Source organism: Paractinoplanes deccanensis, assembly GCF_016862115.1.
GTDB classification, from domain to species: Bacteria; Actinomycetota; Actinomycetes; order Mycobacteriales; family Micromonosporaceae; genus Actinoplanes; species Actinoplanes deccanensis.
This window is the reverse complement of sequence record NZ_BOMI01000190.1, coordinates 1-55,915: the sequence shown is the minus strand read 5'-3', so window position 1 is coordinate 55,915 and position 55,915 is coordinate 1. Positions and strand designations below refer to the sequence as shown.

The window sequence follows — 55,915 nt, the reverse complement described above, 5'->3', positions numbered from 1 at the left end:
CAGCCGCCGCAGGTGCTCGATCTGCCCTTTCATCACCTGCTCGCCGCCGACCGGCCGGGTCAACGCCCCCTCGCCGAGCACCGTCACGAGGCGGATCGGCGGGTTGCGGGCGAAGAGCGTCCTCTGCCGCTGCAGGCGCAGGTTGATGTGGCGCTCGGCGATCTCGGAGTCGGCCGGCTGCTCGGCGCCGAAGACGGCTCGCGCGTACTCCGGGGTCTGCAGCTCACCGGGAACGACCTCGCCGTCGTAGCCGAACATGCGGGACGCGGACGCCTCCAGCCCGACGTACAGCTTGAACCACTCGGGAATCACCGGGCTGGCGTCCCACCACTCCTGCTGTGACGTGCCCAGCGCGAGGTCGGCAAGGGCGTCGGTGATGCTCTGGTCCGCACCGTAGAGCCAGCAGAGCGCGCGTACGTTGGCCCCGGTGACCGGCACCTTGCCCGTCTCGATGCGGTGCAGCGTCGGCTCCGAGATGCCCAGCCGCGCTTCCACCACGTCCCGCCGGCTCATGCCGGACGCCGTGCGCAGCCGCGTCAATCGCCGCCCCAATGCCCGCCGCACGACGCGTTGGCCTGTGACCGGCACGCCTTACCTCCGCTTTGCCAACCCCTGTGGACGGTGATGCCCACCACCGTACCGGCCGCGCGGCGTTGTCAACAGGCAACTCGTCGTTGCGCCCCGAATCCTCGCCGTGGCCACGGACTTTTCGCATTCCGGATCGGACGGATCTGTTCTTGCGAAAGCCGGGATGTTGACCGGCGGCCGGGGCCGGCGCGAGGCTCGGATGCGCCCGCCGAAGCCTCTCTGCCCGGCGCGAGTGTCGCGCCGGCAGGGTGCCCTCCAGGAGGGACATGCCATGCAGGTGCCCGACACACCGCACACCGGACTCAGCCGCCGTGGGCTGCTGCGTGGCCTCGCGGCCGCCGCCGGAGCCGGCGCCGCGGCGGCGCTGTCCGGCTGCTCGACGGAGGTCCTCAGCGGGCTGACCGCCTCCCGCGAGACGGCCGGCTCCGTGGAGTTCTGGAACCTTTTCGGCGGCGGCGACGGCGTGCGGATGCAGCAGATGCTCGAGACGTACCAGCGCGCCAACCCGCAGGTGGAGTTGAGCGCGGTGACGCTCGCCTGGGGCAACCCGTATTACACCAAGCTGTCCCTGGCCACGATCGGCGACAAGCCGCCGGACGTGGCGGTCTCGCATCTGACCCGGATGAAGAACCTGGTCGAGGCCGATCTGCTCCAGGAGCTCGATCCGGCCCTGCTGGCCCGGCACGGCCTCGGCGCCGACCGCTTCACCCCGCGCACCTGGGAGGCCGGGCTGGTGGACGGTCGCGTCTTCAGCATCCCGCTGGACACCCATCCGTTCGTGATGTTCTACAACACCGACGTCTGCGAGAAGGCCGGCCTGCTCGACGACAGTGGCGCCCTCGCCCCGCTGGACAGCCCCGAGGCCTTCATCGACGCCATGCGCCGGGCGAAGGAGGTCACCGGCGCCTACGGCGGCGTGGTCGCGTTCATCAGCGAGACCGCCACCCCGTGGCGGATCTTCCAGTCGTTCTACTCCCAGCTCGGCGGGCAGGTCATAGCCGACCAGGGCCGCGAGGTCGTCATCGACGACGCGAAGGCGACCGAGGTGCTGACCTTCCTGCGCGGCCTGACCGCGGACGGCCTCTTCCCGGCGGCCGCCGACTACCAAGGCTCGATCGCGATGTTCGCCGAGGGCCAGGCGGGCTTCTACTTCCAGGGCGAATGGGAGATCTCGACGTTCCAGACCGCGAAGACGCCCTTCTCCATGACGCTCCTGCCGCACCTCTTCCGCGAGGGCCCGTACGCCGTTCAGGCCGACTCGCACACCTTCGTGCTGCCCCGGCACCCCGACGACAGCCCGGAGCGGGTGGACCGGGCGCTCGGCTTCGTCGCCTCGATGCTGGACCAGAGCAGGACCTGGGCCGAGGGCGGTCACGTGCCCAGCTGGCAGCCGTTCCTGGAGAGCGCCGGATACCGGGAGATGAAGCCGCAGTCGAACTACGCCTCCGCCGCGGAAGCCGCCGCCTACGACGCGGAGGGCTGGTATTCCGGCTCCGGCTCCAACTTCGAGATCGTCATGGGCTCCGCTGTCGGCGGTGTCATGAACGGCCAGGTGGCGCCGGCCGCCGCGGTGCGGCAGGTGCGCTCCACCCTCAGCGGCCTGGCCCGCACCCCGTCACCGATCTGATCGACCGGAGGTCGCTGGTGTCCATCGAGACCGTCACCCCCCGCGCCCGGCCGGCCGAGGTGCCGGGCAGTCCCGCGCCCGCGCGGCCGAGCCACGGTCGCCCGGCGATCGGCTTCCTGCTGCCCTTCGCCGTGCTGTACCTGGCCTTCATCATCGGCCCGGCCGTCTACGGCCTGGTCATGAGCTTCTTCGACGCCAGCCTCGTGCGTTCCGGCCTCGGCAGCTTCGCCGGCTTCGGCAACTACGCGGAGGCGTTGCAGGATCCCGACTTCTGGTCGTCGCTGTGGCACACGGTGTGGTTCACGATCCTGACCACGCCGCCGCTGATCGTGCTGGCGTTCGTCCTCGCACTGCTCGCCGACCGGGTCAATCGCGGCCGCTGGTTCTTCCGGCTGGCGTTCTTCGCGCCGTTCATCCTGCCGTCCGCCGTCGTCGCGCTGATCTGGATCTTCATGTACACCCCGGAGCTGGGCCTGATCGAGGCGGCGCTGGCCAAGATCGGCATCACGTCGCCCGCCTGGCTCGGCGACCCGAACTGGGCGATGCCGTCGCTCGCGCTGACCACCGTCTGGTGGACGCTCGGCTTCAACTTCATCCTCTACCTGGCCGGGCTCCAGGAGATCCCGCGCGAGCTCTACGAGGCGTCGGCCATCGACGGTGCGAGCCCGTGGCAACAGATCCGGCGGATCACGATTCCGATGCTCGGCCGCACCACGACCCTGGTGGCGGTGCTTCAGGTGATCGCGTCGCTGAAGGTCTTCGACCAGATGTACCTGATGACCTCCGGCGGCCCGAACTTCGCCACCCGCTCGATCCTGCAGTACGTCTACGACCAGGGCTTCACCAACTTCCGGCTCGGCTACGCGGCCGCCATCTCCATGCTGTTCTTCCTCGTCGTGCTCGCCGTGTCGGCGGTGTGGTTCTCGCTGGTCCGGCGCCAGGAGAAGGAGGTCTGATCGTGGCGCTCACCACCATGGGCGGCGCCGGCGTCACCCAGGAGAAGATCGAACAGCGGCACAGGCTGTTCAACCGCATCTGCTTCGGGGTGCTGATCGCCTTTGCCCTGCTGTGGCTCGTCCCGCTCGCCTGGGCGGTCGACACGGCCCTCAAGCCGAACGCCGAGACGACCCGCACGACCTGGCTCATCGACAACCCGACCTTCGCCGCGTTCCAGCGGGTGCTGGACGACACCGCGATCCTCAACTGGTTCGGCGCCAGCCTGATCACGGCGACGATGACGGCCGTGGGCACGGTCATCACCGCCAGCCTCGCCGCGTTCGCCCTGTCCCGGTTGCGGTTCCGCTATCGCAACCTGGTCTTCTGGATCATCCTGGCCGGCATCATGATCCCCGGCCAGGTGCTGATCGTGCCGCAGTTCCGGGAGATGGACGCGCTGGGACTGCTCAACACGTACTGGGCGGTCAGCCTGCCGCAGATCCCCACCGCGATCGCCATCTTCATCTTCAAGCAGTTCTTCGACGGGCTGCCGCGCGACCTGGAGGAGGCGGCCCGGATCGACGGGGCCGGCTGGTTCCGCATCTACCGCCAGGTGGTGATGCCGCTCGCCCGTCCCGCGGTGGCCGCGGTCGCCATCTTCACCTTCGTGACCTCGTGGAACGACCTGCTCTGGCCGCTGCTGGTGCTGACCAACCCCGACCTGATGACCGTGCCGGTCGGGCTCGCGACCGTGCAGGGCGCGTTCGGCATCCGGTACGCCGACACCATGGCCTCCGCCGTGCTCGGCGCGATCCCCCTGGTCGCGGTCTTCCTGCTGTTCCAGCGCAACATCGTCGAGGGCATCGCCGGCACCGGTCTCAAGGGCTGAAGGGAGCTCCGTCGTGCGTTCCGCTTCGCTCATCGTCGACCCCGCCTTCCGGATCGGCGCGGTGGACCCCCGGCTGTACGGCTCGTTCGTGGAGCACCTCGGCCGCTGCGTCTACCAGGGCATCTTCGAACCGGGCCATCCGTCGGCGGACGAGAACGGCTTCCGGCGGGACGTGGCCGAGCTGGTCCGGGGCCTCGGCGTGCCGATCATCCGCTATCCGGGCGGCAACTTCGTCTCGGCGTACAACTGGGAGGACGGCATCGGCCCCGTCCACGACCGGCCGGCACGTATCGACCTCGCCTGGCGGTCGATCGAGACCAACCGCGTCGGCCTCGACGAGTTCCAGCGGTGGGCGGCCACGGTCAACGCCGAGACGATGATGGCGGTCAACCTGGGCACCCGCGGCATCGACGAGGCGCGGGCCCTCGTGGAGTACTGCAACCACCCCTCCGGCACGGCCTGGTCGGACCGGCGCCGGGCCAACGGGGCCGCCGAGCCGTACGGGATCAAGGTGTGGTGCCTCGGCAACGAGATGGATGGACCCTGGCAGATCGGCCACAAGACCGCCCTGGAGTACGGGCGGCTCGCGGCCGAGGCGGGCAAGGCCATGCGGCTCGTCGACCCCGGCGTCGAGCTCGTGATCTCCGGCAGCTCCCACAGCCGGATGCCGACCTTCGGCACCTGGGAACGGATCGCGCTGACCGAGGCCTACGACACGGTCGACCACATCTCGATGCACAGCTACTACCAGCAGCACGGCGACGACCGGGACAGCTTCCTGGCCGCCGCGGTCGACATGGACCGGTTCATCGACGCCATCGTGGCCACGGCCGACCATGTCCGAGCGGTCGGGCGGCACACCAAGCGGCTCACCATCGCGTTCGACGAGTGGAACGTCTGGTATCAGAGCCGTTTCCCCGGCGAGAAGAACCTGCCGATCGCCGAGGCGCCGCCGCTGCTGGAGGACGTCTACTCGGTCACCGACGCCGTCGTCGCCGGCAATCTGCTGATCAGCCTTCTGCGGCACGCCGACCGGGTCAGGATCGGCTGTCAGGCCCAGTTGGTGAACGTCATCGCGCCGATCATGACGGCGCCGGGCGGACCGGCCTGGCGGCAGACCATCTATCACCCGTACGCCCTCACCTCGCGCTACGGGCGCGGCACGGTCCTGCGGGTGGAGGCACGGTCACCGGCACACGAGACGTCCGCATACGGCGAGGTCGCGCTGCTCGACGCGGTGGCCGTGCTCCGGGACGACGGCGGGCTGGTGGTGTTCGCGGTCAACCGCGACCAGGGCGAGGAGATGGCGGTCGACATCGACCTGCGATCGCTGCCGCGGCTGGTCGCCGGCGAGCACATCACCGTCGCCGACGCGGACCCGGACGCGGTCAACGACCAGCACAACCCGGAGCGGGTCACACCGCGCCGGCTCGGCGACGCGAAGGTCGACGGGGGCCGCCTGACGGTGGTGCTGCCGCCGTTGTCCTGGAACATGGTCCGCCTGACCCTCTGATGCCTCAGCTGGCCAGGCCCACGTCGCCGGCTCTCCAGCTCTCCCGCCGGCTCAGACTGCGTGCGGTCGCGACGAGCATCCTGACCTCGTCCGGCACCTCGTGCGCCCGCCACAGCAGCGACCAGGGATAGCGCGGCGTCGGCTGCACCAGCGGACGCCACCGGAGCTCGCCCGCCGGGACCGCCGATTCCGGCACCACCATCGAGCAGCAGCCCCGTGCCACGAGGTCGGCGCCCGCCCGCAGGCCCTGCACACTGCCGCGGAACCGGTTGGGGAAGAAGCCCGCGGAACGGCACAGCTCAGTCAGGAACCGTAGCGACTCGGGCGCCTGCCTCTCATCGGGCATCAGCAGCGGCTCGTCGGCCAGAAGCGACACCGGCACGGCCGCGCGCCCGGCCAGCCGGTGGCCGTCGGCCACCAGAACCCCGAGCGGGTCGAGCCGGAACAGCTCGGTCGTGATCTCGGGCGGGACGGCCGAGGCCCGCCCGATGCCGACGTCGAGACGCCCGTCGAGCAGGCTCCGGCACTGCTCGGGCACGCCGGCGTGCACGAGGTGGACCTCCACGTCGGGGTGCCGCGCGAAGAACTGGTGCAGCACCGGGCGCACGGCCTCGTAACCCTCGTCCAGGACGCCGATCCGCAGCACCGGGCCGGTGTTCGCGGCGCCGAGCGCCACGGCCGTCGCGCGTTCGACCCGGGAGAGGATCTGCCGCGCCTCGGCCAGGAACCGGGTGCCCGCCTCGGTCAGCTCGATGTGCCGGGTGCTCCGCACGACGAGCACGACGCCCAGCGTGCGTTCGAGGCGCTGCACCTGGTGACTCAGCGCCGACTGCACGATGTGCTCGCGGGCGGCGGCGCGGCCGAAATGCAGTTCCTCGGCCAGGGTGACGAAGTAGCGCAGTTGCCGCAACTCCATGCGGGGACTGCCGCCGTGTGCCGCGACGGGCCGTTGAGGGCCACCGCTCGGATCGTCTAGCCGTGTCACCGCTCTGGCCTCTCGCCGGTCCTGTGAACGTTAACAGCGCGCTTCGCCGCGATTGCTTAGATGTTAATCGAACTCCTGCCGCGAAGCTCAGCGATCATGCGCGGCCTGGCCGGCGAGGGCCGTGCGGTTGCCGGGGGGCGTGCGGTCCGCCAGGTTCCGGAGGATCTCACGAGTGGCGGCATCGGCCGAAAAGAACGTCTCGATCGCTATCTCGTCGAGTGTGACGTCGCGGGGCGATCCAAAGACCGTGGGCCCGCCACTGGCCGAGGTTGCGGACCTGGGTGGCCAGGCCGTCGGGATGCCGCGTGAGGCGCAGCATGGTGACCGGCGGCCGGGCGAGTTCCGCGGGCAGCCCACCGAGGATGACCCCCATGGTGTGGTGGCGAGCAGATCCCAGCGCACGTTCACCGCGACGGCTGCATTCGGTTCCACGCCACTGAGCGGCGGAATCAGTGCAGACCGTGTCCTCGGAACACAGTCAAGGCGGCGGTCGAGAAGTGATCCGTAGGCCGGCGCCGCACGTACTGCCTGCCAAGGTGTCGATGTGTCGGGAGGTTCTCGTGCGGTGGCGGCGTCACTTGTGGGGTCCGGTGCTCATGGCGCTGGTCATGGTTCTGCTCGATCCGCTGCGGTCACCGGCCCGGGCGGAGCCCGGCGTGCCGGTGCCACCGGGCGAGCTCATCACCGACACCAATGACGGTGAGATCACCGATGCCGACCGGGATCTGGTCGTCAAGGTTCGGCTGGCCGGGCTGTGGGAGATCCCGGCGGGCCAGATGGCGCAGGAGAAGTCACGCAATGCCAAGATCCGGCAGATCGGCAAGAGCATCGCCGACCAGCATGTCGTCCTCGACCGGCTGGACCGGGCCGCCGCCAGGAAACTCGGCATCAGGGTGCCCGACAAGCCGAACGCCGAGCAGCAGGGCTGGCTCGGTGAGATGCGCGACGCCGAGGGCGAGGACTTCGACCGGATCTACATCGACCGGCTGCGCGCCGCCCACGGCAAGATCTTCCCGGCGATCGCGACGATTCGCAGCAGCACCCGCAACGACACCGTCCGCAAGCTCGCGCAACAGGCGAACCAGTTCGTCGCCACGCACATGACGCTGCTGGAGTCGAGCGGCATCGTCGACTTCCAGGCGCTGCCCACGGCGCCGGCGCCCGCTCCGGCCACCACGGCCGCGGTCGCGCCGGCCGCTCTGTCCACGGCCGGTGCGCCCCGGTCCGGCGGCACGAGCCAAGGACTCGTGATCGGGGTCTTCGCCGCGGCCTTGGCGGCCGCAGCGTTCTTCACCTGGCGTACCACGTCGGCGCGACGGCGGCCGCGTCGCCGCCGGTACCACTATTGATGCTGGTGCAGGGCCTTTCCGGTCCAGGCCGCCTCGAGGATCGCGGTCAAGCTGGCGGTGTCGGCCGGGCCCGGATGGTTCTGGATCAAGCGGGTGACGCCGTTGGCCATCTTCGCGAAGCGTGGCAGGTCGGCGCGTGCCACGCCGATGTCGGCCAGGGTGCGCGGGATGCCGATGTCGGCGAGGAGCTCGCCGAGCCAGGCGAGGAACATGTCGGCGGCCTCGGCGTCCGAGGCGCCGGTCACGTCGAGCCCGCACACCCTGGCCAGGATGGCCAACCGGTCGCTGATGGCGTCCTTGGCCGCGTCCAGGGCGTAGGGCAGGAGCAGCCCGACGCCCAGGCCGTGCGGCGTGTGCGTGGCCGCGCCGATGGGGTATTGGAGAGCGTGCGGGGCCGCGTTGCCCGCGTGGGAGAACGCGAGGCCGGCGAGCATGGACCCGTACGACATGTCCGCGCGCGCCTCCGTGTCGCCCGGGTCCTTGACGGCACGGCGCAAGCTGCGGGCGATCCGTTCCGCGGCTCGCAGCGCGTAGTGGTCGGTGATCGGGTTGCGGCCGAGGAAGACCTGCTCGACCGGGTCGCGCGGTCCGTGGGCCCGGGGCCGCGCGGTGTAGCTCTCCACCGCGTGGCAGAACGCGTCGATGCCGGAGTGGGCGGTGACGGTCGCCGGGCAGGTGTACGTGAGCACGGGGTCGACGATGGCGAAGTCGGGCACGATGTGGACGCTGGAGACCCCCACCTTCAGCTCCCGGTCCGGGTCGGTCAGCACCGACACGGGTGTGAGCTCGGAGCCGGTGCCGGAGGTGGTCGGGACCGCGACGAGAGGGATCGTCGGGCCCGGCACCTTGGACTCGCCGTAGTAGTCGCGCGGCGTCCCCCCGTGGCGCCGGATGACGCCGACCATCTTGGCGAGGTCGATCACCGTGCCGCCCCCGACGGCGAGGAGGACGTCGGCGTCCACCTCGGCGGCGGCGGCGACGGCCAGGGCGACGTCGGTGAGCGGCACGTCGGGCGTCGCGTCGGAGAAGACCTCGGCGACCTCGACCTTGTCCCGTACGGCGGCCACGATCTCGGCCACCGCCGGCTGCCCCAGCAGAACCCGGTCGGTCACGATGAGCACTCGCGAGCCGTACTCGGCCACCACCCGGGGAATGTTCTGCGCGACTCCTTCGCCCACGATCAGCTGGCGTGGTCCGCGGACGGTCTCGAGCATGTCAGTCCCTCCGGTCACGGTAGGTCGATCGCGGCGTACGTGAGCTCGAGGTACTCGAGGATGCCCTCGTGCGACCCCTCCTTGCCGATCCCGGACTGCTTGACGCCTCCGAACGGAGCCGACGGGTCCGAGATCAGGCCCCGGTTGACGCCTAGCATCCCCGTGTCGAGCCCCTCGGTGAACCGCAGCGCCCGCTGGAGGTCACGAGTGAAGACGTACCCGACCAGGCCGTACTCGGTGTCGTTGGCCCTGGCCATCACCTCGTCGTCGGACGTGAACGGCAGGATCGGGGCCACCGGGCCGAAGATCTCCGCCTTCAGCATCCGCGCCTTCTCGGGCACGTCGACCAGGACCGTGGGCGGGTAGAAGTGGCCCGGCCCGTCCGGCCGCTCGCCGCCGACCAGGACCCGGGCGCCGCGCTCGACCGCGTCGGCGACGAGCTCGTCGATCCGCTCGACCGCGTCCTCGTCGATCAGCGCCCCGACGTTCACTCCGTCGTCGAGACCGTGGCCCATCGACAGCGCGCCCATCCGGGCGGCGAAGCGCGCGGTGAACTCCTCCCGTACCGGCTCCTCGACGTAGATCCGGTTGGCCGCGATGCAGGACTCCCCGATGTTGCGCATCTTCGCCACCATGGCGCCCTCCACCGCGACGTCCAGGTCGGCGTCGGCACACACGATCAGCGCCGCGTTGCCGCCCAGCTCCATCGAGGTGCGCAGCACCTTGTCCGCCGCCTGTCGCAGCAGCACGCGCCCGACCTCGGTCGACCCGGTGAACGAGAGCTTGCGGGTACGGCCGTCGGCCAGCAGCGCCGAGACCACCTCGCCGGCACGCCGGGTGGTCACCACGTTGACGACGCCCGGCGGAACGCCGGCCTCCTCCATGATGCGGGCCAGCAGCAGCATGGTGAGCGGCGTCAGGGCGGCCGGCTTGGTGATCGTCGTGCAGCCCGCCGCCAGCGCGGGGGCGATCTTGCGGGCGCCCATGGCCAACGGGAAGTTCCAGGGCGTCACGAAGACGCACGGCCCGACCGGCTTGGGCACGGTGAGGATGCGGTATCCGCCGTGCGGAGCGGTGCTGTAGCGCCCCTCGACGCGCACCGCCTCCTCGGCGAACCAGCGGAAGAACTCGGCGCCGTACGCCACCTCGGCCCGAGCCTCGGCGAGCGGCTTTCCCATCTCGAGCGTGATCAGCCGGGCGATCTCCTCGGATCGCTCGGTCAGGGCCCGGTACGTCGCGGTCAGCACCTCCGACCGTCTCCGCGGCGGGGTCGCCGCCCATTGCGCCTGGGCCTTGGCCGCCGCGTCCAGCGCGGCCAGCCCGTCGTCGACGCCGGCGTCCGCCACCTCGGCGATGGTCTTGCCGGTCGCCGGGTCCTCGACGGCGAAGGTGGCTCCGCTCGTGGCATCCCGCCAGGCGTCGCCGATCCGGAGCCGCCGGTGCTCGGAGGGAAGGGCGTTCATCGCGTCCCCGCCTTGGCCAGCGACAGCCCGGTGCCCGCGTCGAACAGGTGCGCGCGGTCCAGGTCGACCGTGACCCGCAGACGCTCGCCCGGTGAACCGGTGACTGTGGGTCTCGCCTTGACCTTGAGGATCTCCGTGCCCACCCGGACGTCGACCACGGTCCGGTCGCCGAGCGGCTCCAGACCGTAGAGCTCGCCCGGCAACGACGCGTCGCCACGCCGCTCGACGGACAGGTCCTCCGCGCGCAGGCCCAGCACCAGCGCGCGACCGTCCTCGGCCGTGGCCCAGCGGGGCCGTGGCAGCGTCCATCCCTCCGCGCCGACCAGGTGATCTCCCTGGGCCTGGCAGGGGAGCAGGCTGATCGGCGGGCTGCCGACGAACCCGGCGACCCACTGGTTGGCGGGACGCTCGTACACCTCGGCCGGCGTTCCGATCTGTTGCACCTTGCCCTCCTTGAGGACCGCCACCCGGTCGGCCATGGACAGCGCCTCGACCTGGTCGTTGGTCACGTAGACGAAGGTCGCCCCGAGGCTGCGGTGGATGCGGGTGAGCTCGGTGCGCATCTCGACGCGGAGCTTGAGGTCGAGGTTGGTCAGCGGCTCGTCCATGAGGAACGCGCGCGGGCTGCGGACCAGCGCCCGGGCCAGGGCGACACGTTGCATCTCACCGCCCGACAGCTGCGCGGGACGACGTTGCAGCAGGCGTTCGATGTGCAGCAGGCTCGCCACCCGGTCGACGGCGGCGGCGATCTCGCCCGGCGAGCGGCGGCGCGCCCGCAGCGGCGAGGCGATGTTCTCGTACGCCGTGCGCCGCGGATAGAGGGCGTAGCTCTGGAAGACCATGGCCAGGTCGCGTTCGGCCGGGGTGTCACCGGTCGCGTCCCGGCCGTCCAGATGCACCGACCCGGCGTCCAGCTGCTCGAGGCCGGCGATCGCTCGCAGGGTCGTCGTCTTGCCCGCCCCGGAGGGACCGAGCACGACGAAGAACGAGCCGTCCGGAACGTCCAGCGTCACTCCGTCCAGGGCCTGCACCTTGCCGAAGGACTTGCGCAGGCCGTGCGCTGCCACGGTTCCCATCAGGCCACCAGCTCCTCGGTGCTCATGTCGTAGACCGCCGGGGCCCCGCCGGTGTGCCGCAGCCCGACGTTGGCGTCAGCGGCGAACCGGACGGTCGAGGGCATCCGCACCCGTACGTCGTGCCGGCCGCCGTGGTCGACCACGTAGATGATCTCGTCGCCCAGCCACTCCGCCGAGACCACGCGGGCCGGCACCGAACGGTGCGCCCCGGGATCCGTGACCTCCAGCGCCTCCGGCCGGACGCCCGCGATCAGGCCACGGTCGCGCGGCAGGCCCGGCGGCGGCGTAAGGCCCAGGCCGCCCTGACCACGCAGCTTGCCGTCGGCCACCTCCACCTCGATCAGGTTCATCGGCGGGGAGCCGATGAAGGCGGCGCAGAACAGGCTCGCCGGCCGGTCGTAGACCTCCAGCGGCGTGCCGATCTGCTCGACGCGGCCCTTGTTGAGGATGGCGATGCGGTGACCGAGCGACATCGCCTCGACCTGGTCGTGGGTGACGTAGACCATCGTCGTGCCCAGTTCCCCTTGCAGGTGGTTGATCTCCGTACGCATCTCGGCCCTCAGCTCGGCGTCCAGGTTGGTGAGCGGCTCGTCCATGAGGAAGGCGCGCGGTCGCCGCACCAGGGCGCGAGCGAGCGCGACCCGCTGCTGCTCCCCGCCGGACAGCTGGCGCGGCCGCCGATCCAGCAGCGGGCCGAGCCGCATCAGCCGGGCGGCCTCGTCCACCCGCGCCCGCACCTCCGCCTTGGGCAGTCCCTCGGCCCGCAGGGGGAACGCCAGGTTGTCGCGAGTCCGCAGATGCGGGTAGAGGGCGTAGAACTGGAACACCATGGCGATGTCGCGTTCGGCGGGCGGCAGGTCGTTGACCAGTGTGTCGCCGATGCGGATGTCGCCCGTCGTCTGCCTCTCCAGGCCGGCTATGGCCCGCAGCGTGGTCGTCTTGCCGCACCCCGACGGGCCCAGCATCACGAACAGCTCGCCGTCGCGGATGGACAGGTCCACGTGCTCGACGGCGACGGTCCCGTCCGGGTAGCGCTTGTGCAGGGCGGTCACCTCGATGCCGGCCATCAGCGGCGCACCGCCCCGAGCGTCACACCGGCGACGAGGTGCTTGCGCACCAGGTAGGCGAAGATGAGCACCGGCAGGGCGAACACCACCGAGGAGGCGGCCACCAGGCCCCAGTCCACTGTGGTGCCGCCGATGAGGCCGGCGATCGCCGGTGGGGCCGTCCGCACCTCGTCGCTGGAGGTGAGGAAGATGGCGAAGACGAACTCGTTCCACGAGAAGATGAGCGCGAAGACCGCCGTCGCGGCGATGCCGGGCACGAGCAGGGGAAGGGTGAACTTCCGGAACGCCTGCAACCGCGTGTAGCCGTCGAGCATGGCGGCGTCCTCGTACTCCGCGGGCACCTCGTCGACGAACCCCTTCATCATCCAGATCGTGAACGGGACGTTGAACGCGGTGTAGATGAGGATCAGGCCGAGCGCGCTGTCGATGAGCCCGATGTAGCGGTACATGAGGAAGATCGGGATCACGACCACCACGGGCGGCATGAAGCGTGTGGACAGGATGAAGAACAGCTGGTCCTTCTTGGCCTTGACGGCGAAGCGTGAGTAGGCCCAGGCCGCCGGCACCCCCAGCACGGTGGCCAGCACCGTGGAGGCCCCGGCGACGATGACGGAGTTGAGGAACGCAACGGACAAGCCGGAGGAGACGAAGACGTCCCGGTAATGGTCCAGGGTGACGTCGAAGTTGAAGAGCTTCGCCGGGACGGCGTAGACGTCCCGGTTCTCCTTGAGGGACGTCTCGATCATCCACAGCACCGGGAACAACATGACGACGGCCAGCACGCTCAGCAGCGCGACCTCCAGCACAGCGCGGCCCCGTACGGAGAATCTCATCAGTCCTCCTTGAGCTTGTTCAGGTAGCGCAGGTAGAGCTGCGTGAGGACGATGACGACGAGGACCATGAGGATCCCGTACGCCGAGGCGGTCCCGGTGTTGAAGCCCAGGAACGCGACCTTGTAGACGTGGAACGACAACGTCTCGGTGGAGACCCCCGGGCCTCCGCTGGTGAGGATGTAGACGAGGTCGAACAACCGGAACGCCTCGATGGCCCGGAACAACACGGCGATCAGCAGCAGCGGCCACACCAGCGGAAGGGTGATGGTGCGGAACCGGAACCACTCGGACGCCCGGTCGATCGAGGCGGCCTCGTACAGGTACTTGGGGACCGCGGTGAGGCCGGCCAGCGCGATGAGCATGATGAACGGCGTCCACTGCCAGGTGTCGACAACGATCAGCGAGATCAGCGCCGTGCGCTGCCGGGTCAGCCATTCGACCTGACCCAGGCCGAGCGAGCCGAGCATGCTGTTGACCACGCCGAACTGCGCGTCGAGCATGAACCGCCAGAACAGCCCGACCACGACCGGCGACAACATCATCGGAACCAGGAAGAGCGTGGTCAGCAGCCCTCGCCCGCGCGTGCGCCGGGAGATCAGGTAGGCGATGGTGAAACCGAGCACGGTCTGCAGGGTCACCGCGCCGACCACGTAGACCAACGTCGTCACGGCCCTCAGGTGGACCTGCGCCGAGGTCAGGATGGCGGTGTAGTTGCCGAACCCGACGAAATTGGCGGGCCCGCCACGGGTGGCCGAGTAGTCGGTGAACGACAGGTACAGCGCCCACAGCAACGGGAACACCGACATGCCGAGCAACAGCAGCAGCGCGGGGGCGATGAAGGCCACGGCGAGCCGCCGGTCGGTCAGCCGGCGGGACCGAACCGGGGCGGGCGGCTTCGGCGTTGCCGCCCGCCCCGGACGGTCGGTCGTCAGCGAGACGCGGTCGCTCACAGTCCGCCGCCACCCTTGCGGCCGCTGGAGTCGAGCACGTCCTGCTGCTGTTTCGCGATGTCGTCGAGAGCGGCCTTCGGGCTCTTCGCGCCGTTGAGGGCCGCGTTCACGTTGGTGTTCTCGATGTCGACGAGGCGCGCGTACTCGGGCACGTTCCACATGTCCCGCATCCGGGGCACCGAGTCGGCGTACACCTTGTTGAACGGCCCGGCGTCGAGGAACTCGGGCGAAGCCAGAGCGTCCGTGCGTGACGGCACGCCACCGGCCGCGGCCCACTTCTTCTGGATGTCGGCCTGCTCGAACCACTTCATGAAGTTCAGGGCCTCGGCCTGGTTCGCCGCGGGGGAGTAGGCCGACACGTGCATCCCCATGCCGCCGAGAGGCACCAGGTCCGTCTTCTGCTTCGGCAGGGTGGCGAAGCCCAGCTTGCCGAGGATCTGCTCCCGCGTCGTGCCCAGCGTCGACTGCTTCGGGTCGAGCAGGCCGCCGCTCGCGGCGATCCAGTTGAACGCGATGCAGGCCTTGCCCTGCGCGACCGCCGCGTTCACCTCGTCGATGAACCAGTTGCCGGAGCCCTTGGCGGTCAGCGGCTTCATCCTGTTGACCAGGACCTCCATCGCCTCCTGGCCGGCCGCGTCGTTGAGGACGCCCTCGATCTTGCGGTTCGGGGCGTCCCAGAGGTTGCCGCCGTAGACGCCGTTGACCGTGTTGTAGGTGACGGCCGCGGCGTCGGAGCCGTTGGCCTGGTGGAAGGCCAGCCCGCTGACGCCCGGGTTGTCCGCCTGGCACTTCTCGGCCGCCGAGATCATCTCGTCCCAGGTCTGCGGTGGCTTGTCGCCGATCAGGTCCTTGCGATAGATCATCGTCCAGGTGTCGCCCAGCAGCGGCAGCCCGTACAGGCTGGCGTTCTCGTCGCGCTGACCGGTCTCCGCCTGCGGGAACTGGCCGTAGGCGGCCAGCAGGTACGGGTTGTAGGCGTTGACGTCGATGTTGTTCTTGACGAAGTCGGTGAGATCGAGGATGTTGCCGTTCGTCACGGCCTCGCCGATGTGCTGCGAGTCCAGGATCGCGACGTCGAAGTCGGTCTTGCGCGCGGCGAACTGGGTGAACATCGCGTCGTGCCAGTTGGCGTTCGGCACGGTGTTGACCTTGATGGTCGCGTTCGGCCGTACCTTCTTGTACTCCTTGTTCGCGAAGGCTTCCAGCGCTTGGGCGGGCGGCCACTCGAACCAGATGAAGCTGAGGGTCAGCGGGTCCGTGGTGAGCTCCGGGATGGTCGCGGGCGCCTTGGGGGCGCTCGCCGTCGGGTCGTCGTCCTTGTCGCCGCCGCACGCCGCCACGGTCGTGGCCATCAGCAGCAGGGCCGCCGTCAGTCGTCCTATTCGCTGTGGATGCCGCATATTCCTGCCTGCTTTCGGAAGTGGGGCTTCTAGAACCTCGCTACGCGCTTCGCCGAGTGATCGGTGCTGGGTAGTTCAAGGGGGTGTTACCGGGCTATGTCGCGGCGGCCGGCCCACGGACCGGGCGGGAGGCCGACAATGCTTGGGGTAGGTTCCGCGACGGTGCTGGATGGCGATCATCCGCCGCTTTTCCTATACGATCCGGCGAGGGCGTCAGCATGTCGCAGCGTTGTGACTGATGTCAACAGGTTCGTCAAGGCGCAAGAAAGGACCTCTCGTCACGATGGACGACGAAGCGACGATCGCGCGGGGACGCAGAGCCATGACGGACGCGATGCCGCACGCGAGATCCGGCGGCCGGCTGGCCGACGAGGTGTACGACACGCTGCTCGGACAGCTGATGTCGCTACGGATCGAGCCCGGCTCCCGCGTCACGATCGACGTCCTGGCGCGAGAGCTGGGCGTCTCGCAGACGCCGATCCGGGACGCCCTCAACCGCATGGAGGCCGAGGGCCTGGTCGTGCGGGTGCCGCACGCCGGCTATCGCATCCCGCCCCAGATCACCCGTCACCGCTTCGAGGACATGCTGGAGGTGCGCCTCCTCCTCGAGCCGGCGGCGGCGCGCCGATCCGCCGAGCGCGCCTCCCCGGAGCAGGTGGCCGGCCTGCGGCGCATGCTGGTGGAGATGGCGGAGCTGGAGGGCGGCCGCGGACCCCTGGCCTATGGCGCCTTCGGGCTGCGTGACGCCGCTTTTCACGATCTCGTCGCCCTGAGCGCGGAGAACGAGGTCATCCGGGAGGCGCTCGCTCGGCTGCACAGCCACGTGCACCTCTTCCGGCTGCACCACGACCGCCAGGTCACCCACTTGGCCATGGCCGAGCACGAGCAGGTGGTGGCCGCGATCGCCGCGCGTGACCCCGACGCCGCCGCGTACGCGATGCGCCGGCACATCCTGCGGTCCGGCGAGCGCTTCCGGCGGCTGTTCGACGAGGTCGAGGCGTCCTCGCTGGAGGCTTGACGGCCGGGCTGGGCCGGGGAATATTGACTCCATCGGATCGGATCGGATCGGATTTAACTCACCCGTCATCAGATGCGAGGAGAATCAGGTGCCCAGAGCGCTGCTCCTGACCGGCGACGCCGCCGAGGAGCTCGACACGATGTACCCCTACTACCGCGTGCAGGAGGGCGGCTGGGACGTCGACGTCTCGTCCCGGACGATGCGCGACGTGCAGCTGGTCATCCACGAGTTCGACCCCAACTCCGACGCGTACGTGGAGAAGAACGGCCGCAAGCTGCCGGTCGACGTGCCCTGGGCCGAGGTCGACGTCGAGCGCTACGACGCCCTCATCATCCCCGGGGGACGCGCCCCCGAGTGGATCCGGGTCGACGCCGACGTCCGGCGCATCACCGAGCACTTCTTCGCGCGTAACCTCCCCATCGCGCTGGTGTGCCACGGCGCGCAGGTGCCGGCGGTCTACGGGCTGCTGAAAGGCCGGAAGACGGCGTGCTTCCCGCCCATCACCGGTGACATGGAAAACGCGGGCGCGACGGTCATCGACGCTCCCGACGTCGTCGACGGCAACCTCGTCTCCTGCCGGGGCTGGCCCGACATGCCGCAGTTCGGCCGCGCGATGATGGAGCTGTTCGCGAAGTCCGTCGACTCCCGGTGACACCACTGCGGACCGTCGCCGTCGACGGATCCCCGGTGCATGTCATGGAAACCGGCACCGGCCCCGCGGTGCTGATGCTGCACGGCTCCGGACCCGGCACGACAGGCTCCGGAGCCTGGGGGACGACGGCGCAGGCGCTCGGCTCGTCCTGGCGCCTGGTGGCCCCCGACCAGGCGGGGTTCGGCCGTACGCCGCTGCCGCCGGGCTCCAGGGGTGGGCTCCAGCTGTGGACGGCGCAGGCCGCGGGCCTGATGGACGCCCTCGGCGCCGAGCGCTACGCCGTGGTGGGCCACTCCATGGGCGGCGCCGTGGCGCTGGCGCTGGCGGCCGCGCGCCCCCAGCAGGTCACCCGTGTCGTGGCGGTCTCGACCATGGGCGCCCCCGGCGCCCCGCTCTCGCCCGAGCTCGACGCGGTCTGGGCCGCACCCGCCGGCCGGCCCGGGGCACGGGACATGCTGAGTCGCCTCGTTCTGGACCAGGCGCTCGTCACCGATGCGGCCGTCGACGCCCGTGCCGCCGCCATGCGAGCCGGGGCGGCCGCCTTCGCCTCGCTGTTTCCCCCGCCCCGGGCGCGGTGGGCCGGCGACCTCACCCTGTCGGCGGCGGCGCTGGCCACGATCCGCGCGCCGGTGCTCCTCGTGCACGGCGCCGACGACCGGATCACCCCGCTCGGGACGGCGGCCCTGCCGTTGCTCGGCCACCTGGCCGACGTCCGCCTGCACGTGCTCGGCCGATGTGGGCACGTGCCGGCGATCGAGCACCCCCACGAGTTCAGGCAACTCCTGTCGTGCTTCCTGCGCCGGGACGAGGCCGCTGAGACCACCGATACATGAGGCCGGCACGGTTTCCCAGGCGATCGGGAATCGGGACGGCTTCACCAACCCGGAGGTCGCGGCGCGGTTGTTTCTCAGCCCGCGCACCACCGTCGCTGATCACCCGAACGTCGGGTAGCCGCTGCAACTCTTGCCGGTGAGCTTCTTGACCGACGAGATCTTGTCGCCGAAGTTCCACGCCTCGCGATGCAGGTCGACCGTCTGGTTGGGCCGGATGCAGTAGTGCCGGTCCTCGAACTGGTTGTCGTCGTACAGCACCCAGGCGCGGCAATCGTATTTGTTCCAGACTCGGCTGGCCTTGTCGTTGAAGCCGAACACGCGGAAGTCGATGACGCTCGCGGTCGCCTGGAAGACGTCGCCGCTGCCGTTGCGGTTCTCGTACAGGTACAGCGCGGCGGGCTCGGGCTCGATGCAGACCGCCTGTGCCTGCGCCGGTGTCGACAAGGCGAACAACGACGCCGTGGTCATGGTCGCGGCGCTCAGGATGCCCAGCAGTCTTCGTGACGTGAGGGCCGGCCGGTGCTTCTTCGTTGAGTTCATGGTTGACAAGGTGCGCCCACCGTGTGGAAGCGATGTGGAAGGAATGTCTAGCCGAGTGCGTCGAGGCTGCGGCGGATCTGTTCCGCGTCGGTGTGGCCGAGGTCGGTCAACATGGTCAGCGCCCGCTCCCACACCTTCCGGGCCTTGCCGGCCTCGCCGATGCTGCGATACGTGTCGCCCAGCCGGCCGAGCGTGCCGGCCTCGTTGTAGCGGTCGGCGATCTCACGCCACACGTCCAGCGCCGCCCGGTATTCTTGTACCGCCCGGTCGTGGTCGCCGAGGTGGTGATAGGTCAGCCCCAGGCTGTCCAGTGTGTTCGCCTCGCCGTACCGGTCGCCGATCCGGCGATGCAGCCGCAGCGCCTCCCGGCAGCGGGCCAGCGCCCGGTCGCACTCGCCGAGCTGGGTGTGATACCAGCCGAGGTTGTTGAGCGCCCGAGCCTGCCCGTCCTGGTCACCCACCCGGCCGAAAAGCTCGACCGCCTGCTCGGTCTGGCGCAGCGCTTCGCGGGGATCGCCCTGGCTGCCGAGGACCCGGGCGAGCGCGTTGTGCGTGTGGGCCTGTCCCTTCGCTTCGCCGAGACGCCGGTAGCCGTCGAGGGCGAGCCGCAGGTGGCGAACAGCATCCTCCGGGCGGAGCTGGGTGAGGGCTTGACCGAGGTTGAGGTGGGCGAACGCCGCTCCCACTCGATCTCCCGAGCGGGTCGCCGAGGACAGCGCGATCCGCTGGGTCAGCACCCAGTCCTGCCAATGACCTTGGAGGTCGAAGTACGTGGTCAAACCCCGCGCCAGCAGCCAGGCGCCGGAGTCGAGGCCGGTGTCGTGGGCGTGCCCGACCATGCGTACGAGAACCTGGTGCTCCTCGGCGAACCAGGCGAGCGCCGCGGCGTGGTCGGCCGGTCTGATCACCGGGCCATCGGTGGTGAGCTCGGGAACCGTCCGATGCGGATACAGGATCCGGTCGGCGGCGTACGCCGAGTGCACATAGTGGTCGAGCATCCGGCCCAGCGGCCCCGCCGTCTCCTCCGGCCGAACCAGCTCCCCGGCGTACGTCCGGAGCAGATCGTGCAATTGGTACCTGTCCGGCCGGTGCTCGCTGAGCAGGCTGGCCCGGGTCAGCACCAGCAGCTGTCGCTCGGCGACCCCGATCGGCTCACCGAGCAGGGCGGCGACGGCCGGCACTGCCACGTCGGGGCCCGGATGCAGGCCGAGCAGCCGGAACAGCCGGGCGGCCCCGGGCGTCAGGGCCCGATAGGACCAGGACAGCACCGCGCGCACGTCGGTCGCCTCGTCGTCACCGGCAAAGGCATCGAGGCTGTGCCGTACGGCGTGCAGCTGCTCCGCCAGCCGCGCCAGCGTTTGCTCGGGTTGCAGCAGGGCCCGGGCGGCGGCGACGGTCAACGCCAGGGGAAGCCGGGCGCAGGCAGCGAGGATGCGGTCCACCGCGGCCGGCTCGGCGGCGACACGCTGGGCGCCGAGCCGCCGGCTCAGCAGCTCCCGTGCCTGCGCGGGTGGCAGGAGACCCAGCTCCACCGGCCGGGCGCCCTCGGCGGCGACCAGGCCGGGCAGCTGACTGCGGCTGGTGACGACGACCAGGCAGTTCGGCGCACCGGGCAGCAGCGGGCGCACGTCGCGTTCATGGGCCGCGTTGTCCAGCACCACCAGCACGCGGCGGTCGGCGAGAACGCTGCGATAGAGCGCCGCCCGTGCGTCCAGCTCGGCCGGGATGCGCGCGGCGGGCACACCCAGGGAGATGAGGAGGTTGCGCAACGCATCGGCCGCGCTCAGCGCGGTGCCGGCCGGGTCGAAGCCGAGCAGATCGACATAGAGCTGGCCGTCGGGGAAACGGCGGCGCACCCGATGGCTCCAGTGCACGACCAGCGCGCTCTTACCGACGCCGGCCGTGCCGGATATGACGATCACCGCGGTCCTGGCCAGGTCGTGCAACCGCTGCTGCTCGGCGTCGCGGCCGACGAAGTCCGGCACGTCGAGGGGCAGCTGGGCCGGAACGATCTCGTCGGGCTCGTGCGTCTGGCGCACGATGTCCCGGTGGGCGGCCCGCAACTCGGCACCGGGCTCGACGCCCAGCTCGTCGACCAAGCGGCGGCGTACGGCAAGGAACTGGTCGACGGCTTTCGCGGTGCGGCCCGCGGCGGCGAGCGCCCGGATCAGCGCGGCGGCCAGCGGCTCGACGAGCGGGTGCTGCTCGGCGAGCTCGGTGAGGGGCCCGATCGCCGCGGCCGGGTTGCCGGTCCGGGTCTCGGCATCGGCCCAGTGGATTGTCGCGTCGATCCGCTCCTCGATCAGCAGCATGCGCGCCCGGGCTGCCCAGTCGCCCGGGAGCCCGGCGAGGGGTTGACCTCGCCACAGCGTCAGGGCCTCGCGTAGCAGGAGGGCGCGCTTCGGATCGGCCCGGTCCAGCTCGGCCGCCCTGGTGACGAGCTGCCGGAAGTAGTGCAGATCCAACGACTCCTCGGGCAGCTCGAGCAGGTAGCCGCCGCTGCGGTGGCGGTGCAACCGGGTCGGGCCGTCCGCCGGTTCCAGCAACTGCCGGATGCGCGAGACGTACGTGTGCAGCGTGCGCGCCGCGTGGTCGGGGGCATCGGGTCCCCAGACTCGTTCGACGAGCACTTCGGTGGAGAGCGGCCGGTTGCCGTCGAGGAGCAGGGCCGTGAGAACGACCGCCTGCTTGGGCGGCCCCATCGCCACCGCCCGTCCACGAGCGTGAACCTGCGGCACTCCGAGCAGCTGAAACCGCATGACGCCCCCGGGGCTCAACAGTTCTCCACAACATATCGACCGGTATCAAGCACGGTAGACGCAGCGCCATCACGGAAGCCCGGGAGAGCGTGCAGCACTCGCATCGTGAAGCGCGGCCGGCAGACCTCCAACGGACAGGCGGGGCGCTACCGATTCGAAGCCCGCCGGGGTGTCCGCCGGCGCGCCGTCGCGCAGAATGGTCGCGATGTCGGCGCGGGCCTTGTTCAGGCGCTCGACCTCGGCCGCGAGCTCGGCGTCGACCTGGCGCAGCACCTCCGGAGGGACCCTCCCGTCGGCCATCGCCGCGCCGATGTGGGACAGCGGGACGCCGAGGGCGGTTCGGCCCTCGGCACTGTGCCGATCGGCCCTCACCGGCAAGCTGACACACCCGGCGTCAGCGGCGGGGTTCCCACCGGAACAGCCGCAGAGCGAGGCTGTCGGTGCCGGTGATGCCGACCCAGCTCGATCCGGAGGGTCAGGTCCTCGACGGCCTGAAACTCGCCGTACGAGACGGTCAAACGCTCCGCTTCGACTACCGGTCTCGATGATGCGCCGGCCGTCGTCGCCGCCTGCTCCATGTCGGGTCCCGCCTTCACTGAATGGTGGTCGCCGGTCCGGCTCACCGACCGGCGGGAGCCAGTGCAAACCGTGTCCCCGCAACACAGCCGGCGGTCTGGTACCGCAGAGCCTCGCCGCCGTACTCGGCGACGGGTGTCAGCCCCAGCTTGTCCGAGTAGTACTCACGGGCCCGGTCGAGGTCGACGGCGGGAATGTTGGCTTCCACCGCGCTGTGGTTCAACATCTTTCCTCCCCATGCAGGCGAAGCGCTGATACGGAAACACGTCGGGAGCATATGCCGAACAGACGCTACGCAGGCCGGTTGACCTGCGGATTCGTCGCACAGGGTGACTTGCGGCGGTGTCAGCGCAGGTACCAGGCGGCGGTGGCGCCCGGCAGGGTGGGGCCGGCCGGGGCGTGCGGGTCGCTGGTCAGCAGGGGCGCGGCCGTGCCGCTCCACTCCGGCAGCGGGGCCGGGTCGTCGCCGACGTTGACCACGCAGAGGAAGCCGGGGCCGCGGGCGAAGGCCAGCACCCCCTCGGCCGCGGGCAGCCAGGTCAGGTCCGCCGAGGTCAGCGCCGCGAGGTGGCGGCGGTGTGCCAGCGCGGCCCGGTAGAGGCTCAGCGTCGACTGCGGGTCGGTGCTCTGGCGTTCCACGGTCAGCCCGCGCCAGTCCGGGGGCTGCGGCAGCCAGGACGACGGGCCGGGGCCGAAGCCCAGCGACGCCGAGGCGCCCGACCACGGCAGGGGCACCCGGCAGCCGTCGCGGCCGGGGTCGGCGCCGGCGGTGCGGGCGAAGACGGGGTCACGGCGCACGGCGTCGGGAAGGTCCTCCACCTCGGGCAGGCCCAGCTCCTCGCCCTGGTAGAGGTAGGCGCTGCCGGGCAGGGCCAGCATCAGCAGGGTCGCGGCGCGCGCCCGGCGCAGGCCCGCGGCGCCGCCGCCGTAGCGCGTCACGTGGCGTACCACATCGTGATTGGACAGCACCCAGGTCGGCGGGGCGCCGACCTGCTCGAGGGCCCGCAGGCTGTCGTCGACGGCCTCGCGCAGGGCGCCGGCCTCCCAGGGGGCGGTCAGGAACGCGAAGTTGAACGCGGTGTGCAGCTCGTCGGGGCGCAGGTACAGGGCGAGCCGCTCGACGCTCTGCACCCAGATCTCGCCCACGAAGACCCGGTCGCCGGGGTAGGAGTCGAGGATGCGGCGCCACGCGCGGTAGACGTCGTGCACCTCGTCGAGGTCCCAGTGCGGGTGGCCCGGTCCCGGCTGGACCGGATCGTCGTCCTCGCCCAGGTCGGGCATCTGCGGGTCCTTGGCCAGGCCGTGGGCGACGTCGATGCGGAAGCCGTCGACGTCGCGGTCGAGCCAGAAGCGCAGGATGTCGTGGAACTCCTCGCGGACCTCGGCCGCGGTCCAGTCGAGGTCGGGCTGCTGGGGTGCGAACAGGTGCAGGTACCACTGGCCGTCCGGCACCCGCGTCCAGGCGCGGCCCCCGAACCGGCTCTCCCAGTTGTTCGGCGGCTGGTCGCCGCGGCCGTCGCGGAAGAGATAGAAGGACCGCTCGGGCCCGCCGGCGAGGGCCGCCCGGAACCAGGGGTGCTCCGACGACGTGTGGTTGGGCACGAGGTCGATGATGATCCGCAGGCCGAGGGCGTGAGCGTCGCGGATCAGCGCGTCGGCGTCGGCCAGGGTGCCGAACCGGGGGTCGACATCGCGGTAGTCGGCCACGTCGTAGCCGTTGTCGGCCTGCGGCGACGGGTAGAACGGGTTCAGCCAGACGGCGTCGACGCCCAGCTCGCGCAGGTACGGCAGGCGCGAGCGGACGCCACCCAGGTCACCTATCCCGTCGCCGTCCGAGTCGGCGAAGCTCCAGACGTACACCTGGTAGATCACCGCGTGGCGCCACCAGGGCCCCGGGCTCATCGGGGGGCCGCATCGGGCGAGTCGACCCGGTCCCGGAGCTCCTCCTCCTCGAGGTGGGCGAGGTCGGCCGCGGCGGCCTCGTCGCGGGTCAGGTTCGCTCCGGTGCGCGGATCGAACAGGTGCATCCGCGCCGTGTCGGCCCAGAACTCGGCCTCGTGGTTCTCGCGGAGCCGGCTCATCGCGTCGATCTTGACGATGAGCTGGGTGCGCAGGGCCTCGCTGTCGAGCTCGGCGGCCAGGTCGGCGAGCTGCCGGGTGACCTCCTCGCCCGCCTCGAACGGGATGTAGGCGTACTGCGAGTCGCCCAGCCATTCGGTGACGTCGACCTTGGCCCGGAACAGGGCGCCCCGGTCGCGCTTGGCCGGGTCGAGCAGGCCGGCGTCCTCGAAGTGGTCGGGGCGCATCCCGGCGATCAGCAGCTGGCCGTCGGTGACCTTGCCGGTCGCCCTGTCCGGCAGGCCGACATCGAGGAACGGCAGCCGCAGCCGGTCGCCGGCCACGACAGCGGGGAGGAAGTTCATCGGCGGCGACCCGATGAAGCCGGCCACGAACATGTTGACCGGCTGCTCGTAGAGCTCGCGCGGGGAGGCGACCTGCTGGAGCAGGCCCCGGCGCAGCACGGCCACCCGGTCGCCCAGGGTCATCGCCTCGGTCTGGTCGTGGGTCACGTAGACCGTGGTGGTGCCGAGCCGGCGCTGCATCCGCGAGATCTCGGTGCGCATCTGCCCGCGCAGCTTGGCGTCCAGGTTGGACAGCGGCTCGTCGAAGAGGAACGCGTTGACGTTGCGCACGATGGCCCGGCCCATCGCCACCCGCTGCCGCTGGCCGCCGGAGAGGTTGGCCGGCTTGCGGTCGAGGTGCTCGGTGAGCTCCAGCATCGAGGCGGCCTCGGTGACCCGGCGCCGGATCTCGTCCTCGCCGACGCCCTTCATCAGCCGTAGCGGGAAGGCGATGTTCTCGAAGACGGTCAGGTGCGGGTAGAGCGCGTAGTTCTGGAACACCATGGACAGGTTGCGGTCGCGGGGAGCCTTGTCGTTGACCCGGTCGCCGCCGATCACCATGTCGCCCGAGGTGATGTCCTCGAGCCCGACGATCATGCGCAGCAGGGTCGACTTGCCGCACCCGGAGGGCCCGACCAGGATCATGAACTCGCCGTCGGCCACGTGCAGGCTGACGTCGTTGACCGCCTTGAAGCCGTCGCCGTACTCCTTGACGATGTTGCGCATTTCGATGGCTGCCATGCCGAGGTTCCTTTCAGCCCTTGACGGCTCAGCCCTTGACGGCGCCGTTGGTGAGACCGGCCACGATCTTGCGTTGGAAGAGCAGGACGAGGACGACCACCGGGATCGTGACGACCACGGCGGCGGCCGCGATGGGTGCGGTCGGCTGGGAGAACTGCGAGGCGCCCTGGAAGAAGGCGAGCGCCGCGGGCACCGGCCGGGCCGCCTCGCTGGAGGTGAGCGTGATGCCGAAGACGAAGTCGTTCCAGACCGCGAAGAAGGTGAGGATCGCCGCGGTGAACACGCCGGGCGCGGCGAGCGGGACGATGACCCGGCGGAACGCCTGCCAGTTGGTGGCGCCGTCGACCTGGGCGGCCTGCTCCATCTCCCACGGGATCTCGCGGAAGAAGGCCGACAGGACGTAGACCGACAGCGGCAGCGAGTACGACAGGTACGGGATGATCAGGCCGAGCCAGGTGTCGTAGAGGCCGATCGTGCGCCACAGGTTGAACAGCGGCGTGGCGATCGCGATGACCGGGAAGACCGTGATCGCCAGCGCCACGCCGAGCACCAGCCGTTTGCCGGGGAAGTTCAACCGCGAGATCGCGTACGCGGCCAGCGTCGCCAGGATCACCGAGATCGTCGTGGCGATCAGGGACATGCCGACCGAGTTGCGCAGCGCCGTCGTGAACAGGTCGGAGGCGAAGACCGTACGGTAGTTCTCCCAGCTCCACACGGTCGGCAGGAACGACTTGTTGGTGATGTCGTCGCCCTCCTTGAACGACAGCGACACGATCCAGATCACCGGGATGACCGCGTACGCGATGATGAGCACCGCGCCGGCGAGCCAGAACACCTGGGTCCTGCGACTGGTCTTCACTTGCGATCACCCCTCTGCTGCGACAGGTCGGTCTTGAAGACCTTCACGAACATCACGGCGATGAGGACGACGAGGACGGCCAGGATGACGCTGACCGCCGAGCCGAGCCCGACCATCACCCGGCTGATCGTCTGCCGGTAGGCCAGGAACGAGAGGGTCTCGGTGCCCTGCGCGCCGGCGGTCATGATGAACACGGTGTCGAAGATCCGGAACGCGTCCAGGGTGCGGAAGAGCAGCGCCACCATGATGGCGGCCTTCATGTTGGGCAGGATCACCCGCTTGACGCGCTGCCAGGCGCGGGCGCCGTCGACCTTCGCCGCCTCGAGGTAGTCGTCGGGGATCTGGGCCAGCCCGGCGAGCAGCAGCAGCGACATGAACGGCGTGGTCTTCCAGATCTCGGCCACGCACACCGTGGCGATCGCCGACCAGGTGCCGCCGAACCAGTCGAACTCGCCGAGCCCGAGAAGCCCGTTCACGAAGCCGTACGTGTTGCTGAACGCGTACGCCCACGCGTACGCCGAGACGACCGTGATGATCCCGTACGGGACCAGGATCACCGTGCGCAGCGCCGTGCGCAGGTAGAGCGCCCGGTGCATGACCATGGCCAGCGCGAAGCCGAGAACGAGCTCGACGCTCACGGTGACCACGGTGATCAGCGAGGTGACGCCGAACTGCTTCCAGAACAGCCCGTCGGTCAGGATCATCGCGTAGTTGCCGAGGCCGACGAACTCGCGGCCGCCGGGGTCGGTCAGCCGGTAGTCGAACAGGGACAGCCAGATGGCGTTGAGGATCGGGTAGCCGGTGACCGCCACCATGGCGATGAACGCGGGCCCGGCCAGGAGCCAGCCCAGGTTGCGCTCGTGCCGGGCGCGGTCGGTCAGCCGGACGCGGCGCTGGGTGCGGGGAGCCGGCGATTTCGCCGGGGGCGCGGCGGGGATCGTGGTGCTCATGGCCGCTCCTAGATCAGTCTCTGGTTGGAGAGGACGTCCTCGAGAAGGCCGTTGGCCTCCCGGGGCGTCGTCCGGGGCGACAGCGAGTCCGGCGGGTGGAAAGCGGTCTGGATGGCGCCGGTGACATCGCCGTAGTACGGGCTGACCGGGCGCGGCGTGGCGGCGTCGAGGCCCGTGCGGATCTGGTCGGCCATCGGGAACATCTCGCGGATCTCCGGGTCGTCGAAGACCGAGGCCAGCGCGGCCGGGTTGCCCGCCGTCCGCATGAAGTCCTTCTGGCTCCGCTCGGCGGCCAGGCAGCGGATGGCCTCGACCGCGAGGTCCTGCCGGCGGCTGAACGAGCTGATCGAGAGGCCGAGCCCGCCCGAGGGCGACGCGCTCTCGGTGCCGGCCGTGACCCGCGGATAGGCGGCCCAGCCGACGTCGTCCTTGAAGGTCGCCGGCAGCGTCCCCTCCTCGATGGCGGCGTCGAAGGCGGCCCAGACGTACGGCCAATTGACCATGAACCCGCCGTCCGCGGCCTGGAACGAGGCGCGCGAGTCCTCCTCGCCGGCCGTGCTGAAGCCGGCCGGCGCGGCGGGCGAGACGGCGAGGTCGTGCATGATGCGGGCCGCCTCGGCGCCGGCCGGGCTGTCCAGCCCGCCCCTGACCTGGTCGGCCGGCAGGCCCTCGGCGCCGGGTTGCAGGATCGACCCGCCGGCCGACGAGACCAGCGCGTTGACCCAGACCATCATGCTTTCGTTGCGGCGGCCCTGCGCGGCCAGCGTGACACCGGCCCGCGAGGCGCCCTGGATCAGCTGGTCCCAGGTGACCGGCCCGGCCGACGGGTCGACGCCCGCCTCGGCCAGCACCGACTTGCGGTACCACAGCAGCTGGGTGTTGCCGTAGAGGGGCGCCGAGTAGAGCGTGTCGCGGAAGGTGGACTGCTTCAGCGGGCCCTCGAGCACGCCGGCCGAGAACTGCTGCCGCTCCTGCTCGGTGAACGGGCGCAGGAAGCCGGCGTTGGCGAACTCGGCCATGAACGGCGGGTCGACGCTCACGATGTCCATCGAGCGGTCCTCGGCCGCGAGCCGGCGCAGCAGCTGCTCGCGCCCGCCGGCCGCGTTGTTGGGCAGCCGCTGGATGTTGAAGCTGTAGGCGCCGCCCGACTCGGCCGAGCAGCGCGTGGCCACGTCCTCCTGGGCGGCGTCGGCGATGTAGTACGTCAGCGTGGTCGATCCGCCGTCGTCGCCCCCGCATCCGCCGAGGACCGAGGCGAACAGGACGAGCGCGGAGCCGGCCGACCACCGGCGTGATCGTTGTCGCGGGAACACGGTGCCGTCCCTTCGCGCGCTGGAATCGCTTGCAGGACCAGCCTCGATGTGACCTATGTCTCTCGTCAATGGTCGCTATGTGCACGCACTGCGTCATCGGAAACGCTTCCAATGATTGCTAGGCTCGCCCCGTGACTCCGCAGACGAGGGTCAACATGGCCGACGTCGCCCGCCGCGCCGGCGTCTCGATGGCGACCGCCTCGCGCGCCCTCAGCAACCACCCGCACGTCGCGGCCGCGACCCGGGCCCGGGTGCTGGCCGCCGCCGAGCAGCTGTCCTATGTCGTCTCACCCGAGGCGTCGCGCCTGGCCGGCGGCGCCACCGGCCGCGTCGCCGTGGTGGTGCCGCACATCTCCCGCTGGTTCTTCGCGACCCTGCTCGAGGGCATCGAGTCGGTGCTGCGCGACGCCGACCTCGACGTGCTGCTCTACCACGTCGGTGACGCCGCCGACCGGCGCGACTTCTTCCAGCGGCTGCCGGCCCGCCGCAAGGCCGACGCCGTGGTGGTGCTCGGCATGCCGGTCCGCGACGGCGAGCGGGAACGGCTGGAGACCATGGGCGTGCACATCGTCGCGGCCGGCGGACAGGTCGAGGCGTACCCGTACGTCTCCATCGACGACGCGTCGGCCGCCCGCCAGGCCGTCGACCACCTGCTCTTCCTGAACCACCGCCGGATCGGCATGATCGCCACCGTCGACCCGGCCGAGCCGCACTGGCCGGCCAACCCCGGCCGCAGCCGCGCCTACGACGAGGCACTGGCCGACGCCGGCCTGCCCGCCGACCCGAGCCTGGTGGTCACCGTGCCGTGGGGCAGCCTCCACGGCGCCGACGCGATGGCGCGCCTGCTGAGCCTGCGCGAGCCGCCCACGGCCGTCTATGCCCACTCCGACGAGGTGGCGTTCGGCGCGGTCCGCACGCTGCGCCGCGCGGGCCTGCGCATCCCCGAGGACATGTCGGTGGTCGGCATCGACGACCACCCGATGGCCGAGCTGGCCGACCTCACCACGGTCGCCCAGCCCGTACGCGACCAGGGCGTGCTGGCCGGCCGCATGCTGCTGTCGCTGCTCGCCGGCGAGACCGCCACCACCGGCGTCACCGTGCCGACCCGCCTCGTCGTCCGGGGCTCGACGGCGCCGCCGAGGCGCTGAGCCGGCAGCCCCGGCAACACATCGTCCGTTCGGTTGGCGCTTGTTCGTCCGAAGGGATAGGTTGGCGACGGCGGCGGGGACCGCTCGTTCGGAAAGAGCACCTGATGAAGGTTTCGGCCGTCTCTGGGCACCGCGCCCGTCTCGACGTCGACCGCGCAAAAGCCAGTGCCCTGATCACCGCGTTCGCGACGACCGAGGCCGGCGACCCGTCACGCGACCGCCTGCGGGCCAGAGCCATCGAGGCGTGGCTTCCGCTCGCTCAGCACCTCTCGCGCCGGTACGCCGGCCGTGGTGAGCCCGCCGACGATCTCGTGCAGGTCGCGATGGTCGGGCTGATCAAGGCCGTCGACCGGTACGACATCACCTACGGCACCGACTTCGCCCCGTTCGCCATCCCCACCGTCCTGGGAGAGCTCAAACGCCACTTCCGGGACCGGTCGTGGGCCATCCGGGTCCCCCGCCGGCTGCAGGAGCTGCGGATGGCCATCAACGCCGCCAACAGCACCCTGACCCACGTCCTCGGACGGCCGCCGACGGCCGCCGACGTCGCCGCCCATCTGGGCGTGAGCGAGGAAGACGTCCTGGAAGGGCTCGAGGGAGCGCTGGCCTACCACACCACCAGCCTGTCGACTCCCGTCGGGGAGGACCACGCGCACGAGCTCGGGGACACCATCGGCGCCGAGGACCACGGTTACGAGCTGGCGGAGCTGCGGATCGCGCTCGGCCCCGCGCTGGCCCGGCTGACGGAACGCGAACAGCAACTGCTGTCGATGCGGTTCTACGGCAACCGCACGCAGAGCGAGATCGCCCAGCACATCGGCATCTCGCAGATGCACGTCTCGCGGCTCCTGGCCAAGGCGCTCGCAAAGCTGCGTTCGCTGCTCGAACACGACGGATGACGCGCGGCGAGCCGCGCCGAGCCGATCGCCACGGTCATGTCTCGTCGCGCAGACCGGCGGACAGGTCGGCGACCGTGTGCGCTCGGATGCCGGTGACCGGGCCGTCGGCGAAACCGGCCGCGACGGCACGGACGTGCTCCTCGGCGGTGGCGGCCAGGCCGTCGTAGACGGCGACGAACAGATCACGAGCGGGCTGCCGCAGCCATCCCGCCGGCAGCAGCCGCAGCGGCAGGCGCGGGTCGAGAACGGGCAGGCGCCGATAGGTGTCCATCACCTCCGTGCGGGCCCGTACGGACTCGGCTCCGGCGTGCCGGCCGGCCGCGATCCGGGCCGGCACGTCGCGCCACTGCCGGACGAAAGCCTCGTACTCGCGGGCGATGGCCGCGATGTCCCAGGCGTCCAGGGGTCTCCGGTCGAGCCCGGCGCCGAGCTCGACGTGCCGGGCGCGGAACACGGTCATGCCGCCGGGGGCGAACGGGGCCAGCCGTGCCCGGGCCCGGTCCGAGAGGCCGTGCGGCGAGATCCACAGCCCGTCGTACAGCGGGGCGTACCCCATCCAGCGGAGCTTGCTGCGGAGCTCCTGTCGCTGGGCGCGTTCCCCGTTCGGCAGCGAGAAGGCGATGAGGGTCCAGTGCTCGTCCCACGGTTCGGCGCCGGTGGGCGAGACGATCGAGCTCCCGCCCGCGGAGAGGAAGTCGGCCGCTTCCGGGGTGAGCCGGTACGCGCTGCGCCGGCCCTGCCGTCGCACCTGCAGCACCCCGCGACGGGCGAGCCGGCTGATCGCGGTCCGGGCCCCGGCATGGCTCACGCCGGCCTCGGCCAGCAGGGCCACGATGGCGGCCGACGGCAGCTCGGCCCGCGTGCGCAGGGTGTAGTCGGCGAGCAGGGTCACCGTCAGGTCCTGGGGCGAGTTGCCGGCCTGCCGGCGCGGCAGGCGCACGGCGCCTGCCGCGTTGTCCGGGAAGATCTCGTCGATGTCGTACGGGCTGGTCACGCGACGGCTCCGGCAGAATCGGGGGCTCACGGCTCCCGAGATCGTCTCACGCCGATACGCCGCCGCCGGTCCCTCGTCAGCCGGTGGCGCAGGGGGAGCCGTTGAGCGCGTACCCGGTGGGGGCTCCCGTGTTGCCGGTGTGGGTGGCCTGGAACCCGATGGTGGTCGACGCGCCGGGCGCCAGGCTCGTGTTGTAGCCGACGTTGCCGGCCCTGACCCGTCCGGAGGTGGGCGCGTAGGAGGCGCTCCAGCCGCCGGTGATGGTCTGACCGGCGGGCAGGTCGAAGGCGAGCTCCCAGCCGTTGATGGTGGTGCTGCCGGCGTTGGTGATGGTGATGGTCGCGGTCAGCCCGGTGTTCCAGGCGTTGACCGTCCCGGTGACCCGGCATGCCGACGTCACCGGCGGGGTGGTCGGCGGGGTCGTGGGCGGCGTTGTCGGCGGGGTCGTCGGGGGAGTGGTGGGCGGTGTGGTGAGTCCGAAGAAGGCGATGGCGGCGGCGGCCATGCCGCTGCTGGGCAGCGAGTGCCCGGCACCCTGGATGCTGTACGCCTCGACCTGGACGGTGCCCGCCTGGTCGGCCCAGCGGCGGCGGTTCCAGCCCGGCTGCGGGGTGTCGCTGGACGAGGGCGCCGTGCTGAGCCCGAGGACGTTGGTCCACTGCTCGATCGACTCCTGCAGCAACGAGTACGGCACGAGGGTGTCGTTGGTGCCGTGCCACAGCTGCACCCGGGGGCGGGCGCCGGTGTATCCGGGCCACGCCTGGCGGACGGCGTCGCCCCATTGCTGGGGTGTGCGGTTCATGCTGCCGCCGGTGCACTGGCCGCCGGGCGGGTAGTCGGCCGCGTTGGCGAAGCAGTTGAACGGCACGCCCATGAAGGACGCGCCGGCCTTGAACAGGTCCGGGTAGAGGGCGAGCATGTGCTGGGTCATCATGCCGCCGGAGGAGCTGCCGGTGGCGTACACCCGGTTCCGGTCGCCGCCGTACTGCTGAGACGCATAGGCCACCATCGACGCGATGGAGACCGGGTCACTGCCGCCGTTGCGCTGCTTGGCCGCCGCTGACCACGTGTCGAAGCACCTGCCGAAGCCGGCCTCCTGCATCGCGGACGGGTAGATCACGAGGAACCCGTACCGATCGGCCAGCGAGGCGAACTCGCTGCCCGAGTAGAAGCCGGGACCCGAGCCGCCGCAGCCGTGCATGGCGACCACGATCGCCGGGTTGGCCGGGCGCGCGTCCGGCACGTAGATGTGCATGCGCATCCCGCCCGGGTTGCTGCCGAAGTTCGCGACTTCGGTCAGGGTCGCCGCGAACGCCGGACGGGGCGCCGAGACGGCGATGCCTGCCACGGCCAGCAGGGCGGCCAGGGCAGACAGCAGAGGGCGTCTGATCTTCATAATCGTCACTCCTGGAGCGGGCCGGACCGCACGCGGGGATTGGCACGCCCGCGCGCAGCCCAGACGGAAGGCTGGAGGTTGCCGGCCGGCCCGTCGTCGATCCGTGCGGGTGATCTGCCCTGTCCTCACCCGTACCGGCGCCGGGGAGCCGGCGCGCCGCCGAGCCGCGGCTGTGGCGCGCGGACCGGCGAACGCGCGTCGTATGACACTTAGCGTGCACCTGGAGCGAGAAACTGTCAATCGACGTATGCCGATCTAAGCGCCTGGCCGGAAGTCTTGTCCGTAACCCGGGGGTAGTCAGGGTGAGGTCCAGGGCGCGGCGGTGGTGAGGTTTTGGGTGTTGGTGCGGTGCTGGAAGAAGGCGTGGGCTTGGCGGGTCCGGTTGGCGGCGACGGCTGGGGCGTTCGGGCAGGCGTCGAGCAGTTGTTGGAGGAAGTAGCAGAAGACCACGGAGACGTCTTTGACGCTGACGTGGTGGTGGATCTGGCCGGCCAGGCCTTCGTGGTGGTGGCGGGTGACCAGCGGCGCACGGTGACCGGGTCGTAGTGCAACACCTCGGCGATCTCGCCGGCGGACATGCCGGCGGCGGACAGGGTGACGATGACCATGCGGGTGGCGGTGCGCCAGGGTCCGTGCAGGGCGGTAATCAGTTCGGTGTGTCGCTCGGCCGGGATCCGGGCGTAGACGTGCGCAGGGCGCATACGGGCGGTGACCTTACGTACAGAACTTCTGATCAGACGCTTAGTAGTGGAACTTGTGCCGGGCGCTGCGCCGGTTGGCCCGGGCCGGCAGCTCGTCGCGGTTGCCGGGGTGGGGCCGCTGCCCGTGCGGCTCACGGCCCTGGGAAAAATCCCGCATGGTCACCACGAAGCCCTGGACCAATCGGTCCTCGCGCAGGTCGCGGTACGTGGCTTCGACCATCGCCCGGCTGCCGTCGGCCCGCACCAGCGAGCAGAACACCACACCGTCGCCGGAGCCGCGGAAGGCCCGGCGCAGCTGGTCGCGGTCGTCCGGATGCACCACGTCGTCGACGGTGGCCAGCGGCGGCAGGTCGTCGACGCCGAGCCGCTCGCGCAGCGAAGGGCTGGCGTACCGGATGCGCTGGTCGTCGTCGATCACCATCATCATGTCCGCGCTGTTCCGGATCACCGCGCGCAGATAGAGGTCACTGTCGCGGCGGCCGACCGCCTCCATCAGCGAGATGCGGTCCAGCGCGAGCGCCGCCTGACCGGCCAGCACCTCGAGGGTGTCGCGCGTGGCAGTGAGGACGTCGCGGCGGCCGCGCAGGATCAGGGCTCCGCCGCTGGGCCGGGCGACGGCGAGCGGCTCCAGCCAGAGCGGGCAGACCAGGGTGGCCCAGTCCCGGTCCCCGTTCTCGATCCACCAGCTGCGGTGCGGTGCGCCGGCCTCGGGGCCGGTCGGCGCTTCGAGCGTGAGCCGGCGGTCGTCGAGGGCGAAGACGACGCCGCGGACCGCGTCCGCCGGCATGAACTGGGCGATCGCGGCCCGGACGGCCTCGTCGACGGCCGGTGCGTCGGCGGCGGCGACCAGCGCGGCGCTCGCCTGCCGCAGGCCGCGCTCACGCTTCAGGGCCTGGCCGTTCGCGGTCACCGAGTCGGTCAGCCGGGTGATGGTCAGGAGAAGGGTGATCGCGCCGGCCACGGCGATCACCACGCCGTCGCCGACCGTGCCGTCGGCCGCCTCGATCAGCAGAACGACCGGCGGGGTGGCGACCGAGACACCCAGCAGCGTCGCCCAGCGCCCGAGCCGCGGACTGGGGCGCGGCGCCGCGGGCTCGGTGAGCCGGACCATCGACGGGTGCAGGGCGGCGGCGCCCCAGGCCAGGTAGAGCACCACGAAACCGGATTCGCTCAGCCGGCCCGGCCACAGCGGCTGCACGATGTCACTGACCAGGACACCCACCGCGCCGATGACCAGCAGGGCGGCCGAGACGTTGCGGCCCGCGGCGACCAGGACGCGGGCGACGACGGCGAGGAGCAGCAGGGCGCCGATGACGTACGCGCCGGAGACATCGCCGATCCGGCCCGCGTCGCCGAGGACGAACACCCAGACCACCAGCAGCGCCGAGCACGCGAAAGCGAGCAGGTCGATGAGCCGTGCCCGGTCGACGAGGACCGCGCCGACGCGCGTCAGCTGCAGCAGGCTGCAAGCCACCAGCACGAACATGACGTAGAAGCAGATGTCGGCCACGCCGGGCCGGTTCAGCGCGGTCAACACGTCCCCGGCGGCGCTCGCGACGATGGCGCCGGCCAGCAACACCCAGGGTCCGATCCGGTCCGGCCGGTGACGGCGGACGCCGTAGACGATGGCGGCCGCGCTGCCGATTCCCAGAACGATCCATTCGATGGCCCTCAGCACGCCCCACTAGTACCAGCGGCGTTGCTGCGTGTCCATGGCGAGACACGTAGTGCGACGACCGTCAGTCCTCGACCACGCCGATCACGGTGGACAGCGGCAGCGGGCCGTTGTGCGCGGAGTCGTTGGCCAGCTCCCGATTGTCGCCGAGCACGAAGATGTGCCCGGCCGGCACGGTGAGCGGCTCGAAGGCGACGGGTGGCTCGCCGTCCGGGGCGAGGTACGGCTCGCGCAGAGCGGTGCCGTTGTGCAGCACCCGGCCCGCCCTGTCACAGCAGCTGACGGTGTCGCCGGGCACCGCGATCACCCGGTAGATCCGGGGCGGGTCGCCCGGTGACGAGCCCCAGTCGCTGGGCGCGTGGAAGACCACCACGTCACTCGCGTGTGGCTGGTATTCGCCGGGCTCGACCATGGTGGCCGTGACGATGTCGCCCTCCTCGATGGTCGGCTCCATCGTCGGCGAGCGCATTCGAAAGTCGTTCCGGTCCTCGAAGCCGCACGACGCGGCGGCCACCAGGGCCACGGCCAGCACGGCCGCCATGGAGATCATTCGCACGCACGGATGATCGCATTGTGGAGCGGCGAGCGGAGGCCCGCGGCGGGCGTGCGCACCGCCTCCGGGATCCGGGCTGTCCGGACGTCGCCGGGCGCGCGCGTCGGTTCACACAGGGAGGCCCGGGGTGCCGGCCGTCTTGCGCCGGGCTTTGTCCCGGTACATGGCGGCGTCGGCCTGGCGCAGCAGGCGGGGCGCATCGGACGCGGGGCCGGTGGCCACGCCGACGCTCGCTCCGACGGTGACGTCGGCGTGGCCGGGGAGCATGATCGGCGCTTGCAGAGCGGCGACCAGGCCGCCGGCGGTGGCCGGGCCGGGCAGCAGGACGGCGAACTCGTCGCCGCCGAGACGTACGGCCAGGCCGTTCCCCGGAGTCCAGGCGGCCAGCCGCTCGGCCACCGCCACCAATACCTGGTCGCCGGCGTGGTGGCCGTACGAGTCGTTTATCGGTTTGAAGCCGTCGAGGTCGACGAGCAGCACGCTGACCCGGTCACCGGACTGCCGCTCGGCGAGCCGCTGCTCGAGCAGGCTGCGGTTGGCCAGGCCGGTCAGCGCGTCGTGGGTGGCCTGGTGGCGCAGCTCGTCGTGCAGCTCGCGGACCTCGGCCATCCGGCGATCGAGCTCGGCGAGGAGCCGCTCGTTGTCGGTGAACGCCGCCGACTGCCGCGACAGCACCAGGGCGGTGATCGCGATAGCGCCCACCGCGACGCCGCTGATGCGCAGGTCGCCGCCGTGGCCGACGAGCGCGCCGATCAGCAGCAGATGCACGGCGACGACGGCCACGTAGGGCAGGCGGCTCGAGCGGCGCCGGACGCGCTCGGCGGGCCGCGCGGCGGCGCGGCGCGTGTGCAGGGTCTGCAGGCGCAGGGCGACGGGGAGAAGCAGGCAGGGCAGCAGCTGCGACACGTAGATGACGCCGGCGTCGTGGGTGCCGGTCAGGAGGGTGACCGTCGAGGCGGCCAGCGCGGTGCCGGCCACGCCGGTGCTGGCGACGACCCCGGGCAGCCAAGCGAACGGAGCGGTTCCGCCGAGCAGCAGTTTGAGCACGCTGAACGTGATGAGCAGCATGACCGCCGACGTGGCGCCGGCGCCGGCCACCTCGGCGAGGTTGCCGTCGATGACGACCCCGGCCAGCACGAAATACCACAGGAAGACGGCGACGCCGGCGAGCACCGTCGCCGCGTCGAGATACAGCCGGAGGCGCTGGCGGCCCGCGCCGCCCAGGGGGTGGAACAGCATCGCGACCACCGCGATCACCATGCCCAGCACCACGAAGCCGGTCTGGACGGGATGCGGCTGGTGCCCGAACCGGGGGTCCAGAACCACCAGGACCGTCTGGAACGCGTCGCCGATCGCGCAGCACACACCGGTGACGAGGACGGCCGGCCAGAAGCGGCGGCCCTGCCGCCGGGCAGCGTCCTGCCGCGTGAGCCGCCACGCGAAGACGGCGATGGCCACGTCGAGGCCCGTCTGCACCGCCCACGAGACGGTCGCCCCGCCTGGGCCGGCGAGGAACCACCACACGAGGGCGAGGCTGAAGGCGGCCATCCCGGCCAGCACGGGGTCGGGGGTCAGCCTGCGCCGCGATTCCACAGTCCCAGCAATCGGCAGGCGGCCGGAGTAGGTGAGAAATCGGGTGCGGGCCGCGCCGACGTCAGCGGATGCCCTCCGCGCGCAGGCGGGCGGCCAGGGCGGCGGCCTGGTCGAGCATCACCTCGGAGACGCGCGCGATCTCCTCGTCGGTCACGGCCGCGATCGGGATCGAGCAGCTGATCGCGTCGGTCGCGGGGATGCGGTACGGCACGGCCACCGAGACGCAGCCCAGGCCCAGCGTGTTCTGCTCGCGCTCCAGGGCGTAGCCGCGGGCGCGGGTGGCCTCCAGGTCGTGCCGCAGGGCCTCGTGGTCGACGATGGTGTGCTCGGTGAGGCCGGCCAGGTGGTCCGGCAGCAACTCGCCGACCTCGCGCGGGGTGAGCTCGGCCAGCAGGGCCTTGCCGAGGGCGGTGGCGTGGGCCGGGAGCTGCCGGCCCACCCGGGAGGTGGCCCGGCGCGGCTCGATCGTCTCGCGGGTGGCCAGGTAGATGACGTTCGGGCCGTCGAGGCGCGCGTAGTGCACCGTGTAGCCGAGCTTGTCGCCGATCAGCTCCAGCGCGCGGGTGGCGAACGGCAGCGCCGGGTCGCGGTCCAGGTACGCCGTGCCGCACAGCAGGGCGTGCGGGCCGACGCCGACCGCCGAGCCGTCCGCGGTGGTCTCGATCCACCGCATCGCGATCAGCGTGTGCAGCAGCTGGTGCAGGCTGGAGCGCGGGAAACCGGTGCGCCGGTGCAGCTCGGTGACGGTCATCGGGCCGCGGGCGGCGCCGAGCATCTCCATGATCAGTATGGTGCGCTGCGCCGATTTGACCAGCTTCGGCTCTTCCTCGGTCATCGATCGACCTCCTTCGAGGACGGCAGCGTAGTCAGGATCGCGGCCGGCATGTTCTGGAACGTCACCGGGCGCAGGAAGCGTTCGATCGCCGCCGTGCCGACCGACGTGTGCAGCGGCGCGGTGGTCGCCGGGTACGGGCCGCCGTGGTGCATCGCGCCGGTGACCGCCACCCCGGTCGGCCAGCCGTTCCAGATCACCCGGCCGGCCAGGCCGGCCAGGCCGCGCACCAGCGCCGGGGCGACCTCGTCGTCCTCTTCGCCGTGCACGGTCGCGGTGAGCTGGCCGGGGATCAGCCGGGCCAGGGCGGGCAGCTCCCCCTCGTCGTCGTACGCCACCAGCAGCGCGCTCGGCCCGAAACGCTCTTCCAGCAAGCCTTCCGGGTCGTCGCGCAGCGCGCCGGCCGTGGTGGCGTACAGCGCCGGCGCGGCGAAACGGCCCTCGCCCGGTGGCCCCTCGAAGACGACACGCGCCGAGGGCCCGGGACGGCCGGCCCGGAAGCCGTCCGCGATCTTCGACGTGAGCAGGTCGCCTCCGGGGTGGCCGCTCAGTGCCCCGGCGACGGCGGTGGCGGCCGCGTCGAGCGCCGAGCCCGGCAGGATCAGCACGCCCGGCTTGGTGCAGAACTGCCCCAGGCCCAGGGTGTACGACTCGGCGAAGCCGGCCCAGATCTCCGGCCCGCGCCGCTCGGCCGCCGACCGGGTCACGAAGACCGGGTTCACGCTGCCCAGCTCGCCGTAGAACGGGATCGGCTCCGGCCGGGAGGCGGCGAGATCGAACAGCGCCCGCCCGCCGGCCAGTGATCCGGTGAAGGCGGCGGCCTTGATCCTCGGGTCGAGCAGCACCTCGCGGCCCTCCTCCTCGCCGTGCACGAGGGTCAGGGCGCCCGGCGGCAGCAGTGGGGCGGCGATCTCGCGCACCCGGTCGGAGAGCCGCGGATGGCCGGGATGCGCCTTGACGACGACGGGGCAGCCGGCGGCCAGCGCGGCGGCCGTGTCCGTGCCCAGCACCGAGAACGCGAAGGGGAAGTTGCTCGCGGCGAAGACCACGACCGGGCCGATCGGCACCGCCGTGCGAAACAGGTCCGGGCGGGGGAGCGGCGCGGGCGCGGCCGCGTCGTGCCGCTGCCGCAGCGGCCGCCCGGACGCGATCTCGTCGGCGTACAGGCGCAGCTGGAACGTGGTGCGGGCCAGCTCGCCGGTGAGCCGCTCGGCGGGCAGCCGGGTCTCGCCGGCGGCCAGCGGCACCAGCTCGCCGGCCGCCGAGTCGAGCGCGTCGGCGACGCGGTGCATCACGGCCGCCCGGTCGGCGGCCGGCATGCCGGCGAGGGTGTGTGCGGCCGCCTCGACATCGGGGGTCACCATGTTCCGCCTACCTTCCAGTCGGTCCCGCCCCAGACGCCGCCGACCCGGGCATCCGGCGCGAGCGGGGTCGCCGGCAACGCGCCGGCGTACCGCTCGGCATCGTCCTCGGGGAAGAAGCCGATCGCCTCGCCGGGGACGAGGGAGAACCATCCGCGCGTGTTGCGCGAGACGCCCCAGACGATGTGGTGCCCGGGGGTGCTCAGCGCCAGCACGGCCTCGACGAGCCGGGCCGCGTCGGCGGGGGAGAGCCACGTCGACAGGGCGCGCTCGTGGATGGGGGTGGCGTCGACCGTGCCGATCCGCGCGGTCACGATCGTCATCCCGTACGCGTCGGCGTAGAGGCTGCCGAGCGCCTCGGCCGCCGCCTTGCTCACGCCGTAGTACGTGTCGGGGCGGGGCGCCGGCATCGCGTCGCCGCCGGCCTCGGCGATCGGTGTCATGCCCACGACGTGCGTGCTGCCGGCCAGCAGCACCCGCCGTACGCCCTGGGACCTGGCCTGCTCCAGCACCGTGCGGGTGCCGCCGATGTTGACGTCGAGCATCTGCTCCCAGGGGCGCTCGCTCGCGTACCCACCCAGATGCACCACCAGGTCGACGCCGGCGCACGCCTTCTCGACCAGCGCGGCGTCGGTCACCGAGCCGGTCAGGATCACCTCGCCCGGATGGGCCGGGCCGGGCGGCGCGGCGACGTCGAGCAGGCGGATCTCGCGGCCCGGCCGGGCCAGCAACGGCCGGATCAAGCTGCCTATTCGGCCGGAAGCACCGGTGATGAGCAGGGAAGGCAACAAGATCTCCTTAGCGCCGTAACGGTCTTGACATCTGCCGTGAGTGATCCATAGCGTACCGCCATGTTCACCCACACGGAAGCTTTCACATATGTGAACGAGCGCCAAGGGTGTGAAGGGGTATGCCAGTGGTCGCAACAGAGTTGAGCCGGGCGCCGGCCGCCACTCCGGCGGGCGAGGGCGGATCCGGCAAGCGCAGGCGCGTCGGAGTGCGGGCGCCGTGGTGGTTCGTCGTCCCGGCGGTCGGGATGTACCTGTTCATCGTCGTGGTGCCCAGCCTCAACGGCGCGTTCTACTCGTTCACCGACTGGAACGGGCTCGGCGAGGGCTGGTCGCTGGTCGGCCTGGACAACTTCACCGCGGTCTTCACCGACCGGGGCGCGCGGGCCGCGCTGGTCAACACGGTCGTGCTGGCCGCCGTGGTCGTCGTCGCCCAGAACGTGGTCGGCCTGCTGCTCGCGCTGGGTGTCAACAGCATGGTCAAGAGCCGGTACGTGCTGCGCGTCATCTACTTCGCGCCGGTCGTGCTCACCCCGCTGGTCGCCGGCTACGTGTGGAGCTTCCTGCTCTCGCCCAACGGCGCGGTGAACGGCTTGCTCAACGGCGCCGGCCTCGGCTTCCTGGCCCGCGACTGGCTCGGCGACCCGTCGACAGCGCTCTACGCGATCGCCGTGGAGATCGTCTGGCAGTTCTCCGGCTACTCGATGGTGATCTACCTGGCCGGGCTCCAGTCGATACCGGCCGAGGTCCTCGAGGCGGCCACCATCGACGGCGCCGGCCCGTGGCAGCGCTTCCGCCGCGTGGTCCTCCCGCTGCTCAACGGCGCGGTCGTGATCAACGTGATGCTCTGCCTGATCGGCGGCCTCAAGCAGTTCGACCAGGTCATCGCGATGACCGGCGGCGGGCCCGGAACGGCCACCGAGACCATCTCCACGACCATCTACAAGAGCGCCTTCAATCTGGGCGACTTCCCGTTCTCCATCGCGCTCGCGGTCGTCATGACCGTCGTCATCGCGGTCTGTGCCGCCGTCCAGTACCGCCTCACGCTGAGGACGAACTCCTGATGCACACGCGATACACCTGGTGGACGTTCGCCCGCGAGGGCGCGCTGATCGTCGTCGCGCTGCTGTTCCTCGTACCGCTGGTGGGTCTGATCAATGTCTCGCTCAAGCCGCAGGACAGCCAGACCAGCGCGCTGTCGTTCGCCTGGCCGCCCACCCTCGACAACTACACGACCGCCTGGCGCGAGGCCCATCTCGGCCCGGCGCTCGGCAACAGTTTCCTGATCACCCTGGTCAGCGTCGCGCTGATCGTGGCGATCGCGGCCCTCGCCGCGTACCCCCTGGCGCGGGTGACCCGCTCCTGGTCGCGGTGGACCTTCTACGGCATCATCGGCGGCCTGCTCATTCCCGGGCAGCTCGCCATGCTCCCGCTCTACGCCACCATGCGGGACCTGGGGCTGCTGGGGACGCTCTGGTCGGTGATCCTGATCAACGTCGGTCAGCAACTACCTTTCTCGGTCTTCCTCTACACGATGTTCCTGCGTGAGCTGCCGCTCGACTACGAGGAGGCGGCCCTGCTCGACGGGGCGGGCCCGCTGCGCTCCTTCCTCACCGTCGTCTTCCCGCTGTTGCGCCCGGTCACCGGAACCGTGGTCATCCTCAACGCGGTCGGCATCTGGAACGAGTTCTTCCTGCCGCTGCTCTATCTGGGCGGCAGCGACAACACCACCGCGCCGGTGGCCATCTACGGATTCGTGAGCCAGTTCGTCTCGCTCTGGCCACTCATCTTCGCCGGCCTGGTGATCAGCGTGATCCCCATTCTGGTCGTCTATTTCGCCCTGCAGAAATACATCATCAAGGGTTTCGCCGGCGGCCTGAAGGGCTGAATCCCCCTTATTCGGAGGCATGAATGAAACGCTTCACCGTGGCCACGACGGCCCTGTTGCTCACCCTCGCGGGCTGCTCGACCGGCGGCGGGGACGCCGGCGGCGACGACAGCGTGCTGACCCTCGCGGCGGCCGGCTCGGCGCCCGCCCAGGCGGTCATCGACGCCTTCAAGGCGGCCAACCCCGGCATCGAGGTCAAGACCACCTTCACCGAGGACGACGCCTCGTACCAGCAGCAACTGCGCACCCAGCTCTCCTCCGGCACCGCGCCGGACGTCTTCCGCATCTGGCCCGGCGCCGGCAACTCCACCTCCGTGCTCGACCTGAGCAAGGACGGGCTGCTGGCCGACCTCTCCGGCGAGCCGTGGGCGGCCAAGGTCAACGACGCCGAGAAGACGGTCAGCTCCGACGCCGACGGCAAGCTCGTCGCGCTGCCGGTCACCATCGGCGCGATCGGCGCCGTCTGGAACGACCAGGCCGTGTCCAAGAGCGGGCTGACCAGGCCGGCGACCTTCCCGCAGGTGCTCGACTTCTGCAAGGCCGCGCGCGGCAAGGACACGTACGCCTTCGCCCTGGGCCTCAAATCGGCCTGGGTCACCCAGCTCATCCCGTACGCCCTGACGTCCACCCTGGTCTACGGCCCGAACCCGGAGTTCACCGCCGACCAGCTCGCCGGCAGGACCACGTTCGCCGGGTCGGCCTGGAAGGACGCGATGGACAAGTACGCGCAGATGAAGGACGCGCAGTGCTTCAACCCGAGCCCCAACGGCGTCGGGTACGACGAGCAGATGCAAATGCTCGGCCAGGGCAAGGCGCTCGGCGCCGTGCACGTGCTCTCCGCCGTCGCCAACGCCAAGAAGTACGCCACCGCGGACACCACCTTCTCGATGACGCCGTTCCCGGCCACCGACAAGGAGGCCGACACCTTCGTCCCGGTCTCGGTCGGCATCGCCTACGCCGTCAACGCCAAGGCCAAGAACCCCGAGCTGGCGAAGAAGTTCCTCGACTTCGTCGCCGGCGAGCAGGGCCAGGAGGTGTACGCGACCAAGGCCGCCGCCGCGCCCGCCCTGCCGACCACCCTGTTCAAGGCCGACGCCCTCCAGCAGCCCGTCCTCGACGCGCAGACCGGCGGCAAGTCGACCGTCTACCCGGACCAGCGCTGGCCCGGCCCGAAGGTCCAGTCCGAGCACCTGATCGCCATCCAGGAGCTGTTCAACGGCGACATCGACGTCCCGGCCGTCCTCAAGCGACTCGATGAGGCCTTCGCCGCCGAGAAGTGACACCACCGGCCGGCGGGGCCACGCCCGCCGGCCGGCCCCCTGACACCGAGAGGACGTTCATGTTGTTCGAAGGGGTTCTGTTCTTCCCCGTCACCCCGTTCGGCCCGGACGGCGAGCTGGACGAGGCCACCCTGGCCAAGCACGTCGACCGGGGCATCACGGCCGGCGCCGGCGGCGTCTTCGTGGGCTGCGGCACCGGCGAGTTCCACGCCCTGTCGCCGGCCGAGATCGAGCGGTGCGCCCGGGTCGCGGCCACCGCCGCCGCCGGGCGCGTGCCCGTCCTCGCCGCGGCCGGCGGGCCGCTGCCGGTCGCGCTCGACCACGTCGCCCGGCTGCGCGGCGCCGGCGCCGACGGCGTCCTGCTGTTCCCGCCCTACCTGGTGAACGGGTCGCAGAAGGGCATCCTCGACTATGCCCGGGCGGTGACCGAGGCGGCCGGGCTGCCGACCGTCTACTACCAGCGGGGCAACGCGGTGCCGACTCCCTCGACGGCGGCCGAGCTGGCGCGGCTGCCGCACCTGGTCGGGCTCAAGGACGGCGTGGGCAACGTCGAGCTCATGCACCGCACCGTGCGGGCCGTGCGGCGGGTGGCCGGCGACGACTTCCAGTTCTTCAACGGCCTGCCCACGGCCGAGGTCACCGTGCCCGCCTACCGGGGGATCGGGGTGCCGCTGTACTCCTCAGCGGTGTTCGCCTTCGCGCCGGAGATCGCCCTCGCCTTCCACCGGGCCATCATCACCGGTGACACGGCCACCGTGGGTGCGCTGCTCGACGGCTTCTACCACCCCCTGGTCGAGCTGCGCGACCGCGCGCCGGGGCACGCGGTCTCGCTCATCAAGGCCGGGTTGCGGCTGCGCGGGCTCGACGCCGGTGGTGTGCGGCCGCCGTTGACCGACGCCGCGCCGGAACACGTGGACCGGCTGGCCGCCCTGATCGAGACCGGCCTGCGCCTCGCGGAGCGGTCATGAGGATCCGCGACCTCGAGATCACGCCGATCGCCTTCGCCGACCCGCCGCTGCTGAACTCATGGGGCGTGCACGAGCCGCTCGCCCTGCGCTGCGTCCTTCAGCTGCACACCGAGGAGGACGGGCTGATCGGCCTGGGCGAGTGCCCGGGCGACCGGCCGTCGCTGGACCGGCTGCGCGCGGTCCGTGCGGCGATCCGCGGGCTGAGCGTCTATGCGACGAGCCGCATCGAGCAGGCCGTGGACCGGGCGCTGGGCGAGCGGATCCGCCCGATCGACCGGCGCAGCACGTTCTCGGCCATCGAGGTGGCCTGCCTCGACGTGCAGGGCAAGCTGGCCGGGCAGCCGGTCAGTGAGCTCCTCGGCGGCGCGGTGCGCGACGCCGTGCCGTACAGCGCCTATCTGTTCTACAAGTGGGCCGGGCATCCCGGCCAGGACCCGGACGAGTGGGGCGCCGCGCTCGACCCGGCCGGGATCGTCGCGCAGGCGCGGCAGCTCATCGACCGCTACGGCTTCGCCTCGATCAAGCTCAAGGGCGGCGTCTTCCCGCCGGACGACGAGATCGCGGCGATCCGCGCGCTGCGCGACGCGTTTCCCGCTCACCCGCTGCGGATCGATCCGAACACGGCGTGGACCGCGCCGACGTCGGCCAAGGTGGCGGCCTCGCTCGACGGGATCCTCGAATACCTGGAGGACCCGGTGGCCGGCGTCGAGGGCATGGCCGAGGTGGCGCGCGAGGCCGGCATGCCGTTGGCGACCAACATGTGCGTGGTCTCGTTCGACACGATCGCGCCCGCGGTCTCGGCGGGAGCCGTTCAGATCGTTCTCTGCGACCATCACTATTGGGGCGGCCTGGCGCGGACCCGGCAGCTCGGTGCGGTGTGCGAGGCCCTCGGGCTCGGCCTTTCCATGCATTCCAATTCGCATCTCGGCATCAGCCTCGCGGCGATGACCCACCTCGCGGCCGCCACGCCGAATCTGACGTACGCCTGTGACACGCACTATCCGTGGAACGCCGCCGACGACGTGGTCGTGCCGGGGGTTCTGCGATTCGAGAACGGGAGCGTCCCGGTGCCCCGAGGGCCGGGACTCGGCGTGACGCTCGACCACGACGCGCTCGATCGGCTGCACCGGCAATACGTCGGCTCCGGGCGGCAGGTGCGTGACGACACCGGATATCTGCGGACGGTCCAGCCCGATTTCGATCCCCGGCTGCCGCGATGGTGACCTGGTATCTGTATCCGTGGGACGTGCTCGGCGATCCGGCCGCTGTGCACCGCCTTCTCGCGTTCGGTGTCACCGATGTCGCCCTGGCCGCGGCCTACCATTCGGTGCGGGCGGCGACGCCCCGGCATCCGCGACATCGGGTCGTCGACGCGTCGCATGCCGCGCTCTATCTGCCGGTGCGGCAATCGGCGTGGCGGGACGCGGCGTTGCGGCCCCTCGCGCCGGGGGAGTGGGCCGCGCCGGACGCCTATCTGCAGGCCCGTGATCTCCTTGTCTCTCATGGCATTCGGGTACGGGCGTGGGTGGTGCTCACGCACAATTCGGCCCTCGGCGGCCGGCACCCCGATCTGGTCGTCCGCAACGCCTTCGGCGACCGCTATCGCTATGCGCTCTGCCCTTCACAACCCTCGGTGCGGGATTACTGCGCCCGGCTGGCCGCCGAGGTCGCCGCCCATGACGAGCTGATCGTCGAGGCGTGCGGGCCGCTCGGCATCGGGCATCAGAGCACGCACGAGAAGACGGCGGGCGCCGACTGGTCCCCGACGGATGCGGCTCTGCTCTCGATCTGTTTCTGCGATGCCTGCCGGGCCGGCTATCCCGAGGCGCTGGCGTCCAGAGTCCGCGGCGCCGTCGGGGCCGGGCACGCCGATCCGGCGTCGGCTCTCGGGCCGTTCACCGAGGACGTGCGAAGGGTGCGCGCGTCCGCGATCGCCGCGTTGCGGGCGGCGATGCCCGAGCCGGCCACGTTTCACGCGAGCGCGGACCCGTGGGCGACCGGCCCGGCGGCAGCCGTGATCGACAGGCCGGGCTCGTACGTGATCCCGGCCTGGGAGAACGGAGCGGAGGCGCTCGCGGCGGCCCGGGCGGCGGCGGGACCCGAGTCCTCTCTCGCCGCCTACGTCACGATTCTCGGCGCGGGGCCGCCCTTTCGCGACGCCGGCGACCTGCACGTCTCGCACTTCGGGCTCGCGTCGGACGCGCGGCTCGCCGCCTTTCTTGCCTGAGGGGAACGCCTTGGAAGTCCTGCTGTGGCTCACGCCGAAGATCTTCGACGATCTCGCCGACCCGGAACCGGGCGTGGAGGCGTTCTTCGACCACCACGCGCAATGGCTGGCCGGACGGCCGGTCACCATCGCGTTCTGCGCCGGCAACGGCGACCACATCCTGAACTACTCGGGCGATCGCTCGGTCGTTTTCGACTGGGCCCGCTACAACTGCTACGCCGCCGGCGACGGCGTCACCCGGCGGCACAATCTCGACTGGCTGTCGCGGGTGCGTGAGGGTGGGGAGCGGTCGGACAACCCGTACTCGGCGGGCCCGATGTTCGTCCTCTCCGAACAGCAGATGGACTACCGCCTGCTGGCGGGAATCTATGCCGCCATCCGTTCCTCGGCCGCCCGGCGCGGCCTTTCCGTCCGGCTGCTGGAGTATCTGGAGCCCGGGCCCGAGTTCTGCCGCAGTGAATGGAAGACGGAACGGCATCCGGAGGTGGCCGCCGCGACAGCGGACGCCGGCGGGCACATCGTGCCGGGCGTCATCGACGTGACGCTGCCGCTCGCCGCGGATCCGCACCGATATGCCGCCTATCCCGGCGGTGTTCCCGAGGGCCTGCCGGCCGGCGATTTCGTGGCGGCTCAGACCGGTGCCTTCGTCCGCGACTTCGGCCTCGACGGCGTGCTGCTGGGCAATCAGTTCGGCCTGGTGGGCTTCTGGCGGCCGTCGAACGCGCCGCCGCTCACCCCGGCCCGGGTCGCGGGCATCGATCGGTTCTTCGCGCGGATGCGGGCCGAGCTCGGCGAGGCGCTCGTCTATTGGATGGACACCTATTGGCCGGTCGACGTCGAACGGTCGGCCTGGGGCATGACCGACGAGGCGTACGCCACCCTCGACGCCGTTCTCGTCTCGACCTTCGCCGTGCTCGTCGAGCGGACGCAGATCGTGCCGAACGTGCGCAGCAAGGCGGCGCTCAACGGCCCCCGGGTGATCTTCGGGCTCGACTTCGTCGACCCCTGGTACTGGTACCGCACCCACCTCGACGATCGGCGGACCTACCGCTACCAGCGCGAGGTGCTGGTGGCGGAGGCCGCCTCGATCGACGGGGTGTCGTATTTCGCCAACGACACGTTCGGTCATTTCGTGCCCCGGCGATGGCTCGACGAGACCCTCTCGGTCCTGCGTGCGGCCTTCAGGGCAGCCGCATGAGGGTCGGCAGGTAGGCGGACGCCACCTCCTTCGCGAAGAACCCGCCGAATCGCAGGGCTGTGGCGACCTTCCGGGTGCCGGTGGGGCGCACGGTGCCGAGCATTCGTGCCACGTCACAGACCTCGAGCGTGGCGTGGCCGATCGGTTTCGCCTCGTACCGGTCCTCGGGCCGGGTCATCGACAGGCGCAACCGGGTGGTGGCGCGCCAGGGGTGCAGCCCGTGGCGGCGGCCGATGCTCTTGACGCCGCGCAGCAGCCAGTCGCGGCCGTCGTCGTCGGTGAACGGCAGCAGGTAGATCATCGACCGTTCGGTGCTGCCGCCGGCGGGCGCCAGCAGATGCAGGACCCCATCGCGGACGGCGGCCGGCGACGCCGTCCGGCCGGCGATCTCCACCGTTCCGCTGACCTCGGCCGTGTGCACCGGATCGTCGAGCAGGGCGCGCAGGTCCGGGATGCCGACGGTGAGCCGCAGCACTATCGGGCGGATGCCGGCCGGCAGCCTCAGGTGACCGCGCATGGTCTCGTCGAAGCGCAGTCCGCCGGCCGGCCGGGGGCGAGGGCCACGCGCGATCACCGCCCGGACCGCTCGGTCCTCGGGCACGACGGCGCGCACCGCCCGGGCTCGTTCCGGGGCGGTCCAGCCCGGATCGCCGGTGATCCGGCGGACGGCGACCTCGATGCACCTCTCGGCCACCGCGGCGATGGTCAGGGAGGGGTTGCCGCCGGTGGCGCCGGGCAGCGCGCCGCCGTCCAGCACGTACAGGCCGGGGTGCCCGAAGACCTGGCCGTCCGCGTCGACGACGCCGGTGTCCGGACCCGCGCCCATCGGGGCGCCGCCGAGGTTGTGCACGGTGACCGGCTGCCGGAACAGCCGCCAGGTCGGTGTGGTGAACGGCCGCCCGCCGAACGCGCGGACCACCGCGCCGGAGATGCTCTGCTGCTCGGCGTAGAGCGGGTCGTTGCGGGTCACGTCCCAGGAGACGCGCAGCCGCTTTCCCGTGCGGGTCAGCGAGATGCGGCCGTCGGCACGGTCGCGGCCCATGGCGAGGAGCACGGCGGCGTCGCCCGGCGCCTCGTCCAGCCTGGCCGCCACGCCCCGGGTGGCGGCCAGCACCTGGCGGGTCCCGTCGCCGACGAGCTGCGCGACGTGGGCGGGAAGGCGGGACAGGTGCAGAGTGCGCACCAGCCGCATGAGGTGCTGGGAGAACCCGCCGTCCTCCAGGACGAACCAGTGCTCCCGATCGGTGCCGGTGCTGCGGATCAGCGAGGCCGTGGTGATGGTCGGCCCGCTGTGCGGCTCGAACGGCTCGGTGAGGCCGTCACCGAAGCTGAGGAAGTCCCCGTTCCCGGAGTAGCGGCTGCCGAGCGCCTCCGGCAGGCCGGGCAGGGTGCCGTACTGGTCTCGGCTGCGCAGGAGCAGTTCGGTGCTGCCGAGCGCGCCCGCGCAGAGGAAGACATGCCGCGCGGTGACGTCGCGTTCGACGGCTCCGTCCGGGTGCCCGTGCTCGCGGAGCCGGACGCGATAGCCCTCGTCCGTGCGAGCCAGGTACACCGCCTCGGTACGCACTCCCACCGTGGCACCGTGCTTCTCGGCGACCGCGAGATAGGTCAGGTCCAAAGTGTTCTTGGCGCCGACGTTGCAGCCGATGTCGCACTCGCCGCAGAACGTGCAGCCCCGCTGCGGGACGCCGAACCGGTTCGTCTGGTGCGGGCCGTGGTCGTCGAAGGTGACCGCGAGGTTGGGGTGGAAGAAGCCGTCGGCGTGGCCGAGGTCGTCGGCGGCCCGTGCCATCAGGCGCGTCTTCGGGGGCAGCTCGCCGGTGCGAGGGTCGGCGGGCACCGGCCGCACGTTCAACATGTACGAGGCGAGGTCGTAGTACGGGTCGAGCATCTGCCGGGTGTACGGCGCCGGCCAGCGATCGTCGAAGACCTCGGCCGGCGCGCGCATGGCGACGTTCGCGTAGACCAGCGATCCTCCGCCGTAGCCGGCCGCGCGGACGGCGAGGATGTCGTTGAGCGGCAGCGCGTCGTAGAGGCCGTGCCCGCACATCCACAGCCAGCCGTCGTCGAGGCGGGACAGGTCGCGGGGGAAGTCGCCGGGCCGCCAGCGCCGGCCCCGTTCGATGATCGCCACGTCGACGCCGGCCTGGGCGAGCCGGCACGCGGCGACGGCGCCGCCGAACCCGCTCCCGATCACCAGCGCCTCGTAGTGGTCGCGGTCGAGGTACTCGGCTGTCTCCGGCAAGGTCATGTCTGCGTCCCTCCTGGTGATCGATGAGCGGGTCCGGGCCCGATGCGTCACGCACCGGGCCCGGACGGGGTTCTCAGTTGCCCCGCTGCGGGGCGCTGCTGCCGGAGTACTCGGGCAGGTCGGCGACGAGCTTGGTGAGCTCGGCGTCGTTCTCGTACCGCTTCTTGTGCAGGGCCGCGATCTTGGCGCCGATCTCGGGGTCCGGGTCGTCGGTGATGTCGTACGAGTCGAACTTCTCCACCAGGGGCAGGCCCACCCGGTCGGTGTTGCTGTGGGCCGGGTGGGTGAGGTACTCCCAGTAGCCGTCCAGGTCCTCGATGACGAAGACGGCGCCCCACTCGAACTCGCCGCCGAAGTCCGGGCCGACGACGAACGACTTCACCGACGGGATCACCCGGCCCTGGTTGCGCAGGCTCTCCAGCGCGACCTCGAGCTGCTCCGGCGTGACGCCTTCCTTGATCTTGAAACGGTTGCCGTGGTAGATCATCTTTCTTCTCCCTCTGTGATGGGTGGGTGGGTTCTCAGCGCCGGAGGTACCGGGCGCCGAGGGCCGTTGCGGCACCGGCGAGCAGGACCGCGCCGGAGTAGGTGAAGGTCGCCGCGATGCCGAGCGCGTCGACGATCGGCTGCATCAGCAGCGGCGACAGGAACTGGCCGAGGAAGATCGCGGTGACCAGGCCACCGAGGATCCGTCCACGCCGGGCGGCGGAGGCGATCTCGGCGAGCCGGGTGTTCAGGTTGGGCACCACCAGGCCGACCCCGAGGCCGCCGATGAGCACGCCGGCGGCGAGCTGAGCGAGCACGGTCGCGGTTCCGGCGACCGCCCAGCCGGCGCCGAGCAGCGCGATGCTCAGGGCGGTGATCGTCGCCGGGTGCAGGCGCCGCCGCAGCCGGGGAAAGGCCAGGGCGCCGGCGATGCCGGTGAGGGTGCTGCCGGCGATCACCACGCCGGTCATCGCGGTGCCGGTGTGGAAGCCGGTGAGCCGGAACGGCAGCTGGGTGGGCGCCATGTAGAAGATGACCGTGACGGCCGCCGCCAGGGCGTACACCCCGATGATCTCCCGGCGTGCGCCGGCTGCCGGTGCCGTCGCGGTGGGGGTGACGTTCGCCGTGCCGGTGCGCCGCGCGGACTCTCGCAGGAAGAGGGCGGCGGCCGGCAGGATCAGCGCGGCCACGGCGTAGAGCAGGAAGGGCGAGCGCCACGAGATTCCGGCCAGGACGCCGGCCAGCGGCAGGAACACGACCCCGCCGAGGCTGGCGGACGCTTGCTGCAAGCCGAGGAACCGCGCCCTGCCCGGCCCGTCGAACCAGTCGGCGATGACGGTGCTGACCGCTGTCATGACGCCGCCCACCGCGGCGCCGAGCAGGGCCCGGCTGGCGATGAGGACACCCAGGTCGGTGATCAGGAAGCCGGCGGTGCCGGCCAGGGCGTACAGCGCCAGCGAGGTGAGCAGCAGCGGGCGGCGCCCGACGCGGTCGGCGAGCAGGCCGGCCACCGGAGCGGTCACGGCGATCGCCAGGGACGTGACGGTGAGGGTCAGGCGGACCAGGACCTCGGCCCCCGGGGTGCCGGCGTACGCGGCGGTCATCGCGGGCAGGCTGGGGGCGATGATCGCGGCACCCATGATGGTCAGGCTCGCCGCGGCGAGGATGGTGGCGCGTGCGGCGGCGGCCGGCCGCGACGCCCGTGTCGAGATGGCGGTAGTCATGGTTCGTGTCACTCCGAGCCGTGCGTCGGGTGTGCGGGACCGGCGACGCCGGTGTAGGCGAGGTGCCAGAGCATGCCGTCGGCGGCGTGCTCGAAGTTGTGGCAGTGGTCCATCCAGATGCCGGGGTTGTCGGCGGTGAAGGCGATCTCGTAGGTCTCGCCGGGCGCGACGTTGAGGGTGTCGGTCCACCAGGGACTGCCGTCGACCGCCGTGTCGTTGCGGGACAGCACGCGGACACGGTGGCCGTGCAGGTGCATCGGATGGTCGATGATGCCGCGGTTCGTGATGCGCATCCGTACGGTGTCGCCCAGGTCGGCCATGACGGCCGGGATGGCCGGGGCGGAGGCGCCGTTGACCGTGTTGGCCCAGGTGAAGGCGCCGTTGGCGAATCCGAAGCCGTTGTCCAGGACGAAGTCGTAGGTGCGGTTCGCCGCCGGAGCCGGGGTGGCGTCCGGGGTTCCGTAGTGGGCCGGGTCGAACAGCGGCCCGTCGGCGGTGGCCGGCGCCGTGACAGCGGCGCCGCCGGCTTCCGGGGTCAAGGTCAGCGCAGGGGTCGTGGACGCCCCGTCGGTGTGCATGCTGACGGTCACCGGTGTGGCGGGCATCGGGAAGCCGACGTCGTAGCGGCCTCCCGCGGCCAGCAACAGGATCCCGCCGGCGGGCAGGGCGCCGGGCTCGTGGATCGCGTTGCCGTCGATGGCGGTGACGCGGTGTTCCGTGCCGGTGATCCGGATCCGCTGCGGGTCCGGTGAGCTGTTGATCAGGCGCAGCCGGACCGGCGTACGGGGATCGACGTGCTCGGCCGACGCGGTGTCGGCCGTGCCGAGCGCGCTGACGAGGTCGTCGCCCGCGGGCCATTGGTGCGTGAAGAGGGTGGCGTCGTGGGTCTCGGCCCCGGGCGGAGCCTCGATCAGCAGGGCGCCGAACAGTCCACGGGCGACGGCGTCGGCGGAGTCGCGGTGGGTGTGGTACCAGAAGGTGCCGGCGCGGTCGGGCACGAAGCGGTAGACGTGCCGGCCGCCGGGCGGCACCGCGTCCTGGGTGAGGCCGGGCACGCCGTCCTCGGCGTTGGGCACGTCGACGCCGTGCCAGTGGACGGTGACGCCCTCGGTCACGTCGGTGTTGATCAGAGTGACTTCGACCAGCTGTCCCCGCTCGGCGCGCAGCGTGGGGCCGGGGGAGGTGCCGTTGAAGGTGAGCCCGTCGATCCGCGCGCCCGAGCTCAGCGTGACGGTGCCGTGGGCGGCGACCAGGGTGAACCTGACGTCCGGGGTGCCCTGCCGGGGCCCGGTGAGGGTGGCGATGTCGATGCCGTGGTGGTCGTGGCCGGTGGCGCTCGCCGGCGCCTGGTTCTGGACGTACAGGGCCGTGATCGCGGCGGCCAGCGCCAGCGTGGTCAGGCCGGTGAGCCACGGCAGGCGGGCGGCCGGCGATCCGGCGCTCCGGCGGCGCAGCAGGGCGGAGGCGGCCACGCCGGTGGTGGCGAGGACGGTCAGGACCGTGGCGATCACCACGGCGCGGGCGGCCGGATCCTGCGGCACCCAGGCGAGATAGGTGGAGAGGAAGACGCCCACGGCGGCGATCTGGGCGGCGATGCGGTTCGCGACGGGGCGGTTCGCCGAGGCGACGGTCACCGCGAGGGGTATCACGGCCACCGGCAGCCCCACGGCGACGCGGTCGGTGACCAGGTGCCAGTTCTCGGCGGCGAGAAGGGCGGCCACGACGACGCGGGCGGCGACCAGCGCAACGGTGATGATCAGAGGCCACCGCAGCGAGCGGCCGCGGGCGGCCCGCAGGCCGAGCGGGATGGCGCCGGCCGCGGCGAGGGCCGCGAGCAGCAGGTCGGTGATGAACAGCGGCTCAGCCACGGTTTCTCCTCACGATGTCGAGACGAGTTCGGGTGGGCGGTGGAACGGCCGGCCGGGGGAAGCCGGCCGTCCCACCCGTCTGCGGGTCAGTCCCAGAGGCTCAGGGCGATGACGAAGGTGAGCACCGGCAGCAGCAGCCACGGCTCGGAGAGAACGAGGACCGCCGTGACGGCGAGCGAGACGTAGGCCAGGCCCTTGGCGATCCGGCGGCGCGTCCTGCGCTTCCTGCTCTTGTGCGGTGCCAGGTCGGCCGGGGTGGTGGTGAGGGTGGACATGCTGATGCTCCTGTTCAGGCGGTGGGGTTCTCGGCGGTGTTGCGCAGCTGCTCGAGCCAGGACCGGATCGAGGCGTCGAGGGCCTGGCGCAGGTTCTCGGTGTCGGCGCGGACCGGGTTGCCGTCCCACGACTCGGCGGTGCCGACGATGGTCGCGTCGCCGTCGGCGGTGAAGGTCCACTCGTGGATGCCGGTGATGCCGTGGGCCGGGCCGCCCCAGAGGATGCGATGCGGGGCGTCGACGTCGTAGACCGTGGAGATGACGGACAGGCCCGCCGTCGTCCAGTGGAAGGTGGAGCCGGGCCGCAGCGGTCCGTCGGCGTACGCGGTGTCGATGTCGCTCTGCCAGCTGGTCCAGCGGTTCACGTCCGTGTGCAGCGCCCACACCCGGTCGATCGGGGCGTCGATGCGGATCTCGTGCCGAACGACGACGGCGGCGCCGGTGTCGATGTCAGTGATGGTCATGTCGGTTCCTCCAGGCGGTGGCCGGTCCCACCGGCGATCACCGGTGCGACTTGAACTTTGCTGGCGGCAGCCGGTCATTCGCCTGGTCATCGACTGTTCAGAACTGCTCATCGCTGGTCAGCTCCCGGCACCGGAAAGGCGGAAGCCGCCTGTGCCGGCCCTTCGCAGGGCGGGCACAGACGGCTCTTCTTGCCAGGAGACGAAGGTGTCAGGTCTTGCCAGGAGACGGAGGTGTCAGGTCTTGCCAGGAGACGGAGGTGTCAGGGAACGAGGGACCGGAGCGTGCCGCCTTCGACCTTGAGGGCCGCGCCGGTGGTCGCGGAGGCCTGGGCGGAGCTGGTGAAGACGATCAGGTCCGCCACCTCGGACGGGCGGATCAGGCGCTGAAGCAGGGAGGTGGGGCGGTACTCGGCGATGAACTGGCGCTGGGCCTGATCGAAGGTGGCGGCATCGGGAATCAGAGCGGTGATGTACTCCTCGATGCCCTCGGTGTGGGTGGGCCCGGGCAGCACGGAGTTCACGGTGACGCCGGTGCCGGCGGCGGCCTTGGCGAGGCCGGCCGCGACGGCGAGCAGGGCCGTCTTGGTGACGCCGTAATGGACCATGTCGAGCGGGGTGTCGACGGCGGTCTCGCTGGAGACGAAGACGACGCGCCCGAAGCCGCGAGCCATCATGCCGGGCATGTACTGGCGGGCCAGGCGCACACCGCTGAGGACGTTGACGTCGAAGAAGCGGCGCCATTCGCTGTCGTCGATCTCCAGGACGGGCGTGGAGGCGAAGATGCCGGTGTTGTTGACGAGGACGTCGACGGCGGGGACGGCCTCCAGGAGGGTTCGGGCGCCCTCGGGGGTGGTGACGTCGGCGGCGACGGTGACGAGGTCCGCGGCGGGGACGCGCTCGCGGATTGCCTCGGCCGCCGCCTTCAGGCGCTGCTCGTCACGGCCGTTGAGAACGGTGCGGGCCCCGGCCCGGGCGAATGCCTCGGCGGTGGCGAGGCCGATGCCCATCGTGGAGCCGGTGACCAGGGCGGTCCGGCCGGTGAAGTCGATCTGCATGATCATCCCTTGCTCTGAGCGGGGCGAGTGCCCCTGCTCCGCCTCGCTCGAGTTTGAGACGGAACGTTCTCACTCAGAATGAGACGGAGCGTTCTCTCTTGTCAATCCATGAGAGAGAACGCTCCGTCACATATGATCAGGCACACATGCTCAGCCGGTGGGGCGCTCGGCGGCCTCGCGGATCAGGCCGAGCCAGGAGACGAGCGAGGCGTCGAGCGCCCGCCGCATGTTCTCGGTGTCCGCGCGCACCTGCCGGCCC

At 71.3% G+C, this 55,915-nt stretch carries 50 protein-coding genes and 1 pseudogene (1 of these 51 cut by a window edge); 17 read left to right on the top strand and 34 right to left on the bottom strand.

What is annotated here, in order from left to right:
• Window positions 1–564, bottom strand: the 5' portion of a protein-coding gene (locus tag Ade02nite_RS45240; RefSeq protein WP_275410000.1) for a helix-turn-helix domain-containing protein. 234 nt of this gene lie to the left of the window's left edge; 564 of the gene's 798 nt are visible here — the first part of the coding sequence; its start codon is at window positions 562–564; the stop codon falls past the left edge of the window.
• Between the two features lie 295 nt (window positions 565–859).
• On the opposite strand from Ade02nite_RS45240, the gene Ade02nite_RS45235 reads away from it, so the two are divergent.
• Genes Ade02nite_RS45235 through arfA form a run of 4 tightly spaced genes read left to right on the top strand, consistent with a single transcriptional unit; the run spans window position 860 to window position 5,553 of the window.
• The gene (locus Ade02nite_RS45235) at window positions 860–2,215 is read left to right on the top strand and encodes an extracellular solute-binding protein (RefSeq protein WP_203777610.1); all 1,356 of its coding nucleotides are present in this window, start codon (window positions 860–862) and stop codon (window positions 2,213–2,215) included.
• A 17-nt stretch (window positions 2,216–2,232) separates the two neighbouring features.
• A complete protein-coding gene (locus Ade02nite_RS45230) occupies window positions 2,233–3,171 on the top strand; it encodes a carbohydrate ABC transporter permease (protein WP_239169527.1) in 939 nt (312 codons plus the stop codon).
• A gap of 2 nt (window positions 3,172–3,173) precedes the next feature.
• Complete coding sequence (locus tag Ade02nite_RS45225; RefSeq protein WP_239169526.1) at window positions 3,174–4,040, top strand: carbohydrate ABC transporter permease; 867 nt, start codon at window positions 3,174–3,176, stop codon at window positions 4,038–4,040.
• A gap of 13 nt (window positions 4,041–4,053) precedes the next feature.
• Window positions 4,054–5,553, top strand: coding sequence for an arabinosylfuranosidase ArfA (arfA, locus tag Ade02nite_RS45220; protein WP_203777609.1), 1,500 nt, complete (start codon window positions 4,054–4,056; stop codon window positions 5,551–5,553).
• A gap of 4 nt (window positions 5,554–5,557) precedes the next feature.
• Here the strand turns inward: arfA and Ade02nite_RS45215 are convergent, their stop codons facing one another.
• Window positions 5,558–6,469, bottom strand: a complete 912-nt coding sequence (locus Ade02nite_RS45215; protein ID WP_203777608.1) for a LysR family transcriptional regulator — start codon at window positions 6,467–6,469, stop codon at window positions 5,558–5,560.
• A gap of 665 nt (window positions 6,470–7,134) precedes the next feature.
• Here Ade02nite_RS45215 and Ade02nite_RS45210 point away from each other — a divergent pair.
• Complete coding sequence (locus Ade02nite_RS45210; RefSeq protein ID WP_203777607.1) at window positions 7,135–7,887, top strand: DUF4142 domain-containing protein; 753 nt, start codon at window positions 7,135–7,137, stop codon at window positions 7,885–7,887.
• Here Ade02nite_RS45210 and Ade02nite_RS45205 read toward each other — a convergent pair.
• Genes Ade02nite_RS45205 through Ade02nite_RS45175 form a run of 7 tightly spaced genes read right to left on the bottom strand, consistent with a single transcriptional unit; the run spans window position 7,881 to window position 15,890 of the window.
• Window positions 7,881–9,101, bottom strand: a complete 1,221-nt coding sequence (locus tag Ade02nite_RS45205) for an iron-containing alcohol dehydrogenase (RefSeq protein WP_203777606.1) — start codon at window positions 9,099–9,101, stop codon at window positions 7,881–7,883. The two genes, Ade02nite_RS45210 and Ade02nite_RS45205, sit on opposite strands and share 7 nt — an antisense overlap.
• Before the next feature lie 14 nt (window positions 9,102–9,115).
• Window positions 9,116–10,564, bottom strand: a complete 1,449-nt coding sequence (locus tag Ade02nite_RS45200; protein WP_203777605.1) for an NAD-dependent succinate-semialdehyde dehydrogenase — start codon at window positions 10,562–10,564, stop codon at window positions 9,116–9,118.
• Window positions 10,561–11,640: an ABC transporter ATP-binding protein gene (locus tag Ade02nite_RS45195; protein WP_203777604.1), complete on the bottom strand. Its 1,080-nt coding sequence runs from the start codon at window positions 11,638–11,640 to the stop codon at window positions 10,561–10,563. Before Ade02nite_RS45195 ends, Ade02nite_RS45200 begins: the two co-directional genes overlap by 4 nt.
• Window positions 11,640–12,707, bottom strand: coding sequence for an ABC transporter ATP-binding protein (locus tag Ade02nite_RS45190; RefSeq protein WP_203777603.1), 1,068 nt, complete (start codon window positions 12,705–12,707; stop codon window positions 11,640–11,642). The genes Ade02nite_RS45195 and Ade02nite_RS45190 overlap by 1 nt, the downstream gene beginning before the upstream one ends.
• On the bottom strand, window positions 12,707–13,540 hold the full coding sequence (locus Ade02nite_RS45185; protein ID WP_239169525.1) for a carbohydrate ABC transporter permease: 834 nt from the start codon (window positions 13,538–13,540) through the stop codon (window positions 12,707–12,709). The genes Ade02nite_RS45190 and Ade02nite_RS45185 overlap by 1 nt, the downstream gene beginning before the upstream one ends.
• Complete coding sequence (locus Ade02nite_RS45180) at window positions 13,540–14,490, bottom strand: carbohydrate ABC transporter permease (RefSeq protein ID WP_203777602.1); 951 nt, start codon at window positions 14,488–14,490, stop codon at window positions 13,540–13,542. Before Ade02nite_RS45180 ends, Ade02nite_RS45185 begins: the two co-directional genes overlap by 1 nt.
• Window positions 14,487–15,890 (bottom strand): sugar ABC transporter substrate-binding protein, encoded by a 1,404-nt coding sequence (locus Ade02nite_RS45175; protein WP_203777601.1) that lies wholly within the window; start codon window positions 15,888–15,890, stop codon window positions 14,487–14,489. Before Ade02nite_RS45175 ends, Ade02nite_RS45180 begins: the two co-directional genes overlap by 4 nt.
• 283 nt (window positions 15,891–16,173) lie before the next feature.
• Here Ade02nite_RS45175 and Ade02nite_RS45170 point away from each other — a divergent pair, with 283 nt between their 5' ends.
• The 3 genes from Ade02nite_RS45170 to Ade02nite_RS45160 all read left to right on the top strand — a co-directional run bounded on the left by Ade02nite_RS45170 (window position 16,174) and on the right by Ade02nite_RS45160 (window position 18,393).
• Entirely contained in the window at window positions 16,174–16,908 is a 735-nt protein-coding gene (locus Ade02nite_RS45170) for a GntR family transcriptional regulator (RefSeq protein ID WP_239169524.1), read from the top strand.
• Between the two features lie 88 nt (window positions 16,909–16,996).
• Window positions 16,997–17,560, top strand: coding sequence for a DJ-1/PfpI family protein (locus Ade02nite_RS45165; protein WP_097318975.1), 564 nt, complete (start codon window positions 16,997–16,999; stop codon window positions 17,558–17,560).
• A gap of 44 nt (window positions 17,561–17,604) precedes the next feature.
• Complete coding sequence (locus Ade02nite_RS45160; protein WP_239169533.1) at window positions 17,605–18,393, top strand: alpha/beta fold hydrolase; 789 nt, start codon at window positions 17,605–17,607, stop codon at window positions 18,391–18,393.
• 99 nt (window positions 18,394–18,492) lie between these two features.
• On the opposite strand, the gene Ade02nite_RS45155 is transcribed toward Ade02nite_RS45160, so the two are convergent.
• The 9 genes from Ade02nite_RS45155 to Ade02nite_RS45115 all read right to left on the bottom strand — a co-directional run bounded on the left by Ade02nite_RS45155 (window position 18,493) and on the right by Ade02nite_RS45115 (window position 28,533).
• Window positions 18,493–18,933 (bottom strand): peptidase inhibitor family I36 protein, encoded by a 441-nt coding sequence (locus tag Ade02nite_RS45155; RefSeq protein ID WP_203777598.1) that lies wholly within the window; start codon window positions 18,931–18,933, stop codon window positions 18,493–18,495.
• 47 nt (window positions 18,934–18,980) lie between these two features.
• The gene (locus tag Ade02nite_RS45150) at window positions 18,981–21,635 is read right to left on the bottom strand and encodes an AfsR/SARP family transcriptional regulator (RefSeq protein WP_239169532.1); all 2,655 of its coding nucleotides are present in this window, start codon (window positions 21,633–21,635) and stop codon (window positions 18,981–18,983) included.
• Between the two features lie 126 nt (window positions 21,636–21,761).
• On the bottom strand, window positions 21,762–21,965 hold the full coding sequence (locus tag Ade02nite_RS45145; RefSeq protein ID WP_203777596.1) for a hypothetical protein: 204 nt from the start codon (window positions 21,963–21,965) through the stop codon (window positions 21,762–21,764).
• 346 nt (window positions 21,966–22,311) lie between these two features.
• Window positions 22,312–22,494 carry a VOC family protein gene (locus Ade02nite_RS45140; protein ID WP_203777595.1) on the bottom strand — a complete coding sequence of 61 codons (183 nt, stop codon included), beginning with the start codon at window positions 22,492–22,494 and terminating at the stop codon, window positions 22,312–22,314.
• 119 nt (window positions 22,495–22,613) lie between these two features.
• Window positions 22,614–24,170, bottom strand: a complete 1,557-nt coding sequence (locus Ade02nite_RS45135) for a glycoside hydrolase family 13 protein (protein ID WP_203777594.1) — start codon at window positions 24,168–24,170, stop codon at window positions 22,614–22,616.
• The gene (locus Ade02nite_RS45130) at window positions 24,167–25,411 is read right to left on the bottom strand and encodes an ABC transporter ATP-binding protein (protein WP_203777593.1); all 1,245 of its coding nucleotides are present in this window, start codon (window positions 25,409–25,411) and stop codon (window positions 24,167–24,169) included. The genes Ade02nite_RS45135 and Ade02nite_RS45130 overlap by 4 nt, the downstream gene beginning before the upstream one ends.
• A 28-nt stretch (window positions 25,412–25,439) precedes the next feature.
• On the bottom strand, window positions 25,440–26,270 hold the full coding sequence (locus Ade02nite_RS45125; RefSeq protein ID WP_203777592.1) for a carbohydrate ABC transporter permease: 831 nt from the start codon (window positions 26,268–26,270) through the stop codon (window positions 25,440–25,442).
• Window positions 26,267–27,220, bottom strand: a complete 954-nt coding sequence (locus Ade02nite_RS45120) for a carbohydrate ABC transporter permease (RefSeq protein WP_203777591.1) — start codon at window positions 27,218–27,220, stop codon at window positions 26,267–26,269. Before Ade02nite_RS45120 ends, Ade02nite_RS45125 begins: the two co-directional genes overlap by 4 nt.
• Before the next feature lie 8 nt (window positions 27,221–27,228).
• On the bottom strand, window positions 27,229–28,533 hold the full coding sequence (locus Ade02nite_RS45115) for an extracellular solute-binding protein (protein ID WP_203777590.1): 1,305 nt from the start codon (window positions 28,531–28,533) through the stop codon (window positions 27,229–27,231).
• Between the two features lie 131 nt (window positions 28,534–28,664).
• Between Ade02nite_RS45115 and Ade02nite_RS45110 the strand changes: the two genes are divergently transcribed.
• Entirely contained in the window at window positions 28,665–29,681 is a 1,017-nt protein-coding gene (locus tag Ade02nite_RS45110; protein ID WP_239169523.1) for a LacI family DNA-binding transcriptional regulator, read from the top strand.
• A 104-nt stretch (window positions 29,682–29,785) separates the two neighbouring features.
• Window positions 29,786–30,580 carry a SigB/SigF/SigG family RNA polymerase sigma factor gene (locus Ade02nite_RS45105; RefSeq protein ID WP_203777589.1) on the top strand — a complete coding sequence of 265 codons (795 nt, stop codon included), beginning with the start codon at window positions 29,786–29,788 and terminating at the stop codon, window positions 30,578–30,580.
• A gap of 34 nt (window positions 30,581–30,614) precedes the next feature.
• Here Ade02nite_RS45105 and Ade02nite_RS45100 read toward each other — a convergent pair whose 3' ends face one another.
• The 9 genes and pseudogenes from Ade02nite_RS45100 to Ade02nite_RS45060 all read right to left on the bottom strand — a co-directional run bounded on the left by Ade02nite_RS45100 (window position 30,615) and on the right by Ade02nite_RS45060 (window position 40,473).
• Window positions 30,615–31,574, bottom strand: coding sequence for a PaaX family transcriptional regulator (locus Ade02nite_RS45100; protein WP_203777588.1), 960 nt, complete (start codon window positions 31,572–31,574; stop codon window positions 30,615–30,617).
• Window positions 31,575–31,650: 76 nt separating this feature from the next.
• Complete coding sequence (locus Ade02nite_RS45095; protein WP_203777587.1) at window positions 31,651–32,970, bottom strand: extracellular catalytic domain type 1 short-chain-length polyhydroxyalkanoate depolymerase; 1,320 nt, start codon at window positions 32,968–32,970, stop codon at window positions 31,651–31,653.
• A 297-nt stretch (window positions 32,971–33,267) separates the two neighbouring features.
• Window positions 33,268–33,671, bottom strand: a pseudogene (locus tag Ade02nite_RS50660) (helix-turn-helix domain-containing protein).
• 40 nt (window positions 33,672–33,711) lie between these two features.
• Window positions 33,712–35,349, bottom strand: coding sequence for a PAS domain S-box protein (locus Ade02nite_RS45085; RefSeq protein ID WP_203777585.1), 1,638 nt, complete (start codon window positions 35,347–35,349; stop codon window positions 33,712–33,714).
• Window positions 35,350–35,410: 61 nt separating this feature from the next.
• Window positions 35,411–35,896 (bottom strand): signal peptidase I, encoded by a 486-nt coding sequence (lepB, locus tag Ade02nite_RS45080; protein ID WP_239169531.1) that lies wholly within the window; start codon window positions 35,894–35,896, stop codon window positions 35,411–35,413.
• A 111-nt stretch (window positions 35,897–36,007) separates the two neighbouring features.
• Window positions 36,008–37,492 (bottom strand): GGDEF domain-containing protein, encoded by a 1,485-nt coding sequence (locus tag Ade02nite_RS50545; protein ID WP_203777583.1) that lies wholly within the window; start codon window positions 37,490–37,492, stop codon window positions 36,008–36,010.
• Between the two features lie 61 nt (window positions 37,493–37,553).
• Window positions 37,554–38,327, bottom strand: coding sequence for an IclR family transcriptional regulator (locus Ade02nite_RS45070; RefSeq protein WP_203777581.1), 774 nt, complete (start codon window positions 38,325–38,327; stop codon window positions 37,554–37,556).
• Complete coding sequence (locus tag Ade02nite_RS45065) at window positions 38,324–39,688, bottom strand: aldehyde dehydrogenase family protein (protein WP_203777579.1); 1,365 nt, start codon at window positions 39,686–39,688, stop codon at window positions 38,324–38,326. The genes Ade02nite_RS45070 and Ade02nite_RS45065 overlap by 4 nt, the downstream gene beginning before the upstream one ends.
• Window positions 39,682–40,473 carry an NAD-dependent epimerase/dehydratase family protein gene (locus Ade02nite_RS45060; RefSeq protein ID WP_239169522.1) on the bottom strand — a complete coding sequence of 264 codons (792 nt, stop codon included), beginning with the start codon at window positions 40,471–40,473 and terminating at the stop codon, window positions 39,682–39,684. The genes Ade02nite_RS45065 and Ade02nite_RS45060 overlap by 7 nt, the downstream gene beginning before the upstream one ends.
• A 122-nt stretch (window positions 40,474–40,595) precedes the next feature.
• On the opposite strand from Ade02nite_RS45060, the gene Ade02nite_RS45055 reads away from it, so the two are divergent.
• From Ade02nite_RS45055 to Ade02nite_RS45025, 7 genes are read left to right on the top strand one after another with little or no spacing between them, the layout of a single operon-like run.
• Window positions 40,596–41,537: a carbohydrate ABC transporter permease gene (locus Ade02nite_RS45055; RefSeq protein ID WP_203777577.1), complete on the top strand. Its 942-nt coding sequence runs from the start codon at window positions 40,596–40,598 to the stop codon at window positions 41,535–41,537.
• Entirely contained in the window at window positions 41,537–42,361 is an 825-nt protein-coding gene (locus Ade02nite_RS45050; RefSeq protein ID WP_203777575.1) for a carbohydrate ABC transporter permease, read from the top strand. Before Ade02nite_RS45055 ends, Ade02nite_RS45050 begins: the two co-directional genes overlap by 1 nt.
• Before the next feature lie 23 nt (window positions 42,362–42,384).
• Complete coding sequence (locus tag Ade02nite_RS45045) at window positions 42,385–43,641, top strand: ABC transporter substrate-binding protein (RefSeq protein ID WP_203777573.1); 1,257 nt, start codon at window positions 42,385–42,387, stop codon at window positions 43,639–43,641.
• Between the two features lie 59 nt (window positions 43,642–43,700).
• Window positions 43,701–44,609 (top strand): 5-dehydro-4-deoxyglucarate dehydratase, encoded by a 909-nt coding sequence (locus Ade02nite_RS45040; RefSeq protein ID WP_203777571.1) that lies wholly within the window; start codon window positions 43,701–43,703, stop codon window positions 44,607–44,609.
• Window positions 44,606–45,832 (top strand): glucarate dehydratase family protein, encoded by a 1,227-nt coding sequence (locus Ade02nite_RS45035; protein WP_203777569.1) that lies wholly within the window; start codon window positions 44,606–44,608, stop codon window positions 45,830–45,832. The genes Ade02nite_RS45040 and Ade02nite_RS45035 overlap by 4 nt, the downstream gene beginning before the upstream one ends.
• Entirely contained in the window at window positions 45,826–46,836 is a 1,011-nt protein-coding gene (locus Ade02nite_RS45030) for a hypothetical protein (RefSeq protein WP_203777568.1), read from the top strand. Before Ade02nite_RS45035 ends, Ade02nite_RS45030 begins: the two co-directional genes overlap by 7 nt.
• Before the next feature lie 10 nt (window positions 46,837–46,846).
• Window positions 46,847–48,034, top strand: coding sequence for a hypothetical protein (locus Ade02nite_RS45025; protein ID WP_203777566.1), 1,188 nt, complete (start codon window positions 46,847–46,849; stop codon window positions 48,032–48,034).
• Here the strand turns inward: Ade02nite_RS45025 and Ade02nite_RS45020 are convergent.
• The 7 genes from Ade02nite_RS45020 to Ade02nite_RS44990 form a co-directional block, all read right to left on the bottom strand.
• Window positions 48,018–50,285 carry a GMC family oxidoreductase gene (locus tag Ade02nite_RS45020; protein WP_203777564.1) on the bottom strand — a complete coding sequence of 756 codons (2,268 nt, stop codon included), beginning with the start codon at window positions 50,283–50,285 and terminating at the stop codon, window positions 48,018–48,020. The two genes, Ade02nite_RS45025 and Ade02nite_RS45020, sit on opposite strands and share 17 nt — an antisense overlap.
• Before the next feature lie 73 nt (window positions 50,286–50,358).
• Complete coding sequence (locus Ade02nite_RS45015; RefSeq protein WP_203777562.1) at window positions 50,359–50,772, bottom strand: Dabb family protein; 414 nt, start codon at window positions 50,770–50,772, stop codon at window positions 50,359–50,361.
• Window positions 50,773–50,806: 34 nt separating this feature from the next.
• A complete protein-coding gene (locus Ade02nite_RS45010) occupies window positions 50,807–51,994 on the bottom strand; it encodes an MFS transporter (protein ID WP_203777560.1) in 1,188 nt (395 codons plus the stop codon).
• Window positions 51,995–52,002: 8 nt separating this feature from the next.
• Window positions 52,003–53,862 (bottom strand): multicopper oxidase family protein, encoded by a 1,860-nt coding sequence (locus Ade02nite_RS45005; protein ID WP_203777558.1) that lies wholly within the window; start codon window positions 53,860–53,862, stop codon window positions 52,003–52,005.
• 86 nt (window positions 53,863–53,948) lie between these two features.
• Window positions 53,949–54,137 (bottom strand): hypothetical protein, encoded by a 189-nt coding sequence (locus Ade02nite_RS45000; protein WP_203777556.1) that lies wholly within the window; start codon window positions 54,135–54,137, stop codon window positions 53,949–53,951.
• A 14-nt stretch (window positions 54,138–54,151) separates the two neighbouring features.
• Entirely contained in the window at window positions 54,152–54,601 is a 450-nt protein-coding gene (locus tag Ade02nite_RS44995; RefSeq protein WP_203777554.1) for an SRPBCC family protein, read from the bottom strand.
• A 260-nt stretch (window positions 54,602–54,861) separates the two neighbouring features.
• Window positions 54,862–55,656, bottom strand: coding sequence for an SDR family NAD(P)-dependent oxidoreductase (locus tag Ade02nite_RS44990; protein WP_203777552.1), 795 nt, complete (start codon window positions 55,654–55,656; stop codon window positions 54,862–54,864).
• Window positions 55,657–55,915: the final 259 nt, after the last annotated feature.

Coding starts and splice junctions, on each gene's coding strand:
- Ade02nite_RS44990 (WP_203777552.1), bottom strand. CDS start 55,656: ATGCAGATCGACTTCACCGGCCGGACCGCCCTGGTCACCGGCTCCACG.
- Ade02nite_RS45135 (WP_203777594.1), bottom strand. CDS start 24,170: ATGAGCCCGGGGCCCTGGTGGCGCCACGCGGTGATCTACCAGGTGTAC.
- Ade02nite_RS45020 (WP_203777564.1), bottom strand. CDS start 50,285: ATGACCTTGCCGGAGACAGCCGAGTACCTCGACCGCGACCACTACGAG.
- Ade02nite_RS45015 (WP_203777562.1), bottom strand. CDS start 50,772: ATGATCTACCACGGCAACCGTTTCAAGATCAAGGAAGGCGTCACGCCG.
- Ade02nite_RS45155 (WP_203777598.1), bottom strand. CDS start 18,933: ATGAACTCAACGAAGAAGCACCGGCCGGCCCTCACGTCACGAAGACTG.
- Ade02nite_RS45140 (WP_203777595.1), bottom strand. CDS start 22,494: ATGTTGAACCACAGCGCGGTGGAAGCCAACATTCCCGCCGTCGACCTC.
- Ade02nite_RS45215 (WP_203777608.1), bottom strand. CDS start 6,469: ATGGAGTTGCGGCAACTGCGCTACTTCGTCACCCTGGCCGAGGAACTG.
- Ade02nite_RS45050 (WP_203777575.1), top strand. CDS start 41,537: ATGCACACGCGATACACCTGGTGGACGTTCGCCCGCGAGGGCGCGCTG.
- Ade02nite_RS45055 (WP_203777577.1), top strand. CDS start 40,596: ATGCCAGTGGTCGCAACAGAGTTGAGCCGGGCGCCGGCCGCCACTCCG.
- Ade02nite_RS45105 (WP_203777589.1), top strand. CDS start 29,786: ATGAAGGTTTCGGCCGTCTCTGGGCACCGCGCCCGTCTCGACGTCGAC.
- Ade02nite_RS45065 (WP_203777579.1), bottom strand. CDS start 39,688: ATGGTGACCCCCGATGTCGAGGCGGCCGCACACACCCTCGCCGGCATG.
- Ade02nite_RS45000 (WP_203777556.1), bottom strand. CDS start 54,137: ATGTCCACCCTCACCACCACCCCGGCCGACCTGGCACCGCACAAGAGC.
- Ade02nite_RS45095 (WP_203777587.1), bottom strand. CDS start 32,970: ATGAAGATCAGACGCCCTCTGCTGTCTGCCCTGGCCGCCCTGCTGGCC.
- Ade02nite_RS45190 (WP_203777603.1), bottom strand. CDS start 12,707: ATGGCCGGCATCGAGGTGACCGCCCTGCACAAGCGCTACCCGGACGGG.
- Ade02nite_RS45235 (WP_203777610.1), top strand. CDS start 860: ATGCAGGTGCCCGACACACCGCACACCGGACTCAGCCGCCGTGGGCTG.
- Ade02nite_RS44995 (WP_203777554.1), bottom strand. CDS start 54,601: ATGACCATCACTGACATCGACACCGGCGCCGCCGTCGTCGTTCGGCAC.
- Ade02nite_RS45185 (WP_239169525.1), bottom strand. CDS start 13,540: ATGAGATTCTCCGTACGGGGCCGCGCTGTGCTGGAGGTCGCGCTGCTG.
- Ade02nite_RS45210 (WP_203777607.1), top strand. CDS start 7,135: ATGGCGCTGGTCATGGTTCTGCTCGATCCGCTGCGGTCACCGGCCCGG.
- Ade02nite_RS45170 (WP_239169524.1), top strand. CDS start 16,174: ATGGACGACGAAGCGACGATCGCGCGGGGACGCAGAGCCATGACGGAC.
- Ade02nite_RS45120 (WP_203777591.1), bottom strand. CDS start 27,220: ATGAGCACCACGATCCCCGCCGCGCCCCCGGCGAAATCGCCGGCTCCC.
- Ade02nite_RS45175 (WP_203777601.1), bottom strand. CDS start 15,890: ATGCGGCATCCACAGCGAATAGGACGACTGACGGCGGCCCTGCTGCTG.
- Ade02nite_RS45205 (WP_203777606.1), bottom strand. CDS start 9,101: ATGCTCGAGACCGTCCGCGGACCACGCCAGCTGATCGTGGGCGAAGGA.
- Ade02nite_RS45045 (WP_203777573.1), top strand. CDS start 42,385: ATGAAACGCTTCACCGTGGCCACGACGGCCCTGTTGCTCACCCTCGCG.
- Ade02nite_RS45200 (WP_203777605.1), bottom strand. CDS start 10,564: ATGAACGCCCTTCCCTCCGAGCACCGGCGGCTCCGGATCGGCGACGCC.
- Ade02nite_RS45150 (WP_239169532.1), bottom strand. CDS start 21,635: ATGGGGCCGCCCAAGCAGGCGGTCGTTCTCACGGCCCTGCTCCTCGAC.
- Ade02nite_RS45035 (WP_203777569.1), top strand. CDS start 44,606: ATGAGGATCCGCGACCTCGAGATCACGCCGATCGCCTTCGCCGACCCG.
- Ade02nite_RS45195 (WP_203777604.1), bottom strand. CDS start 11,640: ATGGGAACCGTGGCAGCGCACGGCCTGCGCAAGTCCTTCGGCAAGGTG.
- Ade02nite_RS45030 (WP_203777568.1), top strand. CDS start 45,826: ATGGTGACCTGGTATCTGTATCCGTGGGACGTGCTCGGCGATCCGGCC.
- Ade02nite_RS45040 (WP_203777571.1), top strand. CDS start 43,701: ATGTTGTTCGAAGGGGTTCTGTTCTTCCCCGTCACCCCGTTCGGCCCG.
- Ade02nite_RS45160 (WP_239169533.1), top strand. CDS start 17,605: ATGGAAACCGGCACCGGCCCCGCGGTGCTGATGCTGCACGGCTCCGGA.
- Ade02nite_RS45070 (WP_203777581.1), bottom strand. CDS start 38,327: ATGACCGAGGAAGAGCCGAAGCTGGTCAAATCGGCGCAGCGCACCATA.
- Ade02nite_RS45130 (WP_203777593.1), bottom strand. CDS start 25,411: ATGGCAGCCATCGAAATGCGCAACATCGTCAAGGAGTACGGCGACGGC.
- Ade02nite_RS45010 (WP_203777560.1), bottom strand. CDS start 51,994: ATGACTACCGCCATCTCGACACGGGCGTCGCGGCCGGCCGCCGCCGCA.
- lepB (WP_239169531.1), bottom strand. CDS start 35,896: ATGATCTCCATGGCGGCCGTGCTGGCCGTGGCCCTGGTGGCCGCCGCG.